The 57,671-nt window shown below is 40.3% G+C and carries 45 protein-coding genes, 1 tRNA gene and 5 pseudogenes (2 of these 51 only partly in view); 33 read left to right on the plus strand and 18 right to left on the minus strand.

The window, feature by feature from the left end; all coding sequences use genetic code 11:
• The 3 genes and pseudogenes from NNJ85_RS04095 to NNJ85_RS04105 all read right to left on the minus strand — a co-directional run.
• Positions 1 to 354: the 5' portion of an MliC family protein gene (locus NNJ85_RS04095; RefSeq protein WP_254473757.1), read on the minus strand. It extends 30 nt beyond the left edge of the window; the window shows 354 of its 384 coding nt (coding positions 1-354); the start codon lies at positions 352 to 354; its stop codon lies beyond the left edge, outside the window.
• A gap of 402 nt (positions 355 to 756) precedes the next feature.
• Positions 757 to 1,890, minus strand: coding sequence for a 3-dehydroquinate synthase (aroB, locus tag NNJ85_RS04100; RefSeq protein ID WP_254473759.1), 1,134 nt, complete (start codon positions 1,888 to 1,890; stop codon positions 757 to 759).
• A pseudogene (locus NNJ85_RS04105) lies at positions 1,865 to 2,498 on the minus strand (shikimate kinase). The gene aroB and the pseudogene NNJ85_RS04105 overlap by 26 nt, the downstream one beginning before the upstream one ends.
• 96 nt (positions 2,499 to 2,594) lie before the next feature.
• Between NNJ85_RS04105 and NNJ85_RS04110 the strand changes: the two are divergent.
• The 4 genes from NNJ85_RS04110 to NNJ85_RS04125 all read left to right on the plus strand — a co-directional run bounded on the left by NNJ85_RS04110 (position 2,595) and on the right by NNJ85_RS04125 (position 5,516).
• Positions 2,595 to 2,756, plus strand: a complete 162-nt coding sequence (locus tag NNJ85_RS04110; RefSeq protein WP_254473763.1) for a hypothetical protein — start codon at positions 2,595 to 2,597, stop codon at positions 2,754 to 2,756.
• Positions 2,753 to 3,679 (plus strand): site-specific tyrosine recombinase XerD, encoded by a 927-nt coding sequence (locus NNJ85_RS04115; RefSeq protein WP_254473765.1) that lies wholly within the window; start codon positions 2,753 to 2,755, stop codon positions 3,677 to 3,679. Before NNJ85_RS04110 ends, NNJ85_RS04115 begins: the two co-directional genes overlap by 4 nt.
• Before the next feature lie 90 nt (positions 3,680 to 3,769).
• Positions 3,770 to 4,726: an acetyl-CoA carboxylase carboxyltransferase subunit alpha gene (locus NNJ85_RS04120; protein WP_254473934.1), complete on the plus strand. Its 957-nt coding sequence runs from the start codon at positions 3,770 to 3,772 to the stop codon at positions 4,724 to 4,726.
• A gap of 40 nt (positions 4,727 to 4,766) precedes the next feature.
• Positions 4,767 to 5,516: a murein L,D-transpeptidase family protein gene (locus NNJ85_RS04125; RefSeq protein ID WP_254473767.1), complete on the plus strand. Its 750-nt coding sequence runs from the start codon at positions 4,767 to 4,769 to the stop codon at positions 5,514 to 5,516.
• Positions 5,517 to 6,380: 864 nt separating this feature from the next.
• Here the strand turns inward: NNJ85_RS04125 and NNJ85_RS04130 are convergent.
• From NNJ85_RS04130 to NNJ85_RS04140, 3 genes are all read right to left on the minus strand, one after another.
• Entirely contained in the window at positions 6,381 to 7,442 is a 1,062-nt protein-coding gene (locus NNJ85_RS04130; protein WP_254473768.1) for a GTP-binding protein, read from the minus strand.
• Positions 7,443 to 7,784: 342 nt separating this feature from the next.
• A complete protein-coding gene (locus tag NNJ85_RS04135) occupies positions 7,785 to 8,876 on the minus strand; it encodes a D-alanyl-D-alanine carboxypeptidase family protein (RefSeq protein WP_254473770.1) in 1,092 nt (363 codons plus the stop codon).
• Between the two features lie 609 nt (positions 8,877 to 9,485).
• The gene (locus tag NNJ85_RS04140) at positions 9,486 to 10,292 is read right to left on the minus strand and encodes a 1-acyl-sn-glycerol-3-phosphate acyltransferase (RefSeq protein ID WP_254473772.1); all 807 of its coding nucleotides are present in this window, start codon (positions 10,290 to 10,292) and stop codon (positions 9,486 to 9,488) included.
• Positions 10,293 to 10,421: 129 nt separating this feature from the next.
• Here NNJ85_RS04140 and thiD point away from each other — a divergent pair, with 129 nt between their 5' ends.
• Positions 10,422 to 11,276 carry a bifunctional hydroxymethylpyrimidine kinase/phosphomethylpyrimidine kinase gene (thiD, locus tag NNJ85_RS04145; protein ID WP_254473774.1) on the plus strand — a complete coding sequence of 285 codons (855 nt, stop codon included), beginning with the start codon at positions 10,422 to 10,424 and terminating at the stop codon, positions 11,274 to 11,276.
• Positions 11,277 to 11,688: 412 nt separating this feature from the next.
• Here thiD and NNJ85_RS04150 read toward each other — a convergent pair whose 3' ends face one another.
• Both NNJ85_RS04150 and NNJ85_RS04155 read right to left on the minus strand, forming a co-directional pair.
• Positions 11,689 to 11,919: an N-acetyltransferase gene (locus NNJ85_RS04150; RefSeq protein WP_254473791.1), complete on the minus strand. Its 231-nt coding sequence runs from the start codon at positions 11,917 to 11,919 to the stop codon at positions 11,689 to 11,691.
• Between the two features lie 477 nt (positions 11,920 to 12,396).
• Entirely contained in the window at positions 12,397 to 12,915 is a 519-nt protein-coding gene (locus NNJ85_RS04155; RefSeq protein WP_254473793.1) for a helix-turn-helix domain-containing protein, read from the minus strand.
• Between the two features lie 151 nt (positions 12,916 to 13,066).
• On the opposite strand from NNJ85_RS04155, the gene NNJ85_RS04160 reads away from it, so the two are divergent.
• The 13 genes from NNJ85_RS04160 (at position 13,067) to NNJ85_RS04220 (ending at position 25,631) form a co-directional block, all read left to right on the plus strand.
• On the plus strand, positions 13,067 to 13,372 hold the full coding sequence (locus NNJ85_RS04160; RefSeq protein ID WP_019221528.1) for a helix-turn-helix transcriptional regulator: 306 nt from the start codon (positions 13,067 to 13,069) through the stop codon (positions 13,370 to 13,372).
• A gap of 188 nt (positions 13,373 to 13,560) precedes the next feature.
• Complete coding sequence (locus NNJ85_RS04165) at positions 13,561 to 13,959, plus strand: hypothetical protein (RefSeq protein ID WP_142416958.1); 399 nt, start codon at positions 13,561 to 13,563, stop codon at positions 13,957 to 13,959.
• Positions 13,959 to 14,993, plus strand: coding sequence for a ParB/RepB/Spo0J family partition protein (locus NNJ85_RS04170; protein WP_254473795.1), 1,035 nt, complete (start codon positions 13,959 to 13,961; stop codon positions 14,991 to 14,993). The genes NNJ85_RS04165 and NNJ85_RS04170 overlap by 1 nt, the downstream gene beginning before the upstream one ends.
• On the plus strand, positions 14,990 to 15,448 hold the full coding sequence (locus tag NNJ85_RS04175; RefSeq protein WP_254473796.1) for a hypothetical protein: 459 nt from the start codon (positions 14,990 to 14,992) through the stop codon (positions 15,446 to 15,448). The genes NNJ85_RS04170 and NNJ85_RS04175 overlap by 4 nt, the downstream gene beginning before the upstream one ends.
• Positions 15,445 to 17,442, plus strand: coding sequence for a transposase domain-containing protein (locus tag NNJ85_RS04180; RefSeq protein ID WP_254473797.1), 1,998 nt, complete (start codon positions 15,445 to 15,447; stop codon positions 17,440 to 17,442). Before NNJ85_RS04175 ends, NNJ85_RS04180 begins: the two co-directional genes overlap by 4 nt.
• 343 nt (positions 17,443 to 17,785) lie before the next feature.
• Positions 17,786 to 19,030 (plus strand): hypothetical protein, encoded by a 1,245-nt coding sequence (locus tag NNJ85_RS04185; RefSeq protein WP_254473798.1) that lies wholly within the window; start codon positions 17,786 to 17,788, stop codon positions 19,028 to 19,030.
• A gap of 180 nt (positions 19,031 to 19,210) precedes the next feature.
• A complete protein-coding gene (locus NNJ85_RS04190) occupies positions 19,211 to 20,500 on the plus strand; it encodes a phage tail sheath C-terminal domain-containing protein (protein WP_254473799.1) in 1,290 nt (429 codons plus the stop codon).
• On the plus strand, positions 20,497 to 21,015 hold the full coding sequence (locus tag NNJ85_RS04195) for a phage major tail tube protein (RefSeq protein WP_254473800.1): 519 nt from the start codon (positions 20,497 to 20,499) through the stop codon (positions 21,013 to 21,015). Before NNJ85_RS04190 ends, NNJ85_RS04195 begins: the two co-directional genes overlap by 4 nt.
• Positions 21,016 to 21,024: 9 nt before the next feature.
• Positions 21,025 to 21,438, plus strand: coding sequence for a hypothetical protein (locus tag NNJ85_RS04200; protein ID WP_142416578.1), 414 nt, complete (start codon positions 21,025 to 21,027; stop codon positions 21,436 to 21,438).
• A 131-nt stretch (positions 21,439 to 21,569) separates the two neighbouring features.
• Entirely contained in the window at positions 21,570 to 23,903 is a 2,334-nt protein-coding gene (locus NNJ85_RS04205) for a phage tail tape measure protein (RefSeq protein WP_254473801.1), read from the plus strand.
• Between the two features lie 11 nt (positions 23,904 to 23,914).
• A complete protein-coding gene (locus tag NNJ85_RS04210; RefSeq protein WP_142416576.1) occupies positions 23,915 to 24,385 on the plus strand; it encodes a phage tail protein in 471 nt (156 codons plus the stop codon).
• Positions 24,382 to 24,636, plus strand: a complete 255-nt coding sequence (locus NNJ85_RS04215; RefSeq protein WP_254473202.1) for a tail protein X — start codon at positions 24,382 to 24,384, stop codon at positions 24,634 to 24,636. The genes NNJ85_RS04210 and NNJ85_RS04215 overlap by 4 nt, the downstream gene beginning before the upstream one ends.
• Positions 24,636 to 25,631 carry a phage late control D family protein gene (locus NNJ85_RS04220; RefSeq protein WP_254473904.1) on the plus strand — a complete coding sequence of 332 codons (996 nt, stop codon included), beginning with the start codon at positions 24,636 to 24,638 and terminating at the stop codon, positions 25,629 to 25,631. The genes NNJ85_RS04215 and NNJ85_RS04220 overlap by 1 nt, the downstream gene beginning before the upstream one ends.
• Positions 25,632 to 25,691: 60 nt before the next feature.
• Here the strand turns inward: NNJ85_RS04220 and NNJ85_RS04225 are convergent, their stop codons facing one another.
• Together NNJ85_RS04225 and NNJ85_RS04230 are read right to left on the minus strand one after the other, a co-directional pair.
• Positions 25,692 to 25,949 carry a hypothetical protein gene (locus NNJ85_RS04225; RefSeq protein ID WP_254473803.1) on the minus strand — a complete coding sequence of 86 codons (258 nt, stop codon included), beginning with the start codon at positions 25,947 to 25,949 and terminating at the stop codon, positions 25,692 to 25,694.
• A gap of 291 nt (positions 25,950 to 26,240) precedes the next feature.
• Positions 26,241 to 26,315 (minus strand) — tRNA-Gly (locus tag NNJ85_RS04230).
• A 186-nt stretch (positions 26,316 to 26,501) separates the two neighbouring features.
• Here NNJ85_RS04230 and NNJ85_RS04235 point away from each other — a divergent pair.
• The 8 genes and pseudogenes from NNJ85_RS04235 (at position 26,502) to NNJ85_RS04270 (ending at position 33,568) form a co-directional block, all read left to right on the plus strand.
• Positions 26,502 to 27,479 (plus strand): ABC transporter substrate-binding protein, encoded by a 978-nt coding sequence (locus NNJ85_RS04235; RefSeq protein WP_254473805.1) that lies wholly within the window; start codon positions 26,502 to 26,504, stop codon positions 27,477 to 27,479.
• Positions 27,480 to 27,541: 62 nt separating this feature from the next.
• On the plus strand, positions 27,542 to 28,438 hold the full coding sequence (locus NNJ85_RS04240) for an ABC transporter permease (protein ID WP_254473807.1): 897 nt from the start codon (positions 27,542 to 27,544) through the stop codon (positions 28,436 to 28,438).
• The gene (locus tag NNJ85_RS04245) at positions 28,431 to 29,225 is read left to right on the plus strand and encodes an ABC transporter ATP-binding protein (protein WP_254473809.1); all 795 of its coding nucleotides are present in this window, start codon (positions 28,431 to 28,433) and stop codon (positions 29,223 to 29,225) included. Before NNJ85_RS04240 ends, NNJ85_RS04245 begins: the two co-directional genes overlap by 8 nt.
• A 4-nt stretch (positions 29,226 to 29,229) precedes the next feature.
• Positions 29,230 to 30,270 carry a DNA polymerase III subunit delta gene (holA, locus tag NNJ85_RS04250; protein ID WP_254473811.1) on the plus strand — a complete coding sequence of 347 codons (1,041 nt, stop codon included), beginning with the start codon at positions 29,230 to 29,232 and terminating at the stop codon, positions 30,268 to 30,270.
• Positions 30,271 to 30,287: 17 nt separating this feature from the next.
• Positions 30,288 to 30,558: pseudogene (gene holA / locus NNJ85_RS09745) on the plus strand (DNA polymerase III subunit delta); the annotation flags it as partial.
• Positions 30,559 to 30,913: 355 nt separating this feature from the next.
• On the plus strand, positions 30,914 to 31,846 hold the full coding sequence (locus NNJ85_RS04260) for a prephenate/arogenate dehydrogenase family protein (protein WP_254473813.1): 933 nt from the start codon (positions 30,914 to 30,916) through the stop codon (positions 31,844 to 31,846).
• 358 nt (positions 31,847 to 32,204) lie between these two features.
• Positions 32,205 to 33,041: a YihY/virulence factor BrkB family protein gene (locus NNJ85_RS04265; RefSeq protein WP_254473815.1), complete on the plus strand. Its 837-nt coding sequence runs from the start codon at positions 32,205 to 32,207 to the stop codon at positions 33,039 to 33,041.
• A 50-nt stretch (positions 33,042 to 33,091) separates the two neighbouring features.
• Positions 33,092 to 33,568 carry a YaiI/YqxD family protein gene (locus NNJ85_RS04270; protein WP_254473817.1) on the plus strand — a complete coding sequence of 159 codons (477 nt, stop codon included), beginning with the start codon at positions 33,092 to 33,094 and terminating at the stop codon, positions 33,566 to 33,568.
• A gap of 1 nt (position 33,569) precedes the next feature.
• Here NNJ85_RS04270 and NNJ85_RS04275 read toward each other — a convergent pair whose 3' ends face one another.
• Positions 33,570 to 34,262 carry a TlpA disulfide reductase family protein gene (locus tag NNJ85_RS04275; protein WP_254473820.1) on the minus strand — a complete coding sequence of 231 codons (693 nt, stop codon included), beginning with the start codon at positions 34,260 to 34,262 and terminating at the stop codon, positions 33,570 to 33,572.
• A gap of 32 nt (positions 34,263 to 34,294) precedes the next feature.
• Between NNJ85_RS04275 and argH the strand changes: the two are divergent.
• The 5 genes and pseudogenes from argH to NNJ85_RS04300 all read left to right on the plus strand — a co-directional run bounded on the left by argH (position 34,295) and on the right by NNJ85_RS04300 (position 40,714).
• Positions 34,295 to 35,621, plus strand: a pseudogene (gene argH / locus NNJ85_RS04280) (argininosuccinate lyase).
• Between the two features lie 86 nt (positions 35,622 to 35,707).
• The gene (locus NNJ85_RS04285; protein WP_254473822.1) at positions 35,708 to 35,893 is read left to right on the plus strand and encodes a lipoprotein; all 186 of its coding nucleotides are present in this window, start codon (positions 35,708 to 35,710) and stop codon (positions 35,891 to 35,893) included.
• Positions 35,894 to 35,902: 9 nt separating this feature from the next.
• On the plus strand, positions 35,903 to 37,177 hold the full coding sequence (gene lysA / locus NNJ85_RS04290) for a diaminopimelate decarboxylase (RefSeq protein ID WP_254473824.1): 1,275 nt from the start codon (positions 35,903 to 35,905) through the stop codon (positions 37,175 to 37,177).
• 116 nt (positions 37,178 to 37,293) lie between these two features.
• A complete protein-coding gene (locus NNJ85_RS04295) occupies positions 37,294 to 39,720 on the plus strand; it encodes a TIGR02302 family protein (RefSeq protein ID WP_254473826.1) in 2,427 nt (808 codons plus the stop codon).
• A gap of 223 nt (positions 39,721 to 39,943) precedes the next feature.
• Positions 39,944 to 40,714, plus strand: a complete 771-nt coding sequence (locus tag NNJ85_RS04300; protein ID WP_254473828.1) for a class I SAM-dependent methyltransferase — start codon at positions 39,944 to 39,946, stop codon at positions 40,712 to 40,714.
• 766 nt (positions 40,715 to 41,480) lie between these two features.
• On the opposite strand, the gene NNJ85_RS04305 is transcribed toward NNJ85_RS04300, so the two are convergent.
• The 7 genes and pseudogenes from NNJ85_RS04305 to NNJ85_RS04335 all read right to left on the minus strand — a co-directional run.
• A complete protein-coding gene (locus NNJ85_RS04305) occupies positions 41,481 to 42,161 on the minus strand; it encodes a response regulator transcription factor (protein ID WP_254473830.1) in 681 nt (226 codons plus the stop codon).
• A 627-nt stretch (positions 42,162 to 42,788) separates the two neighbouring features.
• Positions 42,789 to 43,217: an EVE domain-containing protein gene (locus NNJ85_RS04310; protein WP_254473832.1), complete on the minus strand. Its 429-nt coding sequence runs from the start codon at positions 43,215 to 43,217 to the stop codon at positions 42,789 to 42,791.
• A 1,791-nt stretch (positions 43,218 to 45,008) separates the two neighbouring features.
• A complete protein-coding gene (locus NNJ85_RS04315; protein WP_254473834.1) occupies positions 45,009 to 45,779 on the minus strand; it encodes a hypothetical protein in 771 nt (256 codons plus the stop codon).
• 91 nt (positions 45,780 to 45,870) lie between these two features.
• Positions 45,871 to 46,473 carry a hypothetical protein gene (locus NNJ85_RS04320; RefSeq protein ID WP_254472608.1) on the minus strand — a complete coding sequence of 201 codons (603 nt, stop codon included), beginning with the start codon at positions 46,471 to 46,473 and terminating at the stop codon, positions 45,871 to 45,873.
• An 84-nt stretch (positions 46,474 to 46,557) separates the two neighbouring features.
• Entirely contained in the window at positions 46,558 to 47,220 is a 663-nt protein-coding gene (locus NNJ85_RS04325; RefSeq protein ID WP_254472606.1) for a hypothetical protein, read from the minus strand.
• A gap of 88 nt (positions 47,221 to 47,308) precedes the next feature.
• Positions 47,309 to 48,067 (minus strand): hypothetical protein, encoded by a 759-nt coding sequence (locus NNJ85_RS04330; protein WP_254472604.1) that lies wholly within the window; start codon positions 48,065 to 48,067, stop codon positions 47,309 to 47,311.
• A 1,568-nt stretch (positions 48,068 to 49,635) separates the two neighbouring features.
• Positions 49,636 to 50,235 (minus strand): annotated as a pseudogene (locus NNJ85_RS04335) (type ISP restriction/modification enzyme); the annotation flags it as partial.
• Positions 50,236 to 50,639: 404 nt separating this feature from the next.
• On the opposite strand from NNJ85_RS04335, the pseudogene NNJ85_RS04340 reads away from it, so the two are divergent.
• Both NNJ85_RS04340 and NNJ85_RS04345 read left to right on the plus strand, forming a co-directional pair.
• A pseudogene (locus NNJ85_RS04340) lies at positions 50,640 to 52,403 on the plus strand (ShlB/FhaC/HecB family hemolysin secretion/activation protein).
• Positions 52,404 to 52,492: 89 nt separating this feature from the next.
• On the plus strand, positions 52,493 to 57,671 hold the 5' portion of the coding sequence (locus NNJ85_RS04345) for a DUF637 domain-containing protein (protein ID WP_254473836.1). 2,315 nt of this gene lie beyond the right edge of the window; the window shows 5,179 of its 7,494 coding nt (coding positions 1-5,179); its start codon is at positions 52,493 to 52,495; the stop codon falls past the right edge of the window.

Raw genomic sequence — 57,671 nt, forward strand, 5'->3', positions numbered from 1 at the left:
GAGGATGGGTTTTTTTTCTTCTGGATCTTGGATAAGATCATAAAGTGTTACTTCTTTATTTTTCTCCCACCAGATATATTGCTCCCCTACATATTTTGCTCCAGAAGCAGCCATCACATTCGCAGCGATAATACGATCGTCTTTCCATTTAAAATCAACCAATGAAATATCGTCAGCGTTGTGATAGGTTGCTTTAACGCGTTCTTTATTTTCACCCATATCACATTGATAGGTTATGGTTTGTGTTTCTGGATTACCTGACACTTCAATGACTAAAGCAGCAGCTAAGCTACTAGTGACATTGAAAAATAATAAAAAGGAAAAAAATCCTAAAATTTGTAGAGTTTTTTTCATAATGCTTCCCTATATGAAAAGTAATTTATCTTAATAAGATGGTGTCTACGGCAGGATTCGAACCTGCGACCCCAGGATTCATACCACTTCGGTTTTCACCGCCAACCTTATTGGTTGTTTGTGGTCTGGACTGTCTCTTCACCTTGAAGCTTGCGCCTTTTAGGTGCTGCCCGTTCAGTCTCTACACCTTCCTCTCATGTGAAGAGAGGCTTGGCTCGGGATTGGCATATCGTTTTGCCCATGAAGCTTTCCCCGAATTTGAGCAGATCCGCTTTGTGGATTTCTCCTCAAAGCGCCCAATTTTTAGGAATCCTGTGCTCTATCCTACTGAGCTACGCAGACATCATCATAGCTATTCCTTTAATAGAAGTATAAAAACGAATCAATTATATTCAATATGAATTAACGAATTTCTGTTAATTTTTGTTCCAAAAAGGATAAAACTGCATTTGGTGGAACATTTTTTGCAATAAAAGATTGGCCAAGTCCGCGTGTCAAAATAAAAGTCAAATTATTTTGTGAAACTTTTTTATCTTGAGCAATGAGAGTCATTAATGTTTCAGCATCTGGTAGCTCTCCTGGGATATCCTTTAACTGTGTAGGCAAACCCACAGCTTTAAGGTGTGTTTCGATACGATGTATGAGTGTGGGGTCACATAGATTCAGTTGTGCAGAGAATTGATGTGCCAGAATCATTCCAATTGCTACAGCTTCACCGTGAATTAAACGCTTGGAATCATAAGAGGTTGCTGTTTCAAGCGTGTGTCCAAAGGTATGACCAAGATTTAAGAGTGCACGTTCTCCTGTTTCGTATTCGTCGCGGGCGACTATGGCAGCTTTAAATTGGCATGAGCGAACAATGGCTTCTATTCTTATCGCGCCATTAGAAAAAATTTCTTGTCCGTTTTTTTCAAGCCATTCAAAGAAATCAGGCTGGTTAATAAGTCCATATTTGACCATTTCCGCATAACCTGCGCGAAATTCACGTGGTGGGAGTGTGTTAAGAACAGATGTGTCAGCAATAACGCATTGCGGTTGATAAAAAGCACCAATAAGATTTTTACCATATCGGCTGTTGATGCCCGTTTTCCCACCAACAGAAGAATCAATTTGTGCAAGAAGCGTTGTGGGTATCTGAATGAAATTCATTCCGCGACGTATCATACTTGCCGCAAATCCTGCTAGATCTCCAATGACACCGCCACCAAAAGCAATCACACAGTCACCTCTTTCTAAGCGTGCGGCAAGAATTTGGTCGATGACAGTTTGCAAGGTTGAAAATGATTTTGACTGTTCTCCTGATTCTACAATAATAGGGACAGTATGGATTTTATTTTTTGTTAACTCTGCTTGTAATGGATCCAAATGGAGAGGTGCAACATTTGTATCTGTAACAATTGCTAAACGCGTTTGATGAAAATTTTTTTTCTGAAGCGAATGCTTAATTTGTAAAACAGCTTGTGTAATAAGATCTGGACCAATGATGATATCGTAACAGTGCTTGTCTAATTTAATGGTGACAGTTTTGGCTTGCATGCTTATTCTTTCTATCGTTATTTTTTTGTATAGAGGTAATGTTGTAGAGATCGTATGACATTTTTTGCTACACTGTAGGGACTTTCTTTATGACTGTTAATTGTTACGTTTGCTTTTGCATAGAGAGGATAACGCTGTTCCATGAGTTTTTGCATCGTTTCTTTAGGATTTACTGTTTGAAGAAGTGGTCGTGTTGGACGCTTTGAAACACGTTGCATCAGGATATCAAGATCTGCTTTGAGCCAGATAGATATTCCATTTTGCTGAATAGCTTTTCGTGTATCTTGATTGATATAAGCACCACCACCGGTTGCTAAGACAAGGGGACGTTTTTTTATCAGGTTGAGAATAACACGATGCTCAAGGGAACGAAACTCCACTTCACCATAGATTTTAAAGATTTCTGTGATGGACATTTGCGCTGCTTTTTCAATTTCTTGATCAGAATCATAAAAGGGTAAATAAAGCATGGTGGCAACACGTTTTCCGATGACTGATTTTCCTGCCCCCATAAGACCAACAAACACAAGAGCTTGATTATCGAGAGATGATAAGATTTGTCTTTTTATTTGTGACAGAGGCGGATATTGGGGTCGATTACTTTTCATAGCTTATTTCGGCATTTATCTGCTTTAAAGTCAATTCCTGTTAATCTTTATAAGATAGAATTAAGAGATAGAGTATTTTGGAAAGTTTATTATTTTATGCCAACATTAACCAGACTTTTGATGATTCTTTTCATTTTGCTTGCTATGCTTTTTAGTATAATGATCATTCTTGTCGTTTTTGTTGAACCTGTAACTGTTGATATGTCTGTTGATGTCCCTTTGGATTCGCTGGCTCTTTCTTTGAGAATGAATCAATGAAAAGTAACATTGTGATAGAGCGTTTTCTTGAAATGATGAGTGCTGAACGAGGCGCTTGTGCTCATACGCTTGTGGCTTATCAGCATGATTTACAGTGGGCGCAAGAGGAATTGTCTTCGCATTCGGTTTCGCTCCTTTCAGCACAAAAGGAGGATCTCATTGGTCTTTTGTCGCTCATGCATACATTTGGTTTTGCCGCAACGTCACAAGCGCGCCGTTTATCAACATTGCGTCAATTCTATCAGTTTCTTTATGCAGAAGGATTAAGAGCAGATGATCCTTCCAATGATATTGATGCTCCTCGCCAAGGACGTCCTTTGCCCAAAATTATCAGTGAAGATGCGGTGACAAAATTTCTTGATTTGGCGCAGGTGGAGGTTAATCAAGCAGATTATGGATCGAAGGATTATCTGCGCGCATTGCGTCTTCAGCTGTTGAGCGAAATGCTTTATGCAACAGGTTTACGCATTAGTGAGTTGGTGAGTCTGCCTGTGCAGGCTGTTCGAGGGAAAGAATACAGTATTTTGGTTCGCGGTAAGGGAAAAAAAGAACGAATGGTGCTGTTATCAAAAAAAGCTCATCAAGTTCTTTTGCAGTGGTTGGATTTGCGTGATCAAGGGAAAGATGCGAAAAGCCTTTATCTTTTTCCAGCCCATTCAGAAACAGGCTATATTGCGCGTCAAGTTGTTGCGCGGGAATTGAAAAATCTTGCTAAAAGGGCTGGAATAAAAAGTGAAAGCTTTTCTCCCCATGTGTTACGCCATGCTTTTGCTAGCCATCTTTTGCAAAATGGTGCTGATTTGCGTGCCGTTCAACATTTGTTAGGTCATTCTGATATTTCTACCACTCAGATTTATACCCATGTGTTGGAAGAGGGACTTTATCGTTTCGTTAATAAGCATCATCCACTTGCCGGTGCGTAAAAGGCTCGTTAAAGAAAAGGTGATGTTTTTGAAAAAGACTTTATAAAGCAAATTATAAGTGTATAAGTGACACTGAATAAGTTGGTACAAATGTATAATTATCTTGATTTTGAAAAACCAGTTGCTGATCTTGATGGGAAAATTCTTGAATTAAAAAAAATTTCTCAGGAAAAAGGCGGTCTTGATATGAGTGACGAGATTGCGCGTCTTGAAGCACGTTCCCAAACGGCATTGCGCGATCTTTATAAAAAATTGTCGCCGTGGCAAAAAACACAAGTTGCTCGTCATCCTGATCGTCCGCATTTTATGGACTATTCTAAGCGCTTATTGAGTGATGTGACACCTTTGGCAGGAGATAGAAAGTTTGCTGAAGATGAGGCTATTCAAGCTGGATTTGCACGCTTTAAGGGAGAAGCCGTTGCTTACATCGGTCAAGAAAAAGGTCACGATACACAAACACGTTTGCGTTATAATTTTGGTTCTGCACGTCCAGAAGGATATCGTAAAGCTGTCCGTGTTATGGAAATGGCTGACCGCTTTGGTTTGCCACTTCTTACTTTTGTTGATACAGCGGGTGCTTATCCTGGGGTAAGCGCTGAAGAACGCGGGCAAGCAGAAGCAATTGCTCAATCAACCGCTGCAACTTTGCGCCTAAAGATTCCTGTTGTATCCGTTGTGATTGGAGAAGGCGGTTCTGGAGGGGCGATAGCCATTGCCGCTGCCAATAAAGTGTATATGTTAGAACATGCGATTTACTCGGTTATTTCTCCAGAAGGAGCAGCTTCTATTTTATGGCGTGATCCAGCACGTGCAAAAGATGCTGCAATGAATATGCATATTACCGCTCAAGATTTGCTTCGCTTAAAGATTATTGATGGCATTATTTCAGAGCCTGTAGGAGGAGCGCATCGTGATAAAGATATTGCCATTGATGCAACGGGTGAGATTATTTCAGAGGCTTTAAAAGCGATGGCTGGAAAAGATGGTGAAGTTCTTAAACAAGAGCGAAGGGAAAAATATCTTCAAATTGGTCGGTCATTAACATAAGTCGTTTTTTATAAGGGGTGTTGGATTGGAGTTGTTTTCGATGACATTTAACAGATTCCTGGCTGTGTGTGTGTTGTTTGTAATGGGAATATTGACGGCTTGTGAAGGAAGATTACCAGCTTCTATTCGTGCTAAAGTTGAGCAGCCTCTTCCGCAAGAAATCCAGAATAGAATGGCTTTGTATGATATTGATCCCTATGCACCAATTGTGATGCGCTTTTTCAAGGAAGAAAATCTTGCCGAAGTTTGGAAGCAATCTCGTTCCGGTCCTTTTATCTTGGTTGCTCGTTATGGCATTTGCAAATGGTCTGGTAAGCTTGGACCTAAATATAAAGAAGGGGATCTTCAGACACCGGAAGGTTTTTATACGATTACGGCAAATCAAATGAATCCTTATTCAAAATATTATCTTTCTTTTAATATAGGATTTCCTAACCTTTATGATCAGGAAAATGGTCGTACAGGAAGCAATCTTATGGTGCATGGTTCTTGCTTTTCTGCCGGTTGTTATTCTATGAGTGATAAGAATATGGCTCAAATTTATGCCTTTGCACGAGACGCTTTTAAAGGAGGACAAAGAGCATTCCAGTTGCAGGCTTTTCCTTTCCGCATGACCAAGGATAATATGTTACGTCATAGCAATGATCCTCATTACCTATTCTGGGTGATGCTTAAGAAAGGTTATGATTTTTTTGAAGAAAATCGCCAACCTCCAACCGTTGAAGTTTATGGAAAACGTTACATTTTTAATCGCGATATTGATAAAACTTCAGTTTCCCTCATGAAGTGAGCGTTATTTTATTCCGCTATACTGTAAAATACCATCGCTTACGATGGCGATACAAGACATACAAAATTTTATGCATGAGGTGTTTAAGGGAGTTACCTATTTTAAACGCTGAGTTTGTTTATAGAGTTTTATGTCAGTAAATCGAAGTAGGAGACCAAGAGCAACTTGCCCAGAGAATTTGGGTTGTTTGCAGACCAGTATGGATGGCAATTTTAGTTTTCTCGTGGAGAGTGAATTAACATAAAATGCACCTCTCTTTTTACTTTCAAAGGGTTTTATTCTTTTATACTGCAGAATATTATCTTATCGTGCAGGTCTATAAGATATATGCATACATCTAAAAAGATGATATTGCCTCTATCTGATATTAGTTTTTGTCTAAACTTAAGAGGATTTTATTTCAATCAGCTCGGGAAATATAGAGTTGAGCAGAATATTTAAAACCAACAATTTATCTCATGCTTTTTTGAAATGAATCACATGAAGTGATTCGCAGATGAGGTGTACGTCGAGAAAAAACAACCTGATTACAGATTGGTAAGTGTTAAAAAATTTTACAATAACAATTTGATTTATAATTTTCTGTTTTAATAAGAACTTGAATATCATGAGGTCTTTTATCTGAAAATCTGTTTATGATAAATCAATCACAATTATTCGCTTGCACATTCCAAGCGCAAAGCGCTGCATGGATAAAATTGTACAATAAATAAAATTTTATAATAAAAATGCCTCTAATGAATCGTCTCATGTGCCGAGAGCTACCAAACATTGGGGGTTGGCAAAATCTATGGTGGAGCTGTTTTGCTTCTTTAAAAGCGCAAAGAGGGTATAGCTCCATGGATTTAACATTGTAAGGGTGAATTAAAACTTTATTCCTGGAATGATGAGAGGGTTTTCCAAGAGAGCTGTTTTGTCTGCAGTATCTATGGCTGGTTTATTAAAAAAAGCATTGAGAAGTTTTTGTATTGCTTCTTTTTCAATACCATCGGCAATGATGACAAAACGTGTTTGTTTTATTCCTTTTGGCCATGCTGGAAGTCTGATGGGGGGATGAAAAAATGTTTGTACACCATGTAATACAAGGGGGCGATAAGGATCATCACGCAATGCGATTATTGCTTTAATACGGAGTAATTTTGTACCATAACGGTCTTGTAGGAGATCTAAAAAAGCTTCAATTGTGGCATAATCAACGAGTTCTTCACAATCTAATGAAAAGGTACGAATGGTTTTATGGGGAGCATGATCGTGTGGAGCGGTGGTAAGATTTTGCTTAAGGTGTGTATTTTCTCCTGTTTCATTCCATAATGTGTGATTTATTAGTAGATTTGAGCAGAAATCTTCAGAATGGACATCAATGATTTGTGCTGTAGGATTCATTCTTTTAAGTGTGTTAAGAAGCGTATTAGAAAAGGATTGTGGGGTTGTGAGATCTGTTTTGGTGAGAATAATTTTATCAGCAAGGATTAATTGTTTATATATTTCAGAATAGCGTTCACATATGGAAAGTGTGCTTAATGTATCAAATGTTGCAAGAACAGCATTTATGGACAATGTTTGAATAAACAGTGGGTGGCTTAACAGTATTTGTAAAATCGGGGCGGGATCAGCCATCCCTGTTGTTTCAATGATAATGTGATTGAGTTGTTTGATTTGTCCTGTCTGAACGCAATTGATTAAATCAATTAATGTATCAATGAGATCACTGCGTAAATTGCAGCATAAACAGCCATTGGCAAGCTCAATAATTCCTTCTGTCGCATTTTCAACAAGAAGATGGTCAATACTAATTTCGCCGAATTCATTAATGATAACAGCACATTCCGTTAAGAGAGGGTCTTGTAACATACGGTTGAGCAAAGTTGTTTTGCCAGAGCCTAAAAAACCAGTAATAAGCGTGAGAGGGATGCGCTTCATTTTCATTTTAATCATCAACCGTGGTTCTGTTTTAAAGAAACATATCTTACGACGTTAACCCCATTCATAATGGGGCGTGAGGGATATGTGATGGATAATTGCCTACGAAATCCATTTTATCACTACTTTAAAGTTTATAAAGGTAAGTGCGGGTGCAATCATGCACTTTTTCAGTGCTCGTGTTATAATAATTTTTGGAATTTGAAAGGTCTTATAGGAAGAGTTTTAATTCCTTACTTTGATTATTTTATCTATTATGCTCATCCATCTTGTGATGTGAAAGAGACAGATTTTAATTGATTCAACAGCGATGGATTTGAAATGAGAGAATTTTACGGTATTTGTAGCTTACGGCTTTTTTATAGAATAGTTTGCGCGTTTTTTATACGAACTATGGGGGTTTCTTAGCGGTTTTACTGTTATTTTAGGCGTCTGTGGACTACGAATGAGATGTACTACTAAAGGATGAGAAAAAGAATGTGGAGCGGTGATAAAAGGTGAGGTGAGAATAATATTTCCTTGATCATCATATGAATTGGCGTGCATTTTTATGGCTTCAGGTGTGCATGTTTGTTGTCTCATATTGTTGGCTTGTGTTATGTTGCTCCCATAGGGTTTTAATGTTGTGAGTGTTAGTTGGGGGCTTCCTTGATGTAAAAATCCTATTTCAAGAAGTTGTGCCGCTTTTTCTTCCCTTTCACTTATGTTGTTTGCCCCTAGAATGACAGCAATAATTGTACGTTTATTGCGGGTGGCTGAGGCAACAAGATTAAAACCAGAGGCGCAAATAAAACCTGTTTTCATACCGTCTATTCCATAAAAACGACCAATAAGGTTGTTTGAGTTATGCTGGATTTTTCGGTTGTTACCAAAATCAATGGCTGGAATAGAAAAATAATGAGCATATTGTGGAAATTCTCGACGTATTTGGACAGCTAAAAGAGCAATATCACGTGCGGTGGAATAGTTCTGAGGGTCTGGTAAACCACTTGCGTTTGCAAAATGGGTGCCAAACATGCCTAAGCGTTTAGCTTCGCTATTCATTTTGCGTACAAAAGCTTTCTGTGAACCTGCAACGGCTTCACTCATGGCAATGGCCAAATCATTGGTCGATTTAACCATGGTGATACTTAAGGCTGTATCAAGTGTGAGAACAGAACCAGCTTTGTAGCCTGAACGATACGCGGGAGCTTTTGCAGCATATTCGCTGATGGTGATAGGTTTGTTGGGTGAAATTTCCCCTCGGCTCATGGCGCGAAAAATAACATACGCGGTCATTAATTTTGTTAAGGAAGCTGGATACCAACGCTCAAAAGCTTGATTATGTTTTAAGATATGTCCCGTTGTAACATCAACAGAAATAAAAGGCTGTGCTAAAGCAAAAGTGCTCGACAAACTCAAAATGAAATAAAAAAATAAATTGTAGAAGAGACGTTGCATGAATTTAAATCCAGTTTCTTCTCATTCGTTATTTAGAATTATTTTAATGTAGCATACAAAGCTTTTAAATCCAGGATAAAGAGGACAGATGGTTAATTGCTGTATTGAGTTATGTCCCATGGATAAAAACCAACACTCATTTTTATTTTCTCCTTGAATTTAGTTTGATGATTGAAATCTCTCAAGAAATACTTTTTAAATAATGAAGATTGTAAAAGATTTCAGGTTCTTGAGGAGATTGATGTTTTTCAGGAAAGAACAAGTTCGTATAACTATACATTTTGCCTGTTATTCTTTTATATATAAACATTGATTTGTAATGATCATTCACTATTTTACATATTGAATGAGGCTTTTGAATATTATACAACTTTTTCACTCCAAATCTGTTCCACGTTGAATAGGGATAAATTATATTTATAAATCAATACCCTGTGTGTTATTTAAACGATTTTAAGGAAAGCAAGAATGCTTTCTCAAAAAAATTCATACGTTGATCATTTTTGATGATGTGTGTTTTATAATTTCGGATGAGAGAGTTTGAAATATCTCCCTTATATTTTTGTTTCATATGCTGCATTTAACACACAAAGTGATGTTTTTTATCAATCAAGATTGTGTTTCATGATGCTTCAGTTTTTGAAGCTTTTGAACAGCAGATGGTGGCATAGGAGGAGGGGTAGGATCTTGAGCGGCTAAGAGAAGTAGTTCATCACATGCTTCTTCAGTTTTTTGGATCAGTTTATTTAGAAAATCACGTTTGCTTAAACCAGCTTCTATCGGGGGAAGAATACGAACACGAATTGTTCCGGGATAGCGGCGGAAATTACTCCGTGGCCAATATAAACCCGCATTGTGCGCAATAGGGACAACTTGAAGTCCTAATTCATTATAGAGTGCGACAATTCCTGACTTATAATCTGGTTCTTGACCAGGTTGTCGGCGTGTTCCTTCGGGAAAAATGAGGATTTGGCGTCCTTGTTTTACTTTCTCTTTTGCTTTTTGTATAACCATTTTTAAGGCTTTGATGGGCGTTGTGCGGTTAATGGGGATAATTTGTGTTTTTGCCATATACCAGCCAAACAAGGGAATCCACATCAATTCACGTTTTAAAATGAGAGTGGGATCATCAAAATAGGGAACAAGGCTAAAAGTTTCCCATGCAGATTGATGTTTTGGAGCAATGATATAAGCCCCTTGGGGGAGATTTTCTAATCCTTCAATTTCATAACGTGTGCCTGCGATGTATTTTTGCAAAAATAGTGTAACGCGCGCCCATGTTTTAGGAACAATCCATGCTTTTTTTCGAGGCATGAGAAAATAAACGGGAGCGTAAAGAATCATTTGTATGAAAGTTGTGGTATAAAAGGCGAATGTAAAAAGAATAGAACGAAGGATAAGCACTATATTTTCCATTTTATATCTATAAGAAGACTTCGTATATAATATAATTCGCATGAGAAAACATCTTCTTTATGTTTTTTCAAGCATCTATTTTTTAGGTAATTTATTTTCTGATATTTAAAAACAGAAGGAAAGAGATTGATGGAATTACAAAAAGATGAACTTTTTATTCCACGGATTTTATCTATTGCGGGAACAGATCCTTCTGGTGGCGCGGGAATGCAGGCGGATTTGAAGGTTTTTTCAGCTATGAAAACTTACGGTATGAGTGTGGTTACAGCTGTTGTTGCACAAAATACTCAGGGCGTTCGTTCTTTTCAAGCATTAGATGCTTCTTTTGTTGCAGATCAAATTGATTCTGTTTTTGAGGATATCCACGTTGATGCCGTTAAAATTGGTATGGTTGCAAATGCTCAAATTGCACAGGTTATTGCAGAACGTCTTGCTTATCATAAAGCGCGTTTCATTGTTTTTGATCCGGTTATGGTTGCAAAAAGTGGTGATGTTCTTTTAAAGCCTGATGCCATTGAAATTATGCGTGATGTTCTTATGCCGATGTCAACTTTGGTCACGCCAAATTTGCCTGAAGCTGCACTGTTATTGGGATGTGATGTACAATGGTCTTTAGAGGCTATGTACCAATATGCTCCACGACTTTTGGCGCTAGGGTGTCATGCGGTTTTGTTAAAAGGGGGACATTTGAATACGCTTACCAGAAATAGTAAAGAAAATTACGATTGTTCTAGTCCAGATCTTTATTGTGATCGTGAAAATCTGGTTATGCTTGAAGCTTCTCGTCTTTCAACCACGCATGATCACGGGACAGGGTGTACCATTTCTGCTGCTATCGCAGCTTTATTGCCTACACAACCTTTGGGTTGCGCCGTTAAACAAGCAAAAGAGTATTTACATGGAGCGTTATCTGCCTCAAATGCTTTACAAGTTGGGAAAGGACGAGGTCCACTTCACCATTTTTATGCATTGTGGAAAGATTAATATAACAATTGATGGTGAAAAATCTCCACTCTATGAATTTGTTTCGTCGTTATAGGCTGTTTTGAACTTATAACGGATAGATGTTAATACATTGTAGCTTAACAGTTGTTTTGTATTTAAGAAAAATGAGAGAGAAAAAAGTTATAATTTGTTGCTTTTATTATATTTTTTTACGATTAATATATCGCCTTGTAAAAAGCAATTTTAAATGTAAAAAAGAAAACGAGAGACTCTTATAACTCAAGATTTGATGGTAAAAAGGGTAGAGGGAAAGACTTTTTACAAGGCGATATTAGAGCTCGTTCATCCCATCATATTTATATTGATCGATTGGTGGGTTATATTTGAGTTCTGCTGAAAATAATAGATACTCTTCATTGATGAGCAAAAAAGAAAAAAAAAGAGTCTGTCGCTAAATGATCATGTGTTTATTGGAATAAACTTTAAATTCACCAAAGTTTATGAAACCCAATTTTTTATAAATGCTCATTTCCTCGTGAGATGCTTGCAGACCAATAACATGACAATTCTTTCTTTTTAAATGCTTAATAGCAATTTTTGTCATGAATGTCCCAATACCTCTTTTCTGAAAATCTGAATGGGTGACAATATCATAAACGCCACCAATGCCATCCGCTTTCATACAAAAACATATGGCTGTAGTTTGACACTAGGTTTTGTACTAAGTGGGATTAGGTGGGATTAGATAGGAATACGTGGATAATTTGTTGTTTTTATGTATAAAATTTAGCATTAAATGCGTGTTTTGTCAAAATAGATTTTGACACCTAAAATTGCAAAAAATGGTAAAAAAGAGCGAAAATCGGAATTTAAGCGTAAAAATGAGAAAAGGCTTTGAAAGGTCTTTAAAAACCCTTTGAAAAATTTTTAAAAGTCTGTGAAAGCCCAGAAAACCGCCTTTGAAGACCCTTTGAAAAAAATCCGATAAAGTGTGAAGCACATTGCAAAATCAGCCAAAAATAACCAAAAAAGCAAAAAAGATTTCCATATATGCGTGGAAATCTCAAAAAATGGATAATAAAATATTATTTATCAATGTATTATATTAAATTCTTAATGTAAAAAGATTTCCACTTTCATTTTTCATTTTAAAGGAGCATTAAGCCGTATCTTGTGTAGTTTTGGAATGTTCTTTTTCAGCTTCTATTTGACGCTTTAAATGCAATTTTAGAAGAGGCAAGGTAAGCTCTATTTCTTCCGTGTCATTGATGTTTTGAACCAGCTCTTGCAGTTTTTTATAAAGATCCGCCGCGAGTTCCGCTATATCTTCAGGGGGGAGTTTAATTTTTGCATCGCGGTAGGTCGTATAAGCTATACGACCAAGTTTTTTCATGAGACCATCAGGGATAGTAGGCGCTAAATTTGTTACTTTCATTACGTCTATAAACATTTCGCCTTCGCCTGTAACAAGCCAAGTTAAGTTGACATTTAATTGCTGTGATAAAGCAGTCAAAAATTCTACATTGGGAAAAGTGGTCCCTCTTTCAGCATGGTCATAAATTGCTTTTTTAATACCTAAACGGGTAGCTATCTGATCTCGATTAAGCTCTAAGCTTTCTCGTATCAAACGTAACCGCTTTGCCTGTTTTGTTTTGGGTTCAATTTCTTTTTTTGCCACAAATTACATAATAATGCAAATATTGCGTTGACTTAATGCATTTTTTGCATTATACCTCTAATTACCGCCCGATATAGAGGGCAGATATTTTACAATTAACCCCACAAAAAACGGATGTGGGAGCATCCGTTTGAAGCAGGAGCGAAAGTTTATGACTATCACACAAACATGCATTCAAGTATGGGATCGCCATAGTATTTTAGCTGAGCTACGCCGCCGGAACATGACTTTGGCGGAGCTCGCGAAAGCTTATCAACTATCGTCATCCAGTGTTCAACACATTTGGACACGGTCTAACGAGAAAGCCGAACGCGCCATTGCCGATTTTATCGGTTTGCCCGTCGAGCAGGTTTTTAGCGACCGCTACCCTAAAAGTCGCCGTCGCATTTTTAAAGCAGCAAAACATGCCAATACGGATTGTGTTGTTTCTTCCCTATCACGCGGTAATGCTGCTTAAGCTTTAGGCTCTGCGTGTTAGCGCATTTGCCATGTATTTAGATACCATAAGATAAAAAGGTTTATCAATGTCTAAAGATCAATACAAAATAGGCAAGAGAAATTGCACACTGTTGCCGCATCAAGCAGCCGATTGGATGGGTTGTTTTTTAAGGTTAGGTGGTCAAATTTTCTTTATCGGGGGTGGTTATGGTTGCGGCTTATAATTTATGGACCCCAAAGGCTAAAAGAGAAATTTTTAATCCGTATTCGGAAGCTGAACGGTTACAAATGATGCTTTCCTGTTCTTTAAAAGCGGTGAGTGGTGGATTTCGGCATTTGCCAATCCGGTATATTATTGACCCTCCGCATGGCTTGTTTGATGCGGTATTAGCACGACAGATTGCTATTCATATTTTGCATTATCAGTTTGAGGTTCCGCGGCGGCGTATTGTTGCCATGCAAACACGCAAGCAAACTGCTATTTTCCTTGCTTTGCAAGTCATTAATCGGCGTTTGGAAGAGCCTGTATTTGCTAAAGCCTATCGAAGGTGGGCTGGGCGTGCGATGGATTTGTTTTTACGAGAAATGGACAAGGCGGTTGGATAATGGCACGGTTTCAAGAGATTGCTTTAGATTTGATTGTTGTACCGGAGCGTATACGCCCTGTTGATGATGAGCATGCCAAGGCGCTTGCCCAATCGATGGCACGAGAAGGGTTGATGAACCCGATTACAGTGCGCCATACGCCCAATGCGAAAGAGGGGCATTATACGTTGATTGCGGGGGCGCATCGATTACGGGCGGCGGAGCTTTTAGGGTATAGCGCCATTGAAGCGGTTGTGGTGCAGGCAGATAAAGAGAATGCTGCGCTTTTAGAAGTGGCGGAAAATTTGTTTCGTAATGAATTGTCAGTGATTGACCGGGCCTTGTTTGTGCAGACGTACCGCGAATTGTGGGAAAAGAAGTATGGGGAAATTAAGCGTGGTGGGGATGGTAGTAATCAACATAAGGTTAAAAAAGAGCAATTCGGTCAAGTTGACCGAATTGCTCAAACAAACGAAGATGCCTCTTCAAATGACAATGAAACTGGACGTGAAGGGGACAAAGTGGCAAAGGGTCAAGTTGACCCTATTGCTCAAATCAGTGATAATGCCTCTTCAAATGACCATGAAACTGGGTGTGAAGGAGAGAAAGTGGCAAAGGGTAAACTTTACCCTTTGCCAAATGATGGTGATTTAAATGGCAAAATGCAAAGTTTGCATTTTGCCACACATGTTGCCGATAGGATTGGTTTATCGAAGGAGTCGGTGAAACTTCTCAACCGCATTGCCCAACATTTACAGCCGGAGTTGCGGTCTGTTTTGCGGGGGACGGCCTTGGCGGATAATCAAGCGCAGTTGTTGAAGTTGGCGAAGATGGAGCCGGTTGCGCAGCGGCGGGTGGCGATTGCTTTGCAACAAGTTGAGGGGGATTTGCGGCGGGCTGTTGATTTGGTCAATGGGATTAATATACCCCCGAAAGTTAATGAACAGGAACGGATTTTTGCTCAATTGTTGGGGGTATGGCAGAGAGCGGATGCACAGACACGGGCGCGGTTTTATGATTATTTGAATAAGCAATCGGGGGAGGAGCAGGCATGAAGACGCGTGGTTCTCATCAACTTGATTTTTTTCAACGTCCGGTTTTCCCCTGTCGTGAACCTGTTGCGCAGATTGATTTAGAGCGGTTTCGCTCTCGCATTAAGCGGGCTATGGCGCGGGCTTTGCGAGAATGCCGCTATGAGCGCAGTGAGATTGCAGAGCGTATGGCGCATTATTTAGGCATTGGTTGTTTGAGTAAGGCGAGTTTGGATGCTTATGTTGCGGAAAGTAAGCAGGTGGATATTTCTTTGCCCCGTTTTAAAGCTTTTGTACGGGCGACGGGGGCTTTTTGGCTTTGGGATGAGGTGGTGAGTGAGGATGGTTTGCTGTTGTTGCAAGGGGATGAAGCGCGTTTGGCAGAGATTGCGCGATTGCAGCAGGAACAGCGTGAGATTGCCGCACAATTAAAAGCAATGCGTGCGGTTCCGGTTCGCATTAAGAGGGGGCAGCCATGAAAGAGTGGTTTAGTATTGCTGAGTTGGCTGAAGCGGCTTTGCCAGGATTGCCGCAGACAAAAATTAGTCTCAATAATCTTGCGCTTAAGAAATGGCGTTTGAATACACAATTGTTTCGTCAAACAGTAGGTAAGACCAAGCCGGTTTGGGAGTATCATATCTCTTTATTGCCGGAGGGGGCGCGGGCGGCGTTGTTGTTGCGGGCGGGTGGTGTTGATGTTTTGCAAAAGGCAGAGCAGACGAGACAAAAAGAAGCGCTTTGGGCGCGTTATGAAGGGCTTTCAAAGGCGCATAAAAGCCGTTGTGAACAACGTTTGAAGGCGCTTTGTTTTTGGGAAGATTTACTCCATGCCGGTATGGGGGTGCATGATGCAGCAAGTTTGTGCGCGGTTCAGTTTGGGGTTAGCCGGATGTCGCTTTTTAATTGGCGGCAGATGGTTGAAGGGGTCGCGCGGTGTGATTGGTTGGCAGCGCTGGCGCCTTGTTATGGTGAGGAGACTGCTTCGCCGTTTGCTCCCTGTCATGAAGAGGCTTTTGAGGTTTTATGTTCGGATTATTTACGCCCTTCTCGCCCTGCATTTTCGGCATGTTATCGGCGGATGGTTGGGGTTGCGCGTGAGAAAGGTTGGGCGCCGATCCCTTCAGAGCGGGCGTTACGCCGTCGTTTTAAGGCGCAAGTTTCCAAGGCGGTTGTAGCATTAGCGCGTGAGGGCGAGGAGATGGCAAAAAAGCTTTATCCCGCCCAACGGCGTGATCGGCGTGCACTGCATGCAATGGAAGCGGTGAATATGGACGGGCATAAGTTGGATGTTTTTGTGAATGTTCCTTGGGGCTCGAAGCCTGTACGGCTTTATTTGATTGCCATTCAAGACCTTTATTCAGGCAAGATTTTATCGTGGCGCCTGTCGGATGCTGAGACTTGGGAAATCGTGCGTTTGGTGATTGGGGATATGGTGGAGGCTTATGGAATACCAGAGCGTATGACTTTGGATAATGGGCGTGCTTTTACCAGCAAATGGATTTCTGGGGGTGTGCAAAACCGCTTTCGTTTTAAGATTAAGGCGGATGAACCGCAGGGTCTTTTGACCAGTTTGGGCATTCAATTGCAATGGACGACCCCTTATAGCGGGCAGTCAAAGCCGATTGAGCGGGCATGGCGTGATTTGGCAGAAGCGATTTCTAAACACCCGTTATGTGCGGGGGCTTATACGGGGAATAAACCGGATGCTAAGCCTGAAGATTATGGTAAGCGGGCGATGGATTTGGAAGAATTTAAAGCCCATGTTGGGGCGCAGATTGTGGTGCATAATGCGCAAGCAGGACGTAAGGCGCTGACATGTGCGGGGCGCAGTTTTGATGAGACTTTTGCAAAAAGTATGACAGCAGAAGGGACGATTGTTCGGCAAGCAACCGCAGCTCAGAGGGCTTTATGGCTTTTGACCTCAGAAGCATTGCGTACGCAAAAGGGGACAGGTGAGATTCATTTTTATGGCAATCGCTATTGGGCGCGGGCGTTGAATAGCTATGCGGGAGAAAAGGTGATTGTGCGTTTTGACCCTGATCATTTGCATCAAGATTTACGGGTTTATGATTTGAATAATCAGTTGCTTTGTCTGGCGCCTTGCCTTGCGGATGTGGGTTTTTACGACCAGCAGGCAGCGCGTTTGAATGGGCGTTTGCGTAAAGAATATGTGAAAGCTGTCAAAACAGAAAAGCAGTTGGCGGCAAAACTTGCTCCGGATCAATTGGCGGATGTTTATGCAAAAGTTGCAGGGAGGGGTGATGATGCAAAATCCAAGCGTCCTGTTCAACCAAAGGTCAGTCGCTTGATGCCAAAGAATGCGGGGAATCTCGCTTTAAAAGCCCCTGATGCGGTTTTAGGGGATGATGAGGCTTTAGATTCTCGAGAGTTTAGTCAACATTTGCACCAAGCTTTAAGACGCCTTAGCGCTTCAAGTAAGGTGCATGAAGTGATCAAGTTTCCTAGAAGTTAGGAAAAGAGAGGGGGGACTTACAAGAGTGCCTACAAGGGGGGCTGGTTTTGTATCGCGTACCAGCTTGAAGCGTTAACAAAGAAAGGGGGGAGGAGAAGTCTTAATCCATTTCAATATTTTAAATCAATACGATTAAATTTTCAGGTGTTTTTGCCTTGATTTGAGCGCGGAGCCGTGAAGTTAGCAAGTTCCCCGATGTGTAAGAAAGAGAGGGGGATTTGTCAGGTTAGCCGGTTTTGTTTTGCGTACGGCTTTAAATGTTCATTGAAGATAAAAGATAAGGGGCAAGATTTTAGCCTTTCCCCTTATCGATTGTCTAAATCAATACGAGAGGGGAATATATATGAAGTACGCGATAAATGCAACCGTTGATAAAAATCCTTGGGCGCGACCTAAAAAACAGCCCGATGGGACAGCACAAAACCGCAATAGTGATGATATTGCTTTATGGAACACGCTTGTGGATTCAGTGATTGCTCTGGCACGGACGAATGGCTGGACTAAGGCGGAAGTGGCGCGGCGCATAGGTATGCCGGATGGCACCTTTTCGCAGTGGTATGCGGGTAGTTATGCGGGGCAATTGGGCAAGCAAAATGCCAAAGTTCAACAATGGGTTGAAGCGTTAAAAGAAACGGCAGGGCTTTTGGAGATGATCCCTGAAAAGCCTGCATTTCAAAAGAACCGTATAGCTTGTGAAATCATTGACGCTTTAACACTGGCACAAATCCATAATGGTGAAGTGGTCACTAACTTAAATACAACGGGAAGCTCGCTTAAAGGACCTTTGAGAATCGATGGTGATGTTGTTTATACCAAGGCGCAAGTGGATGCCGCCATCTTAGCAGGGATAAAGAGTCTTAAAAAAGATTTGACCGATAAAATCACAAATTGGCCGGCTCTTGCCGATGCTGAATTGCTCTATACGCAAGATGGCAAAATTGAATGGCCCGATTGGGTCACCGATAAAACCAAAGTTGAGATCCAAGCATGGGGCGGCGGCGGCAGTGGTGGTAGAGCGTTTGGGATAGGATTAGGAGGAGGTGGAGGTGGAGGCGGTTGCTCGGTGTGGTATGGCTATAAAGTCAGTTTAAACGGTCACGAGAATATCATCATTGGTAAAGGAGGGGCTTCTATTGCAAAGAATTTTGTAAGCGGTAAGCCTGGAGAAACAACAACCATTGGCAAAAATTTTATTACCGCTACCGGAGGAAAGGGGGGTGGGGGAGCTGACGCCCGTATCTCTCACTCGGGATTTGGTGGTAGTACGACTTCCATCTATTCAGGTTCTGGTGGTGCTGGAGGTGTTGGTGGAAATTTTGGTTTAGCAACAGACGAACATCCAGGAATTGCTAAAGGTGGCAATGGTTGTGCTGGAACGGATGGAATTACTGGCAAGATAAGTGGTAATGGCGGGGATGCTGGGGGTGATACATCAAGGGGTGGCTCTGGAGGAACTGGACAAGGTTCCTATGGTTCAGGAAAAGCAGGGCGTGGCTTTGGGGGTGGGGGTGCTGGTTCTCATGGGACTGATCGTTCAAGTGGTGCTGGTGCTGATGGTGCCATTCTTATAAGATTATGGAAAGATTAAATACAAAACAAGTAGCGCAAGTCAAACGGATGCTTGTTATATAAGCAGGCTTTGTATGATTTTTTAGTCCTTTTATCGCTCTTTTAAAACCCTCTCAAAGGGCTTTTTTTGACTGACACTGTCAGTCTTATGGAGCATGGTGATACTTGTTATTGTCTCTTCATTGATTTGGAGAGCAAAATGGCAACAGAATTTAATCATGGTATTCGCCTCATTGAGGATGGTCAAGCTTCTCGTCCTTTAGAGATGTTTAGCCAAACCGCCATTGGGGCAGTTGTGACAGCCCCTGATGCGGATGCACAAACCTATCCCCTTAACGAGCCCGTGTTGGTCTTTACGCATGAGACAGAGAAAATCCAAAAGCTTGGGCAAAAAGGCACAGCCCTTGATGTCATCAATGCCGTTCGCGCGCAAGGGGTTGAGGCACAAGTGATCTTCGTGCGGGTGGAAGAAAAATCCACCATTGCTGAGACACAAACCGAAATGGTGGGGTCAAGTGTTGCTTTAACCGGTGTTCATGCCCTAGCGCATGCTAGAGGGCATTTAGGTGTGGAGCCTGGAATTCTCTTAGCGCCAGCTTATAGTGCAGGGCGCCTTGATAATGCTAAAAACCCGCTAGCAGATGCTCTAGAACAGGTTGCCGAAAAGCTCCAAGCCATTGCGGTGTTTGATACGGGGGGCAAAAATACGGAAGAAAGCCTTGCCTTTCGGGCAGATTTCTCCTCACGTTTTTGTTATCTGATTGATCCCTTTGTGCGGGTAGCAAATAGTGAGGGGGGCTTTAGTATCAAACCGGCAAGCCCCTTTGTGGCAGCCATGTTTATCAAACGGGACAAACAAAAGGGAGGTGTTTTTTGGTCTCCCTCCAATCAAGATGTTAAAGGTATTTTAGGCACAGCACGCCCCATTAGCTATTTTGATGGGGAAATTGATCATGAGGCTAATCGTCTCAATCAAGCTGATATTGCCACCTTTATTCCCGCCCGCCTTAGCCAAAATGCCCAAGGTCAATTGGCTGCCAATGGACGCATTTTATGGGGCAATCACACCACCTCGAGTGATCCACTCTGGCGTTTTGTCAATGTGGTACGCACCCGCGCCGCCTTGGAAAAGACCATCATTAACAATTTACGCCCTTGGGCTAATGACGAAAACCTGACCGGCCAACATGTCATTGCTATTACCCGCAGCCTTACACAGTTTCTTGATGATATGATTGCCCGTGGAGCGCTTTTAGGAGGACGTGTCTGGTTTGACCGCGATTTGAATTCAAACAGCAATTTGCAATTGGGAAAATTGCGGGTGGAATTTGATGCAGAAGAAGTCCCTCCTCTCGAAGATTTAAGCTTTGGAAGCCGGCGCAATGGCGCTTACTTTAATCGGCTCTCTGAAGATATCCAAAATAAAATGACCCATACTTTTGGCGATACGCTTGAGGGTTATCGCAAGGCAGCAAGGAGTGATGTATGACTTTAAGAATTGTTCGTGGTTTTACCCTGATTGTTGATGATGATGTCAATCTCCATCTTGATCTTGAGACACTCAAACTTCCCACGTTGGAAGAAATCACTGAAACCTATCAACCGGGTGGTTCTGACATGCAAATTGATGTGAGTGGTCTTGGTGTAAAAGCTTTAACCTTGCAAATGAAAATCCGCAGCCACACTCCAGAAATCATTGGTATCTTTGGTGGCCCTCCTGGTCTTCGTCATAAATTTACCGGCAAAAAACATGTGGTATCTGAAGAAGATGGGCGCGAGCATGAACATTCCATTGATGTTACAGGACGCTTGGTCAAAGTCGATAGCGAAGGCTTAACGGCTGGAAAAGCCACAGGCTATGATTGCGAGATCAAGAATGTTTGGGATTACACAGAATTTTGGGATGGTTCTGTTTTACACCGCTTTTCCTTTAAACGAGGCGGTTGGCTGGTGCGCAATGGACAAGAGATCGGTGGACGCCGCCGCGCTATACTTAATTTATAGGAATTGATCATGACCAGTTTACAAACAAGTGTTGCTGTGGAATTGCAGGTTCCCCTTGTCTATCAAGACAAGGATGGCAAAGAATCCACACGGCACAAATTGACCTTTTATCGCCCAAACTTCAAGCAAGCACGCCAATTAGCCGTGTTGATGGGACCACAGTTGGCAAAGTTCATTCTCCCCGCTTTAGAAGAGGATAAAACACCCTTGAGCAATGATGTTCTCATTTTCAAGCTTTGTGAGGCGTTACTCACCCATGCAGCCATGGAAGGAATCGCCGCACTTTTGGCAGAGATGTCGCATGAATCCGTTGAACTGATTAATCGTCTTGATTTGCTTGATCTTGTGGCTGTTTTTAAGGCTTTTTTGGCTTTTTTTCCCAAACGCCAATCCTCTATGCCGGACAATTTGGAGCCGAACTAGCCCTTTATTACCACTGGTCTCCTCTAGAGATCAATCAGATGGATTGGCTGGATGTGATTGCCTATCGCGAAGAATTAGTGCGCTTGAAACAACAAGAATATGAAAGCCAAATGTTAGGATGAGATACGCTTATGGATGTTTCCCTTGTTGTGCGTTTTGTGAATCATCTCCAAGAAGGGATCACCTCTGCTAAGCGAGACTTAAGAGCCTTTAGCCTCGATATTGCGCATTTCCAAAACCAAACACGCAAGCATTTTAAAGGGTGGTTTGACCCTGAGCACTTGGAGGAAGCTACAGCAAAAGCGCAAAATGCTTATATTCATGCGCGTGGGCGCATGGTAGGCGCCATGGCTCAAACCGCAACCTTAATTGCGCCTCTTTATAAAGCCATGCAATTTGACCAATCGATGAAAGGCTTGGAAAAGGTTCTGGATGCCCCCCTTGATCGTTTAAAAGAATTGCGTCGTTTTGCGCTTGAAACCTCCACCAAAATTCCTCTCGCCGCTCGTGAAGTGTTAGAACTGATGACCAGTGCCAGCCAAGCAGGGATTGGTGAACAAGATCTCGAGGCTTTTAGTATTTATGCCGCCAAAGCAGCGGTCGCCTTTGATATGACGGGGGATCAGATTGGGGAACGCTTTGCCAAATTGCGCAATGTCTTTAAGCTTAATCAAGCAGGCATCGAAGATTTAGGGGATGCTATCAACCATCTTTCCAACCACATGGCGGCTAAGGCAAGTGAGGTGTCTGACTTTACCAATCGGGCGACCGGAGCGGCAACCATGTTTAAACTGACAGCCCGTGAGACGGCGGCCTTTGGGACGGCGATGATTTCTGCTGGGATTGTTCCAGAGAGTGCAGCACGTGGTTTTAACTCTATCAGTGCCCGTATTCAGGCGGGAGGAAAGCATATTGAAGATGCTTTTACCAATATTGGTCTCTCTCGTCAAAAATTTATGGAAGATTTGGAGAAAGATGCCACCGGTACCTTGGTGCGTTTTTTTGATGTGTTGGGCAAATCCGAACAGGGGATGCGTTCACTGATTGCCATTGCAGGACGCGACTTTACTGGGGATTTTGCCAAACTGGTGGGTAACCCCGAATTGGTAGGGCAAGCCTTAAAGTTTGTTGAAGACCCAAAAGTCTTTAAAGGCTCTGTCGAACAAGAGGCAGATAAACAAGCAACCGGTGCCATGCGGCAATTTGAACTGTTACAAAACCGCATTGTGGCTTTAGGGGTTACCATTGGTGAAGTGCTTCTGCCTCCTGTCAACAGTTTAATGGAAACTGTTGGTGGTTTTTTAAACGTTCTGATGGCATGGGCTAATGAACACCCTGTTTTAACCGGTGTGATCATCAAAACCATTGCCGCCCTTATGGCTTTTAATATTGCTTTGCGGGTTGTACGTTTTACCATGGCGGGAACCCGCCTTGGGGTCCTGCAATTGATTGCCTCTTTTATCAAGATGAGGGCTGTTAGTGGTGCGCTGAAGGCAAGTTGGCGCGGGCTCTTGGCTTCAGGGCGCTCACTGGGCTTGTTAACTGCAGGTCTTGGGGCAAGTTCACTGCGACTCTTACGCCCCATGACTTTATTGATGGGAGCTTTGCGAGGGATCGCAATTTCAGGTACAGCATTTGCTGCCTCTTTTGGCTGGATAGGGACAGCGATCGAAGTGGTTGGGGCAGGTATTGCTTCTGTTGTTGGGGCTGTATTTACCCCAATCGGTGCTCTGATTGCTGCTGTTGTGGCTGTCATATTGGCTGCTGGTTTTGCTTTGTGGAAATATTGGGATCGCTTTTCTTCCTTTGTCAAAGGATTTGCACGGGGGCTAATCCGCGCTTTTGGTCGTGCCTTTGAAGCTGTCATGCGTTTTTTTGGTGCTGATACCAGCACCATCACCCGTTGGAAGAATATCATTGCTTCTGCCTTTGATTTTTCTGCCCACTGGCAAAAGTTTAAACAAGGACTTTCCTTTGTTGCTCAAAGCTTTGAAGATTTGTGGGAGGGGATTAAACAAAGCCTTTCCAATTTTTGGGGGTGGTTGAAGCGTTTTTTCTCTCAAGAAAAGCTCACGGATAGTGCCAAGGCAAGCATGGAACAAGCCGGAGAAGATTTAGGGAGTTGGATTGTTAATGGTTTTATGGGCACCATCTCACAATTGACGGACTTTTGTAAATCTTTACCTCACCGCATAAAGGGGTGGATTGGGTCGATTGATGTAAGAGATTATTTGCCAAGTTTTTTAGGAGGCAAAACGCCTCAGCCTGTTGTGCAATTTTCGGGGGCTGGTCGTGCCAATGCGCCTCTCACAGAAGCAAAAGACAAAGAACGCGTCCCCATTACGCACAATCAAAATGTCACGGTGCATGTCAATGGCGCGCGTGATCCTATTGCAACTGGTTATGCGGTTCGTCATGCCTTGCAACGGGCAGGGGCCAATGCCTTGCATGGCGGAACAGAATAAGGGGAGGGAGTATGCAAGATCCTTTGCTGATGTTGGGACCGCATCAATTTTATGTGGACTGGTTGAACTTCCAATCTTTTGAAGAGGAATTCTCTGCCTCATGGGTTTGCTTAGAGCGTTTTGGTGGGGCCCCTGGTTTGCAATTTACCGGCTATGGCAATGATCCCAAAACCATCCACGGGGTATTATTTCCAGAAGAGTTTGGTGACCGGGTTGCCATTGATGCCATCACCAGAACCATACGTGCGGCTCAACCCGTTCAGATGATCCGTTGGATGAGTGATGATAGCTACAGTGCCTTAATGCTTGGATCCGTGGTGATTACCAGTGTCACGAAAGACCATGACTATATTAGCCGCTCTGGTCAATCGGGGCGTATTCGCTATTCCATTAGCCTGTTGCCGTTTTTTGATGGGGGAAAACCACAAGGTCAATATCAAATAGGGCAATACCAAGGGGGGCAAGAGGAGGATACCTCATGAAGATCCCCGCAAAACAGCTTGTGGTCGAACTAGAGGATATGAGTTTAGACCTCATTTGTTATCACCATGCCTTGTCTGTTTTAGGAGACCGGAGGCAAGCTGGTTTACTGAAAGGTTATTTAGAAGCCACACTGGAGGCTAATCCAGAGATTGCTGGGTATGATACTTTTTTACCGCGGGGCTTAAAAGTTTTTCTGCCTGAATTTATTTCCCAAGAAAAAAACAGCGTGGTCAAACGGCTATGGGATTAATGCGCACACATCCCTTTATTAAGGTAAGGGTAGGGGATAAGCTTGTTCATGAAGTTTTTTACCAACGTCTTTTAACGGCAACCATCACAGACAATGCGGGTAATGAAGCCGATACATTCGAGGCGGAATTTGATGATAGCGGCAATGATTTAGAGATTCCCTCCAGTAACACTGCACTCCATGTCACCTTTGGTTATGAGAACAGCATTCGTGCCTTTATGGGGCGTTTTGTTGTGGAGACGGTGACCAGTTGTGGGGGCAGTGATGGAGAGATTTTGCGCCTTTGTGGCAAAAGCGCTTCCATGCGTGCGGAGATCAAAGAACAGGACAGCGAACATTTTGACCATAAAACCATTGCTGAGATTGTTGAGAGCCTTGCCAAACGTCATGGTTATCAAGCAAAGGTCAGTCCACAGTTTAGCAAACAAACCTTGCCTTATGTGGTGCGCACCAATCAATCGGCGATTGATTTTTTAACCCGGCTTGCTGATCGGATGCAGGGGCGTTTTTTGATCAAAGACAATAAGTTTTTATTTTTAAGCGGAGACAATCTTCCTCTCCAGACAATTCATCAACAGGATTGTTCCCATTGGGAATTTAACCTTGAGCCGCGCACCCAATATGGCATGATAGAAGCACGGTATTTTGATCGCACAAAAGGGCAACAGCACGTTGTTACGCATCGCACAGGGTATACGGGGCCCATTCGCCGTCTGCGGACGTGCTACCCTTGTGAGCAGCAAGCTTTAGCTGCGGCTGCTTCTGAGTCGGATAGGCTTTGTCGAGCCATGGGTAGTGGTTCTTTAAGCCTTGAGGGGCGCCCTGAAATCATGGCGGGGCAACCGCTTTTGCTTCAAGGGTTTCGAGGCGAAATCAATGGCCCATGGCATGCTGCAACCGTGACCCATCGCTATGAAAAGCAAAGCGGATACATCACAGAAATTACCCTAGAAGCGCTAAATCAAGGAAAGGAAACAGGAGAAAGGGAAACTTGATCAGAACAGAAAATCAAAGGTGCAACCTGCTCCTTTGATCGGTAGTGATGTTTCTTGAGATTAAAGTGCAAGGTTTGCACTTTGGGTGGGAGAGAGCAATTGGGACAAGTTGTCCCTATACCTTAAAGGAGCAATAGGATCAAGTTGATCCAATTGCATGAGGCCAGCAATAGGGTAATGTTTACCCAATTCCTCAAACAAGTAATAGTGCAAACATTGCGCAATTGCATATAGAAGTGCAATACGGTCAACATGACCGAATTTTTCCAAGCTTCTTTTGTTTTTTAATAATGCCTCAGAAAACCGAAAAGCTGTCACGCAGTTTATGCTAAAGAAAAGGTACCATTTTATGCATGCTTCTTCTCAAATAATACGATTCTTTTAATGCGATTCTTGCTCATGACTGATCATCAGAAATTGCGACCTTTAAGAGAAGAAAAATAAAGACTCATTAAAGAGGCTTAAAATGATCTTTGAAAGGTCTTTGAAGACCCTTTGAGAACTCCTTAAAAATCATTTTAAAGAAAATAAATTGGTACAAAACCTGGTGGCAAAATATACAAAACCTGCTGGCAAGCTACAGCTACAATCCAATAATCAAAATTCAAATGGAGCGGGCGATGGGATTCGAACCCACGACCCCAACCTTGGCAAGGTTGTGCTCTACCCCTGAGCTACACCCGCTCACCGATTCGATATACACTTTGCTTGTATGGCGTAGGCTTCTATGAATTGCAACAAAAAAATATCATCTCAGTTTGATTTATTTTGTCTATGTTTCGATAAAATGAAATAAAGATTGATTTTAGAAGATTTTTCAGTAATAAATCATTCCTTTTTTAATTTTTGCATGGAGAGGGGTGGAGTATAATGTTGAAGAGAATAAATATATTAGGGATTGTCATCGCAGCTGTTTTTATGATGAACAGTGTTGCAAAAGCCGATGACCAAGTTAAGCACGTTAAAGTTGCTTTAACACAAATTATGATCCATCCTGCGGCGGATGCTGTTCGTAAAGGGGTGGAAGATGTTCTTGCAGAAAATGGTTATAAGCAAGGTGAGAATTTTCAACTGACCTTTTTATCAGCGCAGGGTAATATTTCAACAGCAACGCAAATTGCACGTAAATTTGTTGGTGATAAACCTGATGTTATTGTAGCGATTACCACACCTTCAGCGCAAACAATGCTTGCGGCAACAAAAACAATACCTATCGTCTTTGCAGCGATTTCTGATCCTATCGGAGCTAAAATCGTTTCTTCGCTGACCAAGCCTGGTAGTAATATGACGGGGAGTTCTGATCGTATCGATGTTGCTGAAAGTGTTAAACTTTTGCAAGAAGTAAAACCGGATTTGAAAAAAATTGGTTATCTTTATAATGCTTCTGAGGCAAATTCTGTTTCAACCCTTAAGACGTTAAAGGATGTGGCAAAAAAAGCTGGAATTGAAATCATTCCTTCATCGGCACCAAAGCCGTCAGATGTTCAGGCAGCAACACGTGCTTTAATCGGTAAGGTCGATGTTATTTTTGTTCCTGCTGATAATACGATTCTGTCTGTTTTAGAAGGAGCCATAAAGGTCACACAGGAAACCAATATGCCTGTGTTTACTGTTGATGCGAATACGATAGGACGTGGTCCTTTTATGACACAAGGTGTGAATTTCTACGATGTTGGGGTTGATGCTGGAAAGTTGGTTGTGCGTATTCTAAAGGGTGAAAAACCTGGTGATATTGATGTTGTGCAGGCCGCTAATAATGACATTCGAATTGATCTGAAAGCAGCAAAAAAGGCAGGAATTGTTATTCCGCAGGCCGTTATTGACCGCGCAACAAAAGTGATTCAATAACTTTTGTTGAGAGAGTGTTGATACAATAAAAGTACTTACGTTTTCATGGGGATTTTCTTTACATGAATATATTTGCCTTTTCTGGCGCTGTGGAATTAGGTCTTATTTATGCGTTTGTGGCTATAGGGGTTTATCTCTCATTTCGCGTTTTAGACTTTCCGGATTTAACGGTTGATGGCTCGTTTCTTTTCGGGTCCTGTGTCTGTGGTGTCTTGATTCTTTTAGGTTTTAATGCATGGACAGCTATGGCATGCGCTTTTTGTGCGGGTATGGTAGCAGGTTTGATCACAGCTCTGTTGAATTTACGTTTTGGCATTTTGAATCTTTTGGCTTCCATTTTAACAATGTCAGCACTTTATACGGTTAACCTTCGTATTATGGGAATTATGGGAGGATCTAATATTAATTTGGCGCTTGCCGATACGGCTTTAACACCCTTTTATAATTTGTTTGGGTTGTCTGATATCTTTGTGCGTCCTCTTTTCGTTGGGATTGTATTGCTTGTTGTGGCGTTTTTGATTTGGCGCTTTTTAGAAAGTGAAATAGGTCTTGCTATGCGTGCAATGGGCGCTAATCCACGCATGGCGACGGCGCAAGGGATTCATACATCTGCATTGATTTATTTTGGTATGGGGCTTTCCAATGCCTGTGTTGCGCTTGGTGGTTCTCTTTATATTCAAACTGCAATTGCAACAGATATTACCGGTGGAATTGGTACAATTGTTTTTGGGTTGGCCGCCGTGATTATTGGCGAAACGCTTTTTCGTACGCGCAATATTTTTTGGATTATAATCAGCTGTATTGTTGGGTCTGTGCTTTATCGTGTGGCGGTGCAATTTGCATTTGAAGCTAATGGAATTGGTATTGATACCTCGACAGATCTTCAGTTGATTACGTCACTGTTGGTTGTGTTAACTCTTATTGTGCCACGCTATTGGAGGAGGCGTAAACGTGATTGAGTTGTTTCATGTTGGGGTTACATTTAAACCGCAAACACCTTTGGAAAAACAGGCGTTAATTGATATTAACCTCAAAATTGATCAGGGTAGCTTTGTTACGGTTATTGGTTCAAATGGTGCCGGTAAATCAACGTTACTCAGTGTTTTGGCGGGGGAAACACTTCCCTCGACAGGAAAAGTGGTTATCAATGGTCAAAATGTTTCTAGGCAATCAGTCAGTGAACGTGCAGGAAAGGTGGCATGTGTTTTTCAAGATTCGTTAAAGGGAAGTTGTGGTTCTTTAACAATTGAAGAAAATTTGGCTCTTGCTGCTCTTCGAGGAAATCGTCGTAGTTTGCGTTCAGCTTTAAACCATGAAAAAAGGCAATTTTTTCGAGAGAAAATTGCTCAATTAGGCATTGGTCTTGAAGCCTATATTCAAAATCCTATGGATAGTTTATCTGGTGGACAACGCCAAGCCGTTTGTCTTGTGATGGCAACGTTAGCCCATGCAGATGTTTTATTACTGGATGAACATACCTCAGCACTTGATCCTGGGATGGCGGATTTTGTGATGCGATTGACGGAAAAAATCGTTGAAGAGAAAAAATTAACGACTATTATGGTCACTCATTCTATGCGCCAAGCTCTTGATTATGGCGATCGCACATTAATGTTGCATGGTGGAAAAGTGATTTTGGATGTCTGTTATGAAGAGCGTAAAGGCTTGGATGTTAATGATTTAATTCACATGTTTCAGAAAGTTCGCGGGGAAGTTCTTGATAACGATGAACTATTAATGGATTAATGGTTTGGCTCAGAAGAAAGCACATGAGGTTGATCAATTTCTAACGCGTTTCTCACGTGCTTTTTCTATTGTTCTCATTTATGGTCCAGATCGTGGTCTTATTTGTGAACGTGCCCAACGTTTTGCCAAGCTTACAAAGGTCGCAATAGAAGATCCATTTTCGACAATTCGTTTGGATGCTGCTGAAATTGATAAAGATCCTGCACGTTTGGAGAATGAAGCGCGGACTTTATCGCTTTTTGGGGGGGATCGTTTAATATGGATTTCTAATGCTGCTAACCAAAAAGGTTTTCTTGCAGCCTTGAAGCTTTTAATTGAGAAACCACCAGAGAAAAGTTTTATTCTCATTGAGGCAGGGGATTTGAAAAAAGGAATAGGGTTGCGCAATGTTGTTGAAACGGCAGAAAATGCAATGGCTTTGCCCTGTTTTGCCGATGATATGCGTTCTCTTGACAGTTTGATTGATGAGGTTTTAGGGCAGTTTAAGAAGACTCTTTCTTTGGATGCACGGAGATGGTTGCATGAAAGTTTAGGAGTCGATCGCCTTGTATCACGAGGTGAATTAGAAAAGCTTTGTCTTTATGCTTCAAATGTTCATATTACTCTTGAAGATGTGAAAGCTGTTGTAAGTGATGTCAGTGCTCTTTCTCAAGATGAAGTCATTGATGCTCTTTTATTGGGTGATATATCAAGTTTTGAAGCGCATTTTAATCGACATGCAGCATTGCAGGGGGCGCTTTTTTTTATTTTAAGTACAGCACAAAGACATTTTCAGCAATTACAGCTCTTGCGTTATCAGGTAGAGGTTGAAGGAAAATCGCCTTTTACAGTGGTTTCTCAAGCGCGTCCTCCTATTTTTTTTCAACGGAAAAAAATTGTTGAACAAGCTTTAAAATATTGGAATTTAGAACAGATTTCTTACGCGATGGAAAAAATTCAGAGTGCTGTTTTAGAAAGCCGTAAAAATCCGCTTTTGGGTGAGGCCATCATTCGTCAAGCTTTGTTAGGGCTTACAATTATTGCACGACGCCAAATGGCAGCTTAACATATTTAAAATATGATTTGAGTACAGCTCAGGAGCATTTTCAGCAATTATAGCTCTTGCGTTATTAGGTAGAGGTTGAAGGCAAAGCGCCTTTTACGGTGGTTTCTTAAGCGCGCCCTCCCATTTTTTTCAATGGAAAAAATTGTTGAACAAGCTTTAAAATATTGGAACTTAGAACAGATTTCTTACGCAATGGAAAAAATTCAGACTGCTGTTTTAGATAGTCGTAAAAAGGCATGTGGAGAAGAAGTTCTTATTGTAAGATGCAAAAGACATGATTTTGATTAAACTCAACATAAGAAGACTTAAAATGAAGTAATTTTGCGATATTTAAGGGATCTCTTTCAATATAATAAATAATGTCATTATCTTTATGAATCAATGCGTTGTATGCTCGTAAGCAATGAAGTGAGAATTTTAAGTTTGGTGTTACATTTTTCGTCACGTATGTTTTGCATTTTCTGGGTCAAATGATCTGTTGTCAGTTTGCGCAGGTGATAATGGGTAAACTGCGTTATTCTCTTTATTCTCTAGTTGTAGTTTTTTAATATTTTGCGCATAACTCATTAAGACGAACAAACAGAAAATTATGTTTTTACAACTGTCTTTTTTGCCATTTGCAAAGAGTCTTTAAAGGTGAAAGATGCCCCATATTCAATTTGAAAAAATAGCACTCATTGGGATTGGTCTGATTGGATCTTCTTTAGCAAGAGTAATTAAAAAGAAAAATCTTTCAGCTCAGGTTTCTATTGCAACGCGTCGTCAAGAAACACTGGAAAGAGCGCGTGAATTGGAACTTGGAGATTTTTATACAACGGATAATGCAAAGGCTGTTGAAGGTGCTGATCTCGTTATTATTTCTGTTCCTGTTGGAGCGAGTGCAGAGGTGGCAAAAAACATTCATAATCATTTAAAGTCAGGGGCGATTGTAAGTGATGTTGGTTCTACAAAAGAATTAGTTATTACAGAAATGGCACCTTTATTGCCAAAAACGGTTCATTTTATTCCGGGACATCCTATTGCTGGAACGGAATATTCAGGTCCGGATGCTGGTTTTGCTGATTTATTTATGAATCGCTGGTGTATTTTAACGCCTTTTGCGGATAGTGATGCGGTGGCTGTTGCACGATTGACAGCGTTTTGGGAAGCTTGTGGGGCGCGTGTCGAAAAGATGGAGCCGAAGCATCATGATCTTGTTTTAGCGATTGTTTCGCATTTGCCGCATTTGATTGCTTATAATACTGTTGGGACAGCAAGTGATCTAGAAAAAGTAACCAATTCGGAAGTGATTGCTTATTCTGCTTCTGGTTTTCGTGATTTTACCCGTTTGGCATCTTCTGATCCCGTTATGTGGCGGGATATTTGTTTGCATAATAAGGATGCTATTTTAGAAATGTTGAGCCGTTTTAGTCAAGGACTTGCTTTTTTAGAACAGGCAATTCGTATAGGTGATGGTGAAACACTGTTTAATTTTTTTACGCGCACGCGTGCTGTGCGCCGTAATATCATTGCGGCAGGACAGGAAATTGATGCTCCTGATTTTGGGCGTCATAGTGTTTCTAAAGAGGGAGTGTAAAATAAGCGATTTTTGAATTTTGTACTGTTGTTTTGCTTATTCTTATCATGCTTCTTAGGATATCTGTTTTTTAAATTGTTCGTTGTAATGAAGATACAGCGCTGTACTTAGTCCTTTGGACAACAATGAGGGGTACCCGCCTGTAATGAAGGGTTACTCTCGTGTAAAATAAAACGCTCCAAACAGAAGACATTGAATTGGTAAAATTTGTTGGCTTTTCAGTTTTTGAATAGGGTGAGGCTTGACCACATAGATTATTGCCCTTTATACATAAAAAATGTTTGTTTTTAAAGTTTTGATGGTTTTTATAAAGTGTGAGATAACTGAAAAAAAGGATATTACCAGAAAGTATTGAGGTTTGTTTAGGAATATCTTTTGGTATGGCTATCGTATTTTTGGTGACGCAATAAGTCATTATTGGCGTGATAGTGGGAGTGCTTTCGCAAGCCATGTTGCGCTGTCAGGTCTTTTAGCATTTTTCCCTTTTTTTATTTTTGGAACATCTTTTGCTCGTTTTCTCGGGGCTTTTACCTATACACCGCAAAAAATTAAAGCGCTCGTACAGTTATTGCCAGATGTCATTGCTGAGCCTTTATCGCAGGAAATTGTCAATGTTTTAACCCTTCATCAAGGAGGTGTGTTGACGCTTTCTGTTATTGGAGCGGCTTATTTTGCTTCTAATGGAATAGAGGCTTTGCGTACGGCTTTGAATAAAGCTTACCGTGTGACGGATCAACGGAGTTTATTGTTTTGTCGTTTTCAAAGTTTGTTTTTTGTGATCCTTGGCGCTTTTGGTCTTGTTGTGATGAGTTTTTTATTGATTTTAGCGCCTTTGTTGATCAAAATTATGCAAAATCATTCTTTTTTTATGACTGAATATATTGGGATCATTCGTTTATGGCGGTATACAATTGCTATCGTTATTTTATTTGTGAGTCTTTTGATTGTTCATAAATGGCTTCCAGCAGGACAGCGGAAATTTATAGATATTTTACCAGGGATTGTGGTGACAATGTTTGTATGGTTTATGGCTTCTCTTGCTTTTGCGCAATATTTAACGATGTTTGATTATATTTCAACTTATGCGGGGTTAGCATCTATTATGGTTGCCATTATCTTTCTTTATATATTAAGTGCAATTTTTATTTTGGGGGGTGAAATAAACGCTGCAATCATGTTTTATCGCAATTATTGACAATTGTTTCGGTGAATGAAAAAACCTGTGGATCCTATGAAAGACAAAAGATGGGGCAAGGAATAAGACCAGCCATTACTTTATTGGTTGATGCGGATGCCTGTCCTGTAAAAGCTGAAATTTATCGTGTTATGAATCGTTATCAGCTTAAAACATTTATTGTCGCAAACCGTTTTCTTTCTCTTCCCCAGGAAAAACTCATTGAAAGAATCGTTGTTTCTGATGGGCTTGATAGGGCTGATGATTGGATTGTCGACCATGTGCATGAGGCGAGTATCGTTATTACCAGTGATATCCTTTTAGCTGCAAGGGTTGTAAGGTCTGGAGGGCTTTGTCTTTCGCCAACGGGGCGTATTTTTGATGCCAATTCAATCGGTCAAGCTTTAGTTATGCGCAATTTGATGGAAAATTTGCGAGAGCAGGGGCATGTCACAGGAGGGCCACGTCCTTTTTGTGGTAAAGATCGTTCTGCTTTTTTGTCAGCATTGGACTTGACAATCCAATGTTTAAAAAGACGTGGTTATTAGATTATTGTGCTTCTTTTATGACAGCTTTGATAAGTGCTTTGGCTTCATCATTGGCCCATGGGGCTGCCCCATTATAGGAAGCAATCAGATAACCCTTTTTATCAATGAGAAATGTAATGGGGAGTCCTAAAGCAAGTCCTTGTTTTCTCATGTCGTTGAAGATACTCATGGTTTCATCGCGATAGTAGACTAAATTATCAGCATGAATATCTTGCAAAAATTGCTGAATTTTTTCCACAGAAGCGGCTTTATCGATATTAATCGCTATGACATCAAAGTTTTCTCCACCCAATTCGCGTTTTAATTGCGCAAGTTCCAGCATTTCTGTGCGGCAGGGGACGCACCAGATAGCCCATAGATTGATAAGTATCGGTTTTCCGTTAAATTCAGCAAGTGTGTGGTCTTTTCCTTGAATATCTTTGAAAGAGAGAGTGTTCATATCTAAGGGTGTATCCATAAATCGCATGTGAGCAAAAAAGCCTGTTGCGGCTTTTTGGATTGTCATCATTTTTTTGTTTTGTATCTTTTCGGTCTTTTCTTTTGAAAAAGTATTGGCAAAAGAAGAGACCATCTTGTTATGATGATTTTTTATTGCGTATAAACTGACACCAACCAAAATAATAAAAAAAGATACGATAAAGATTATCTTCTTTTTATTTTTCTTCTTTTGGCTATTAACACTTTGAGGAATCATGATTTTATCCTTTTTATGGGTGTTTTTTAAATATGATCGATGAGAAGGTAAAGAACCAAATGTGTGTGGGGCGGTTTATCGCAGAATTTGCTGCCGTTATGGAAGAAATGAACACCTTAATTGATATTGAACAAAAATTTTATCGGCAATATATTGAAGGTTCGCTTTCTCATGCTGTGATATTAGCGCAAACAAAGATTATTTTACAGTCTGATTATGAAAAAATTTCTCATGGTTTGAAAATTATTCGCAAAAAAATTGAAGAGGATACATTTGTTTTTTCACAAAAGCTTGAAGATATTCATATGAATATTGAAGTGTGGCTAAGCACGTTGATCGGTTCTGTTGTGAGGCATTTGCATATGGCGCATTCACGCAATGATCAAGTGGCTGTTGATTTTCGGTTATGCATTCGTGAAGCAGTGCAGAAAGTAGCACAAGCCTTAAAGGCGTTTATAAAGCAATTGCTTGCTCTTGCAGAAAAACATGTTAAGACCTTTTTGCCAAGCTTTACGCATTTACAATTGGTTCAACCCGTAATATGGAGTCATTAGAGGATGGCATATGTTGAAATGTTTGGTTGCGATTTATCGTGGATGTCTGGTGCTATTAAGCGAATGAATGAATCGACTTTGGAGGCTGTGGTTTTGGCAGGAGCATGTTTTCCGATTGATCTCTTTATGACAAAAAAAGCTAGGTTCCCGAAAATCTATAGGCAATTCAATTGATCGTGTTTTTAACCGTAACTTTACATTGAAATTTTTAAGGGCTGGTGCTCTTTGTACAATGCATCTTTCGCGTTTAGCAGAAAAAATCATTCTTTGGTTAAGTGAACAGTTTTATTTTATTCGTTTGTCAGGTGCCTTTTCAAGAGATTTATCTATTATGCTAAAAAAGAGAAATTCTGATACAGCAGAGTTGGTAAGGGCGAAAGCAGGTCGATTAAATGGTGTGCTTATAGGATTGTTGACGATGATGAAAGGATTACCGCTTGCTTATTTAAAGGCTTTGAGTTTGGACTTATCATTGACAGCGATGATAGGGATGATTGCTGATTTGGAAGTGAATAAAAAAGCCATGAAACAAGCAGCGGATTTAGGGTATGTAACAACTACGGATTTTGCTGATTGGCTTGTCTCCGCATTAGGGATTACTTTTCGTGAGGCACATCATATAACAGAGCGTGCTGTAGCATTGGCAGAAAGAAAACAGTGTCGCCTTCAGGATTTATCATTCGATAAACTTCAAGCAATTTGTTTTGGTATCAATGTGGCACTTTTTGATGTGTTGACCGTTGAAAAGTCTGTTGAAAATCGCAAAAATTTTTGGGGAACAGCACCAGCAAAAATTCTCAGGTAAATTGCATATTGAAAAAAGCATCTTGTGAGCGCTTGAGTGATTGTGCTTTAAAGGTAAAAAGAGATCGAGATGAGGAAAGAGGGCAGATGAAAATTATAGTAAAGGGGTTGGTGATTGTCCTTTTGGGGGGGGTGGGTGTCGTTGTCGCTGGGTGTGGGCGTAAAGGGTCATTAGAGATGCCTCCTGCAAGTGTGGAAAAGTCTATGCAGGGAACATCTGCTGCTAAAAGTGAAGATGACCAACCTTTTATTCTTGATCGTTTGATAAAGTAGGAGAAAAATATGAATTTTTTTCCCTACCATCAAGGTATGCTTTATGCTGAAGGGTGTTCGCTTGCTGCTCTTGCGCAGGAGGTGGAAACACCTTTTTATTGTTATTCGGCTAATGCATTGGTCACATGTTTTAAGGACTATCAAAAGGCATTTCAAGGGATGCCCAGTTTGATTGCTTATGCGGTTAAAGCTAATTCTAATCAAGCAATTTTAAGGCTTTTAGCGGCAAATGGGGCGGGTGCTGATGTGGTCTCAGAAGGCGAATTACGGCGCGCCCTTGCTGTTGGTATTCCGGCACATCGTATTGTTTATTCTGGTGTTGGTAAAACCGTGAGGGAGATAGATTTTGCTCTTTCTCAGAATATTTATTGTTTTAATGTTGAATCAGAACCGGAACTTGAACAGTTGTCACAACGTGCTGTTGCGCTTTCAAAGATAGCACGTGTTTCATTGCGCATTAATCCAGATGTTGACGCAAAAACTCATAAGAAAATTACGACAGGAAAATCTGAAAATAAGTTTGGTATTCCATTGGTGTTGGCAAGAGAGGCTTACAAAAAGGCTGTCTCTTTACCTGGATTGCAGGTTTGCGGGATCGATATGCATATTGGCAGTCAAATTTGTGATTTAAAGCCATTTGAGGAGGCATTTCTTCTTATTGCAGATTGTGTGCGTCAATTGTGGAGCGATGGTTATGCAATAACGCATATCGATATTGGTGGTGGGCTTGGTATTGCCTATGGTTGTGAACAACATACTGTACCCTCTCCTTTTGATTATGCTGCGCTGGTAAAGAAGCATATTGCTCCTTTAGGGATTAATATTGTGGTGGAGCCGGGACGCAGCATTGTAGGTCAGGCTGGTGTGTTGGTAACCTCTGTTCTCTATTTAAAAAAGGGACAAGGGCGGAATTTTGTTATTGTGGATGCGGCGATGAATGATCTGATGCGTCCAACGCTTTATGATGCTTGGCAGAATGTCGTCCTTGTGAAACAAGCAGTAAAAGACGCTCCTCTTATTCGTGCAGATATTGTGGGGTCCGTTTGTGAGACTGGTGATTATTTGGCATTAGATCGCTGTTTGCCGATTTTGGCACCCGGTGATCTTTTGGCAATTACGCAGGCTGGGGCTTATGGTGCTGTGATGGCAAGTACTTATAATAGTCGACTTTTGATCCCTGAAGTTCTCGTGCAAGATACACGTTATGCGGTTATCCGTCCACGCCTTGATTATGCACAATTGATGGAATGTGATCATATTCCTGATTGGGTTGAGCATTCTTAAATGTTTTTGGTCTTATTTTTACTAAACTTTGATGAAACAATTTATTTTCTGGAAATTGTCTTATATGGGTTTTATGATCTTAATACATCACGGTAAAAGGGGAAAAATGCTTGTTTATGAAAAATAAAAACATCAAGAGCTTTGAAATAAAGCTTTTGGGTGTACGCATTTTGATGTGGGGGATCCTTTCATTTGAACGGGTATGGATACGGTTGTTGCCATTTCTCCTTGTTCTTAGTCTCTTTTGTTCGCTTAGCTGGTTGGGGGTTTTTGGCGTTTTAGGCTATTGGTCCCATTGGCTCTTACTTGGGGTGTTGCTTGTTTGTGCTGGGGTGAGTTTATTTTTTCTTATTGGTTTTCGGTTTCCCACTATGCGGGAAGTGGATCACCGTCTTGAACGCGTTAATGAGCTTAAACACCAGCCTTTGAATATTCAGACAGATCATGTATGTTCTGAAAATGAAGAAGATTTTAGTGGTGTTATTTGGCGTGAGCATCAACGCCGAATGGCAGAGCAATTATACCATTTAAAAACTGGATTTATCTCTCTTAATAGTGCGGCTTATGATCCTTTGGCTTTGAGGGCTTTGTGTGTTCTCCTTTTTGTGTGTGCCTTTAGTTTTTCTTTTGGTTCACGTGGGGGGCGCTTGGCTGATGCTTTTGATTTTCGTCCTGTGATTGATGAAAAATTCATGCGGATTGATGCGTGGGTAACACCACCTGCTTATACTGGCGTGGCACCGATTTATTTGACAAAAGATGAGAAGACACAACTGGAAATTCCTGAAGGGAGTGATGTGGTTGTGCGTGTTGTCAATGGGGCTGGTGTTACAGTCAAAGCAAAAACTGTAGAAGATGGGCAGAAAGTTTTGTTTTCAGAGAAAACGGAACAAACAGCTTTCAATGAGCCAATCGTTCATTTTGAAACCCATTTAGAGCATTCAATGGATTTGTTTATCTCATCACGTCGTAAAAAACAGCAGTGGCATTTACAGGTGATGAAGGATAAGCAACCAACAATTGATTGGCTGGAAAAACCAGGGCGGATTTTAACGGGGTCGTTAGAGTTGCGGTATATGTTGGATGATGATTATGGTGTGACAAAGGCTTTTGTTGAAATAGAGCCTCTCTTTCAGAATAAAAGTGCTTCTTCTCTTTATCACGCACCGGAAATAAAGCTTCTTCTTCCACGGAGTGGAAAAGGTAAAATGCGAACAGTGCACGATGTCTCAGCGCATCCATGGGCGGGTTCACAAGTCAAAATTACTTTGGTGGCAGAAAATGGTGCAGGGCAGACAGGGCATAGTAAAACTTTTGTTATGATATTACCGCAGCGTGTTTTCTCAAATCCTGTTGCGCGTGCGGTCAGTGAATTGCGTCGTTTACTTGCTCTTGATGCTGCTGCGAGAGAACGTGTATTGGATATGCTCTCTGCTTTGTTGGTGCGTCCAGAAAAGGGGCTTCAAAATGTAACGCATTTTCTCGTTCTACAAAGTGCGTGGACAAGGCTCTCTTTGGCACAAACAGACGAGGATTTGCGCGATGTGGTGGATTATTTATGGCAGATTGCTTTAGGTCTTGAAGGTAATCAGCTTGAATCGGCGCAAAAAAAATTAAAACAAGCACAAGCTGCTTTACGCGATGCACTGCGATATGGTGCTCCAGCGGCAGAAATTGAACGGCTTATGGCAGATTTACGTCAAGCTATGGATGCGTATATTCAAGCTTTGGCTGAAAAAGCACCAGATGGTCAAGTTTCTAAAAATTCTAAAAGCTCAAAAAGTCCTAATCTTTCTGAAAATACATTACAAGAAAAGCTGAATCTCATTGAGGAAATGGCTAAAACAGGCTCTTCTTTAGCAGCAGAACAGCTCTTGACGGAAATTGAACAGACGCTTGACCACTTACATGTGCAAAAAGGCAATCATAATGAGAAAGAAAACAATCAATCTGCACAAATGAAAGAAAAAATGGACAAACTTGGTGATTTAATGCGTCGTCAGCAAGAAATTCTCAATGAAACGCATCAGTTGGAGATGAAACAAAAACGTGGGGAAAATGTACCGGAAAAACAAAAAAAATCTTTAAAAAAACGTCAGACTGAATTGCAGTCTGAATTATCAACATTAGAAAAAGAATTATCAGAACAGGGATTTGAAACAGGTGATGCATTGAAAAAAGCGGAAGAAAAAATGAATTCTGCAGGAGATGCTCTTGATCATGGAAATCATCAGGCATCTATACAAAATCAGTCTGATGCTTTGGAATCTTTGCGACAAGGTGCCCAAAGTGTTTTGAAAAAAATGCGTGAAATACTCAAAGAAACAGGAAATGCTCAAAACTCTGATTCTGGTCCCAAAGACCCTTTAGGGCGTCCACTTTCTTCAAAAAGCGATGAAGGACAGGAAAGTGAGGCACTCCCACAAGAAAGTGATCAAATGCGTACGCGGCAAATTTTGGATGAAATTCGCAAACGTTTGGGCAAGGAACATATTCCAGAAGCAGACAAAAACTATCTTGAAAGATTGCTGCATTTTAATTAACAAATTGTTGGCTTTTTTCTTAATTGATGTCAGAAACAACGTATGAGAAACCTCTATGGCGTTCATCTCAAAAGAAAATGATTAAAGCGCTTATAGTGCAATAATCATCTATTGTACGGTTTTTGGGGTTATTTAAGATTAAAATGTGAAATATTAAAATGTTCGCTATTGCGGAGAAAGCGTAGAAGTCCATATAGGGTGAGTAAATAAAAACTGTAATATTTTGAAATTTATTTCTACATGGTATGTTGAGTTGGATATCGTTACACTGAAAGATTTTTATGCTTCTGCACTTGGACTACGTGTACAAAAGACACTGTGTGACCAGTTGAATTTATGGTGGCCAGATCTTGCGGATAAACGGGTTATGGGGTTGGGGTATACCCTTCCTTATCTTTCTGCATTGCGTGAACGGACTCAACAATGTTTTGCTTTTATGCCAGCAAGACAAGGTGCTTCGTCTTGGCCTTGTGTTGAAAAAGTTGCTACAGCGCTTGTTTTTGAAGAAGATTTGCCACTTTCTGATGCATCGGTTGATTGTATTTTATTGGTTCATGCCTTGGAATATACAGAGAATTCATTTGAAACGTTGAATGAAATATGGCGTGTTTTAGCCCCCAATGGTCACTTAATTGTCATTGTTCCTAATCGTTCTGGCTTTTGGGCGCGTAATACGACTACGCCTTTTGGTTACGGTGAACCTTATACGCGGCAACAGATTACGCGTTTGTTTGAAAAAACAAATTTTGTTTCTGGACCAATACAAGAAATTGTCCATTATATGCCTTCTACAGGTTATGTTTCGCGGTTGTTCTCATTTTTTTATGAACCATTTGCACGCCATCTTTTTCCCTATTTTGGTGGCCTCCTAATGTGTCAGGCGCAAAAACGTATCTATCAGGGATTACTTGTACAGCGTCGTCAGTCACGACGTGTTTTTATTCCTGCTTTATCCCCACAGACAAGAAATATTTTAATTTATAAAGATCATTAATCATTTTGCTATTGGCATAAGAACTACCTTTTATTTCAAATTTTCCGCATATTGAATCAAACAAAATTATTTGTTTGTACACAAGTGGGTGGGCCATGTAGGTTGAAATTATATAAGAAAAAACATGCTTCTTATGAGTTTTATGGACTGTCTCAAGAATTATAGGGCTGTCACAACATTTTAGAGCAGGCTCAAATGTGTGATGGTGCTCGCTTACTCTTTTATTAAGTGTAAAGAGGGTGGTGCTTAATGTCTCTCTTTATCGTTAGGATAAACATTTTGCATTCTTATAATGAATTATCCTGTCTTTTAAGAGGAGATAAGTAAGGGATGGGGAGAAAATATAAAAATTATCTCTCAATGTAGGCTCAAAAATGTGCGGTAAAGCAGTGAGGGGTGCGGTCTTTAAAAAATAATTATAAATATCAATATGCTAAAGAATATACTTATGATAAAAAATGCTGCCTTAAAAGAGAGTACGATTGTTTGTATGCGAAACATATTTTAAATTTTTAAAGAGAGCAAAAGTATATGAAGCAGAAGTTGCCAAGTATATCGTGAGGGTGGAAAGTATTTCTATTGTGGGTTTTCGTGTTGGGATATTTTCATAACGGATTTTTTGTATTTTGTCATAAAAGTGCTGATAGATGAAAACTTTATACGCTACCACCCAAATTGCATGTGAGCGTTTTTTCATCTTGTTTTTGTCTTAATGCAAAGGAAGGCTAAAGATACTAAAATTATTTTTGAAACAGTCCATATCAAATTAAAAGTTTAAACGATACCCATTTTGATCGGTTATGAGAATTTGTGCATTGGAGGGATCATTTTCGATTTTTTGTCGTAAACGATAGATATGGGTTTCTAAAGTATGGGTGATAATATTTTCATTATAACCCCAAACTTGTTCTAATAATGTTTCACGGCTGACAATTTTATCGTTAGCATAATAGAGGCATTTGAGAATCGCAGCTTCTTTTTCTGTGAGATAGATTTTATTGTTGCATTGATCAAGAAGGAGCTTTTGTCTTAGTTTAAAAGTGTAGGGGCCAATCTGAAAGGTTGTGTCTTCATTTTGTTCATATTGGCGCAACTGTGCTCGAATTCGCGCTAATAACACCGCAAAGCGAAAGGGTTTTGTCACATAATCATTGGCGCCTGTTTCAAGATCTAAGATACTATCGCAGTCTGTATCATCATTCGTTATCATAATAATGGGCGCACGAAATCCTTGGATGCGTAATTGTTTAACGGCTTTGTGACCATCCAGATCAGGAAGTTCAAGTCCCAAAATGATGAGATCAATATTTTCTTCTTGGATTATTTTCATTCCTGCTTCAGCTGTTTTTGCTTGGAAAATTTCAAACTCTTGATGCATTTGCAATTGTTCCACCAAAATGGGACGTAGATCATCATCTTCAATGATTAACAGAGTATGGTGGTTCATATTTTCCCTTATAGGCATGTTAAGGCACTGATTGATAAAGAGTAGTTTCATGAAAAATGAGATTTCATGCAAGAAAAATTAAAAGAGGAAAGTTAAAAAAGAGAGTCTCTAAAAAATGAACTTTCATGATTTCTATAGTTTCTTGCTAAAAAGAAGATGTATCTTTCGTATGCAGAATATTTATACATTGATTGGAAGCGTTGTTTTATACTTTAGGGTGTGTTTGCCATGGGGGATCATCATCTTTACACTCATAGAGAAACAAGCCGGTGCCATTATATATTTGAGCTTACTCCCAATGTTGCTTATCCTTGGTATTTGAGATTCTTCATAAGAGGCATGTTTTTTATCTACGTTTAGTTTAGTTTTTTCATCACATTTGTATGGGAATTGGGTGGTATAGTGCTCGTGGTGTTGTCCACTATAATTGTTGAGTATTCTGAAAATATGTATCATGAAGAGGGTGTTGGTGCAATTTGGTGAGAGTTGTATTGAGAAAGGGTATAGAATAAAAAATAACAAGGAAAATTAGCATGAGAACACGTAAGGGATGCGTTGTGCTTGTCCTTCTGTGCTGTAAAGCTCTTTTCCATATGAGTTAATGAATAAAAAATTATTATTTTAAGATCAAGGCATTTCCTTCTTAAGGTTGCCCATCAAACACACTTCTTTCCATTCATCTTCTGTCACGGGTTGTACTGATAAACGGCTGGCATTGACCAGCACCATATTGGCTAGTTTGGGATTTGCTTTAATTTGTTTTAATGAAACAGGTGTTGGCATGTCACAAAGTGCGCGGATATCCACACATTCCCAGCGCGGATCAGAAGTTGTAGAATCGGGGTGTGCTTCAGCACATATTTCTACAATGCCTACAATTTCTAACCCTTTATTTGAGTGATAAAAAAAACCTTTATCACCATATTTCATGGCGCGCATATTATTACGGGCTTGATAATTGCGGACACCATCCCATTGTTCGCCATCAGCTCCTTTTTTCTTTTGCATCTCCCATGACCATTTATGGGGTTCAGATTTAAAAAGCCAATAAGCCATGCGTTCACCTTTTCGTAGACTGTTATGTATTCATCATATGTATTTTTATAAGCATATTGGTAACATCATCAATGATGATTTTTAAAATGGCGTAAAGAACGAGCATTATCTGTTTTTCGGCTACGGTTTAAAATGCGCTTACTGTGGCAGTATTGCGTTGGAAAAAGTTTAGCAAGAAAATTGGTTCTAAAAAGTGATGATAATGGTCTTGAAACAAGTGGGTGATCAAATGTATAACGCATTATACATAAAAAACTAATAAAGTCAATATGTTGAGTGTAATTATTTTATATGAATCCACTTAAGAATCCACACTTTTATACGTGTTTAAATTGACCATTTTTTATATAGGATTGTCACGTATGAATAGAGCATAAAAAGCAAATCATGATGTAAATATTATAATGTATGTGTCATTCAAATGAAATGAAAAGCAGCTATCATTCATAACAGTTCATAAATTTTATGATACGTTTTTATCACTCAAAAATCGCATTGTTTTAAAATTTAGTCGTTTGAAATTATCGATAGCATACGTTTAAAGAGCACAGCTTGTTTTAAAGATTGGATTGCTAATCACATAAAAGGAACAAATTAACGTTCGCCAAAATTGGCGAGCGCAAAATCTATATAGCAAGATTAGATCATTCTATAAGAGGGTAATCGTTTAAAACTGTCATAAGCTTATAGATTGAGTTCATTAAAGATTGCACAAAAGGATTTTAAAATAATGATTTTATAACCACGGTATTTTTTTACCGGAGTAGAAAATCAAGTTTTTTGAAGAACGGAACTATATTCGCTTCCACAAAAAAATGGAGGTGCATAATGCCATAGAAGTAGAATACTATACCTTAGACATGGTAATAAAAAACGTTTTAAAAGTTATCGTTTAAAAATACAAAACCAAATGGGGTCAATCCAAATTTGGAGACACCTATTGAGACAGATAAGCAAGCAAAATTCAAAATCATTGCAATATCATAAAGGCATGGGATTTTACTCAATTTTGAGTCAAAAGCGATATTGTTTAAAGAATGCTCTATTCTAAAGATAACGCCCCCAAAATTGGGGTGGTTGATTTTGCCAACTCAAAATTGAGCCGGCTAATTTTTAAAAAGATTAGGTTTTAAAGAAAAGTAAAAAGACGCTTATAAGGACCTCTTTAAGTGAATGTTTAAACGTTTGAAACTGATGTTTTATAACAGTTATCATTTGTTTTTAAGAACGTTTCATTTACGAAAAAACAAAGATCTAGATTTCACAGCAGAGCAAATCTTAAAAGCCTTAGATTTGATAAAAGCGTTTTGATTTATTTAATATGTTTTGATTTTAGACAATGCGTTATTTGAATTCACTCAACTCAATTTTGAGCTTAGTAGTATATTAAAACGTTTTAAGAAGCGTTTTGATAATGTGCTTTGTTTCAAATGAATCTCTTTAAGAAATGGACGTTATGATTATACGTTTGATAGCTATAACAAATGTTTATAGTTTCTAAATTCACTCTCTCATTTAAATGCATGCTATCAAAATTATAGCCATCATTTAAGGTTCTTTTGATAAGTTTTCATAAAGACAATAAAGCGCTTGCAATATAATACGTTTTGTATATAGGCATTCATTGTTAATTTCGTTTGTATGAATTATTTGCACATACCTCTATTGAAAAGCCGCGTCATATTAATGGCACGGCTTTCTTTTTGAATTCTCTCTTTTATGATACGTTTTAAACAATGCTTATAATGCATTTATAGCCATAAAGAAGGCACTCACACACTATTATTTGTTTTATTTCTCAATCTTTACAACCTCATCGCTTTTATAGACCTCATAATTATCGGGAACCAATCTTATTTTACTTTGTGTATCTATTTTTGCTCTTCCATAGGCACGACCCCAAACCTTGACATAACCAGAGATTTTCGCATTGCCATAAACAGAGCCATAAACCGCGGCACGACCACTCACTATAGCATTGCCATAGACCTTGCCATAAATCTTTGCAAAGCCTTTGATAGCAGCTTGTCCATAAATTTTTGCACTGCTGTAAATACAAGCAGACCCAGAAACCTTTGAATGACCATAGATCCTTGCATGATCATAAACAAAAGCATCATGAGAAACGCGCGCATGATTATAAATATGGGAATTGCTATAAACACGGGCGCAACCACTCACATGAGCTTTGCCATAAACATTCCCTGCGACATGAGCACTGTCATAGACACAAGCATGGTCATAAATTTTTGCATATCGAGTGATTACAGCCTTGCCATAAACCTCAGCATTGCCATAGACACGCCCCCGCACTTGAGAAGAATGCCTTACTTTTGCATGATCAGTAACATGAGCATAGCCATAAACAAGAGCCTCATCATAAACCCAGCAATTGCCATAGTGTGATAAGTTGCTTTCATTTTCGATATAGCCACCTAGATCACCAGCCTTGACATCATCAAAATCTTTTAAAGCACGAATGCGATAAAGGTTTGTAATTTGTTTTGTTAATCTATCTTTAATTTGTTTTGTTTGATTGGTTAATTCATATTTTTTAGACATAAGGATACCCTCACAATCTAATGTGATAAACGTTTGCTAAAATTTGGAATGGAAAATTTAAAAGAAGGGCGCCCCCGCAACGCCCGAGCATTCAATTATGCTGCTTTATTTTTGGAGAGACATAGACAATCTCTAATTCTCCATAAGGGGAAAGCCGTTCAATATAGGTTTTAATCTCAGTAGACCCCCCGACATTTTTACGAATAACAGCAATGCCATGGATATGAGCATTTTCACAAACATGCACGTTATTTGCTATACGAGCATTGTCATAAACCCTAGCATTATCATAAACAGAGGCTTTATCATAAATAATAGCCTTGCCATAAACATGAGCATTGCCATAGACATGGGAATTATCAGAAATAACAGCATTGCCATAGACATGAGCACTATCATAGACATGACCAGCAACGATAGCATTATCATAAACCCGCGCATGACCATACACACGACCACAAGTGATAGCATTGCCAAAAACTCTTGCATTTTCATAAACGTGACCATTTTTAAACACAAGAGCCTCATCATAAACCCAGCAATTACCATCATGAGAGAGGTTATCTTCCTTTTCAATAAAGCCACCTAAAGAGCCGGCTTTAACATCAGCAAAGTCTCTTAATGCTTTAATACGATAAAGAGTTTGATTATTTAATACACGTGTCTCATTTGTGAGTGCAAACTTTTTTTGCATAGCACAATTCCTTTATAAAGAGATTTAAATTTTTAAATGAAATGTTTTAAAGAGGGGGCGCCCCCGCCGCGCCGCTGCTTTTATTTATGCTGCTTTGTTTTCAATAATCTTGACAACGTGATCGCTTTCATAAACCTCACAATTTATGGGAACCCAACATAAACCGCTATGTCTTTTTATCCTTGCATTGCCATAGACCTTGCCTCTAATCACGATATAATCAGAGATTTTCGCATTCCCATAAACAGAGCCATAAACATCAGTATGAGACCCCACGCTAGCATTACCATAAACCTTGCCATATATTTTTGCAGCGCCACTCACAACAGCATGATCATAAACCACGGCATTGTTATGAATACGAGCACTTCCTGACAATTTTGCATTCCCATAAACCCTTGCATATTGATAAACCCAAGCGTTATAAGAAAGATGCGCATTGTCATAAACATGAGCATTTGCATAAACGCGGGCGCGGTCACAAACATGCGCATTGCCATAAACAAAGCCCATGATAATAGCGTTATTAGAAACTTTTGCATTTTCATAAATATAGGCAGTATTTAAAACAAGAGCTTTATCATATACCCAGCAATTGCCATCATGAGAAAGGTTACTTTCATTTGCAATAAAGCCACCTAAATCCCCAGCCTTAACATCAGCAAAGTCTCTTAATGCTTTAATGCGATAAAGAGTTTGATTATTTAATACACGTGTCTCATTTGTGAGTGCAAACTTTTTTTGCATAGCACAATTCCTTTATAAAGAAGATTCAATTTTTAAAATGAAAGAATTTGGTTAGAAAGCAGGCGCCCCCGCCGCGCCCGTGCTTTATTTAAGCAGCGTCACTTTCATATGCGCTGTCATCATCATAGCTATAATCATCATAATATTCATGACGATAATAATCATCTTTACTACCAAATCTTGGAATTGCCTCATCATGAATTTGATCATCAGAAGTTAAAGAGGCAGCGCTATGAACACAAGAAGAACCTGATACATAAGAACCACAAACCACGGCATCATCCATAACATAAGAATGATCACATATATAAGCACCATCACTTATTTTTGCATTGCCACCGACATGAGCATCATCACAAACAACAGACATATCAGAAATATGCGCATGCCCACTTACACGGGCGTTATCATAAATCTTAACATTGCCTTCAATTATAACGGCATTTTCAATATGAGCATTGCCATAAACCTCACAATAATCATTTATTGCCATGCCTTCAAAAATAGCATTGCCATAAATTTTAGCATTGCCATAAACATCGACAAAAAAGCTTTTTACTTTAGCATTCTCAAAAACCCTAGCATTTTGAAAGACGCGTGCTTTATCATAAACCCAGCAATTGCCATCATGAGAGAGATTATCTTCACTTTCAATATACCCCCCGAGGTCGCCTTTTTTGACATCATCAAAATCTCTTAAAGCTCTAATTCGCTTTAAGAAATGACCATCTATATATTCACAATCATCAATAAATTCGTATTTTTTTGCAGGCTCTTGTTTATTAACAGAAGCGGTTTCATTTGAAATGGAAGAAATAACAGAGGTGTTTTTTGAGACATTTGTCATATTTAAAACCTTACGAAATTAGAGTTTTTAATTGACACCCTATAAGGGCATCGGGCGCTAAAAACACGGTCGTAAGTCCGTTGCTTATACTTTTCCCTCGCGAAGGGTATTGTATGGTATAAGCACACCCGACAGAGTCATTATATGCTAATTATAACATAAAAGACAGCCAGTATTTTTAAGAATGGGAAAAACCTTACGTGGTTTAACCGCTTACGATTTAGTGTTTTTAATCACTTGATTATTTATATAACAAAATACGTATTTATTGTCAAATAATATTTTATATTTTTTGATATTTTTTATGATTTTTTTAAATGCATTGTGTATAAATATTTATCATATGCTTATAAAATAATTCTTTTGTATTATATGCTTTTAAAGCTATATTATGGGCATTCTTAAACGATTGCGTTCTTTTTTGAATCTATACATTTATAATATTTAGAAGCGCTCTCATCATGCGTATTTTTAACTTTATAACCTATCATATTTTTTACTAAATGGTTTTAAAGATTTCTGTTAATTTCTTTTATAACACATTTGCAACTTAACAGCCTTTTATAGGAACTGTCTTTATAACCAATGCATTCATTTGCAACGTAATTATGAAAATGCATTATGATTATGAAACCCTGCTTTTTTCACGCGTGCTTTATAGCTGCTATCCGCTTTATAGCCACCGCATCATTTTTCATTTTTATAAGAGAAATGATAATTGTGATTTATAGCTTGTTATGAAAACATCTAAAGAGAAACTGATAACTATAGAGATGAGCAAAATCCCTTTTAATAGACTTTTGTCAGCGTTGTCAGTTTTGTCAGTTAACTCTAGACCCTATATTATTTTTTTTAAATGAGAGAAAATTAAAAACAATATATTTCAATATGTTAGCATTCTAATGATACAACCTATATCGATAATACAACCATAAATTCAACTCATAATATATATGTGTCAGTTATCTGTCAGTAAATTGAACTGACAAAATGATTATTTTAGTGAGTGATTAAAACATGTCCTATGAAAGCATGTGATCTTTTAAAGCTTTTTAAAAGACAGTTTATAATCATAAAAAATGCTATCAAGATAGTACTGGTTATGAGTTTTGAAGGTTTTGAAGATTTTGAAGGTTCTTTTTATGCCCCCTTATATATTTTTTTAAATCAAAAAAATAAAAGTTATTATATTTCAAGTGGTTAATTTTTATCAGGTTTTAAAATAACAACCTATAGTGATATTATAAAGATATAGATACAACTAATAATATATTTTGAAGGTATTTTGAGAGTTTGAGAAACCTTCAAAATCTATAAGCAAAATGAATATATGTAACTCTTTTTAAACAGAGCTTTTGAAAAGGATAAAGCTATCATTTGAGATTACGGTATGATCTTTTAAAGGCAATCCAAATAGAGTGTTTAAAAGTGCAAATGTTCTTTTTTTAGAAGAACGCATATAAACATTCCTTTTAAGATTATATCTAATAAACTTACAAAAGAGGTATAGCTATATTCTATACCCCTATAAGATTAGCATACCCATTATGTGAGCATGCTTAATAAGCTTATTCAGTTTCTCTAATTTCTAATTTTGGTAGGCTCTTAACAATTTTCATTGTCTCTAAACTTACGGTAATAACCCTTTGAAACAATTCTAGAGGGTAGGCAGGGTTGCCAATGGTCTCAACAGCATAGCGATTGGCATCATTCACAATACCACTTTTTTTATCAGGCTTAACACATTGACGCCCCATAACCCATTCAAGAGCGGGTTTGCCGTTGACGATATACTCATAAGCTTCAAGAGGGATATCTGTCATCGTGATATTGCTGTTATAAATAACCGTTGTTTTATCCTTTTCCTTACTATTTTTAATTTTTGCGAATTTCATTTCTGTAACGTAGTAAAATTCTTCTGGATTAGAGATATCAGTTAATTTTGGATTGCCTTTTTTAAAGGTTATTGGATAAGGCTCTACATTTTCATAATTTACATGCAAATGACCCAATTCACGCCCTGCCGTCACAAATTTCCAAAAATCCTCAGCAGTTTTTACACAAGGGATACGAGGGAGTTCTTTGCATAAATTATGAGCATGAGCGAGCCGGTAATCTTTTGAATATAATAAACCATGAAGGTAATAAAAGATATCGTTTGTTGTTATAGTTTTAGAGGGGGGGCTTTTTGGCTTCTTCTCAGGCGATAATAATGGAGTGGCTCTTGTTGTCTCTCATATGTAACAGTTGCAATAAATTAGATGTATTTTGTGAATAACAGTCTTTACCTGCACCTCAAAATTATACTATACGCAACTCCTTAAAATTAAGAACGTATAGAATGTATGATTGTCATTTAACCGTGCAATTATACGCTTTTCAGAGGCGGGGGAGAGTGATATGGTTTGCACAACCAATAAAGCGGGTTTATACAGGGTAGTCTACGCTTTTCTTTTAGATGTTATAAGTATTACTCTCATCAAAAAGTTAAAAAAATATTACGCGGTTGGCGTTTTTTTCTGTGACGCTGATGATGTGGTTCATTTTGTTTCTCACTTTGAGGGCACAATGAATGCGTAGGTTTTTTCCTCCTTTTATTTTTGCAGCATTTTTGTGCTTTTTTTCATGGGGGAGTTTTGCAGAAAGCATTCGTGATCAAGCGATTGATCAATCCGAGAGGATTCAACGTCAACAAACGCAAGACCAGCGTTTTCAACAATTACATCGCAGGAACGAAAGGCATGAGATTTCATTACAGGATGATAATGAATCTCCATTATTTCAAAGTGCTTCAACACAAAAAAACTGTTTGTTGATTAAAAGCATTGAATTTGTTGGTGTTCAGTTGATTTCTTATGCCGACCTTCATAACACCATTTCCTCTTGGGAGGGGCGGTGTCTTGGTATTTCCGAGATTAACAATGTGTTCAAAGCGGTAACCAAGCTTTATATGAAGCGCGGCTATATTGCGGTGCGGGCTTATTTACCTGAACAGGATTTAAGGGGTGGTCGTCTTAAAATTGTTGTTGTTGAAGGACAAATAGAGAATATCACTCTGGAGGGGCATAAAGTTGCAAGGAAATATCAAGGGGAAATCATTACGGCTTTTCCAAATTTAGTGGGGCACCCTGCTAGTCTCCGCTCGATAGAACAAGGACTTGATCAAATTAATCGGCTTTTCTCTCGTCATGCGACGATCAACCTTGGTGCTGGGGAGGTTGCAGGTGGTTCTATTCTTGATATTCATATTGATAAGCAGAAGTCGTGGCTCCTTACACTTTCCAGTGATAATCTTGGTGCTCAAGCAACAGGGCTTTATCAAACGCGCGTTAGCCTTTCTGTTGATGATTTATTAGGGATCAATGATCAATGGTCGTTTAGTTATCAGCGCTCCATGAATGGAGGTCCGTATCATTTTTCAGGCAAGCGTCCCAATAGTGATACGATAACAGGGTCATTTTCCATTCCCTATGGCTATTGGACGGTAGGTCTTGATGGCAGTTGGAGTCAATATCATTCGAGTATTAAGGGAATATTTTCTGATATTAATACTGCCGGTAAGTCTTTATCGCTTACGCCATGGATTTCACGGGTTATTGATCGCGATCAAGAGGGAAAGACATGGATTACAGGACGATTGACATAGAAATATTCTGATAATTTTATTATGGGCAGCAAGGTTGATGTTTCCAGCCGTCAACTAGCTATTGCGACATTAGAGCTTGATCATTCACGCAAATGGATGGGAGGAGAGTTAAGCGCTCATATAGGGTTTCATAAGGGATTAGCGATTTTGGGCGCTTATGATGATAAAAAGCAAGAAACTTCGATAAAAAATGCCCCCAAAGGGCAATTTTCAAAGTTGTCTTTTTCTTTAGGGTATGGGCGTGCCTTTTCGCTAAACCAGTCTAATTTTCGCTATAACACGTTGCTTTCGGGGCAATTGTCCCCTGATACATTGTTTAGTTCAGAACAACTATCGCTTGGCGGGAATTCTTCCGTGCGCGGTGTGCGAGAGGCGGTTTATTACGGCAATAATGGGGTGTTTTGGCGCAATGAATTATCGCTATTGTTGCCAGGTTTTTCTTCGAAAATGGGGCGTAAATTTATGGGGCAGATTGCACCTTATATGGCGCTTGATCTAGGGATGGTCGCCAATGCTCCCCTTAGAAACAATTTTGGCGGTAGCCTCGTTGGGGCAACATTGGGTTTCCATGCAAACGGAGAGATTTTGGATATTGATGCGTCTTATTCGAATATTTTGACCCAATCAACGCCGATAGAAAAGGGCAATGCGACAGGGTTATTTCAAGTGCGGGCGTTATTGAGATTTTAAAAACAAAGAGGCAGAAAAGGATTGTCTCGCTTTTTATACCCATTGGGGTGTTTTTACAAAGAGATAGAGTTTTTTTTGAGGAGGTTAAGATGCGGGGATTGAAGGGGCAGAAGCATAAAGTGGGATTTGTACGTGAGATAGGGTGGAGAATTCTTGGAATTTTAAAGCAAGGAGCCCATAAGGGGCTTTCTCTCGTTTTAAGCTTTAGTTTAGCTTTTCAACCTTTGTTAGTGCAAGCCCAAGCAATTGGTGGACAAAGATCACCAGTTCAAGAGACACAAGGGATTAAAGCGGCAGCTGGGGTTGGCTCTACTTTCCGCCCTACGATAGGAGCAGCTAGCAATGGCATACCACTTGTTGATATAGCGCGCCCCAATGGGCAGGGTCTTTCTCATAATAAATATGACAGTTTTAATGTTGATGCCCATGGCGTTATTTTAAACAATTCGACAGAGGAGGTTTCGCGTTCACAGCTTGGCGGTTTGGTGCTTGGCAATGGCAATTTACGGGGGAGTGGTGCGGCAAAGGTTATTCTCAACGAAGTGGTAAGTGCCAATCGTTCGCGTCTTGAAGGTGTGAGCGAAGTACATGGGCATGCGGCCGATATTATTATCGCTAATCCCAATGGAATTACCTGTAACGGTTGTGGCTTTATCAATACACCCCGGGTGACTTTATCGACGGGACAGCCGATTATTGGTGCCAATGGGGCTTTGAGCGGTTTACACGTTGAGGGTGGGGATATCACCATTGGTGCTAAAGGGATTGATGGGCGCACAGTGGATATTTTTGATCTTGTTTCGCGTAAGATCAGTGTTGCTGGTCCCATACAGGTCAAAGGGGATTTAGCAGTTATCGCGGGGCATAATCATTTTGACTATGATAAACGCGAAACAACTTCGCTGGGTTCTGATGGCAAAGAGCCGGAATTGGCAATAGATTCCAGCGAATTTGGTGGGATGTATGCGGGTCAGATCCGCGTGCTTGCCAACGATAAAGGGGCTGGCGTTAAGATGCGGGGGGATATGGTTGCCAATGCAGGCGCCATGAGACTGACGAGTGATGGCAAGTTGGTGCTTGCTAAAGCCCGTGCTAAAGGTGCAGTGCATGCGCATTCTCATCACGAGAGCGTGCATGTAAAAGACTTATTGTTTTCAGAAGATTCTGTTGAACTTAAAGCGCGTCACACGGTTGAATTAGCAGAACATGCACGGGTTGCAGCGAGCGGTGATGTTGATGTGAACGCCGATGTGATTAAGCTTGGCTCTGATGCTCTATTGGCAAATGGCATTGGCAATGATGGCCAACAGTCAGCATCAGGTTCTTTGCATTTAAAGGCGAGCAAGCTTGAGGCAGGCAGTGGGCGAATTGCGTCTGGTGCGCTTTTACAAATAAATGCCGCGACTATTGAGCTGGATCGCTTGCAAGATAATGATCAAGTTGGGATCTCTTCCCTTGGCGATTTGACCATAAAAACCAATCAAATCACGGCTTTAAATAACCATATTGGTGCCAAGGGGAATATTGTTCTGAAATCCACTGATGTGCTCAACATAGGAGCTGGTCATTATAGTGCAGGCGGTTTTCTTTTGGCGGAAGCAGCAGCGCTCACATCACGTGCGCACTTAGTGGCTGGGCAAAAAGTTGATCTTTCTGCCCAGAGAGGTGATTTGATCCAAGAAGGTAGTGTCTCCTCCAATGGAGATGTAACACTTCAAGCGTATGGAGTACTTACCCACAAGGGTGATATTGTTAGTTTGCAGAAGGCTGCGTTGATAGTCGGTGGCATGCTTACAACGGGTGAGAAAAGCACAGTGTTTGGGCATGATGTGCTCTTGAGCGCTGATCGTTTAAGTCAAGCGGGGACTGTGGAAGCTCAAGGTGGCGGACTAACCCTTCAGGTACGTAATCAGATCCTCAATCATGGCATGATGCGTGGTGACAGCATCAAAACCGATGCTGGTGCTTTGATAAATCAAGGGATGTTGATTGCCAACAATGATTTACATCTGGCGATCAACACACAAGAGGGGAGCGATAGTCAACAAGCTTTTCTTGAAAATGCTTCTGGTGCACTTATCCAAAGTGAAGGCAGCTTTGTTTTGTCCGCAGGGCAAGTGCACAATGCCGGTACGCTTGGCTCTAGTGGTGATATGGTTGCTCTCAATGTGAGCGGAGATCTGAGCAATAGTGGGCTGATTTACGCAAAAAAATCCATGGCTGTATCCAGTGATGGTGATTTGACCAATACAAAAGGCAGAGTTATTGCTGAAGAGGCCCTCACCATTCATGGGCTGAAAGAGACACGTGCTGGTCATATAAACAATGTGGCTGGTCTTCTCAGTGCTTTTGCCGGTGAGATGAAGATTGTTGCAACATCTTTTGTCAATAAAGGCGCTGCAACGACAGTTCAGCAGCAACAGGATGCAACACACAGTGATGGCATAGCGCACCTTTTAGCGCGGGATGGTTTGCGCATTGATGTGGGGCGTTTTGAGAATGTTGATGGTCTCATCTCTACGCAAGGGGCAGTTACCGTTGTTGCAGACAGTGTGCTCCAAGCAGGACGCGTGGAAGTTGAGCGTGGTGCTCTTCAACTGACAAGTCGTGGTGATTTAAGCAATAGTGGCACGATAGAAAGCAATGGTGCCATTGGTTTGCACACGCAAAAAAATCTTAATCAAACAGGGCGCATTGTTTCCAAAAAGCGAATAGAGCTTTCTAGCGATGGCACATTGACAATGGGCGAGACAAGTGAGGTTGGCGCCTATGATGTGGCATTGAGTGCAGGCATACTCACCCATGCAGGGTTTGTGGAAGCACAATGTGGAGCGCTTACTCTCAACAGTCATGGTCTTTTAAGCAATCAAGGCATCATGGTGGGCGGTGTTGTTGATGCAAAGCTTGGTTCATTAGTAAATTCAGGTCAATTTTTATCTCAAGGTTTTTTTACACTTGTCGCAGAAAATCATGATCCAAGGTTGGGGCAAGCGGCTCTGGTTTTAAATGCTGAAGATGGAGTTCTCAAAAGTAGTGGCGCTTTTGTTTTGACGACAGATACGTTGAACAATGCAGGCATTCTTGGTTCTGGTGGTGATGCGGTTGCCCTCAATGTGAGCGGGGATATGAGCAATAGCGGGCTGATTTATGCCAAGAAATCCACAACACTCTCCTTAGATGGGGATTTTATCAATCAGTTTGGCGATGTCATTGCTGAAGAGAATCTCATCATCCACGGTTTAAGTGGAGAGCGGGCTGGTCATGTGATCAATAGCTCGGGTCTTTTAGAAGCTGTCTCAGGCGATATGCGTTTTGATGTTTCAGCTCTCACCAACATGCGTGAAGGTGGGATTGAAGTGAGCGATAAAGTGGTTTCTCACCGGTTCATTCCAGGACAATGGGAAGGCACCAATGTTAAGCACCAACAGATAAAGGAAGATGTTGATACTACGATCATCCTTCAGCAGGCACATTTTAAGAATAATGCTGGACAGATTTTAGCTGGGCGTCATCTAACAGTTCATGCCGGCGATATCCGCAATAGTTATAGCTTGATTTCTGCCAATGGCAACATTGAAATGCGGGGCGATACACTGCTCAATGAGGGGCGCGATTTAATCGAAACAACCAAGATTGTGACTAAAACACGCTATAGACATAAAGACTGTAATTTTTGGTCCAATCCAGGGTGTATAGCACACGGTGCAGACGAATGGGATGGTCCTACTTTTGTTAAAACCCCCACACGCACCTATGATGCAGTTTATGGCACGATTGAAGCGGGGGGAACGCTTGATGCCAAGCTGACGGGCTATATTGATAATCATGCGGTGCGTGAGGGGGTAGAACAAGTTGGCTTAAGCTCTGGCGATAAAGGCTTGACTGGTGTTAAAAACCCTGATTTTGACGGTTCCAAACCACTGATCAGTGATGATAGACTAGACAGTATTATCAATGGTTTGACGGGGCACAAAGCGCTTTTTGCACCGAGTATTCAAACACCAGAACCAGAATCCATACAAGTACCAAAGCAAGATGGGCTTAGCGCTGTTCAGACAGAGCTTGCTCAGACCCAAACACCTGATGTACCGTTTTTAGTTGAAACGCGTCCAGATTTTATCAATCCCAGCAAATTTTTGGGCTCAGATTATTTCCTCAAAAGGGTTGGCAATTATAAACCTGAGCAAGTGTTTAAAAGATTAGGAGATTCCTATTATGAATATCGTCTGATAAGTGAGCAAATCTTTGAACTCACAGGGGATCGCAGTCTTATAGACGTGGATGATCCCAACGCACAAATGCAAAGGCTTTATGACAATGCCATCGTACAGCAAGATCCCTTAGGGTTAGAGCTAGGAAAACCATTAACACAAAAGCAAATTGCCGAGATCAAAAAAGATATGATCTGGCTTGAGACACATGTTGTAAACGGGCAAGAAGTTTTAGTGCCCCATGTTTATTTGGCTCCAAATTCTTCCCTCGTACAAGATGTTTATGGGGCAAAAACGCAGCAAGCAAACCTTTCTAGTGCACACTTAAAAGGCAAGGGTATTACCTTGGAGGCAGACCGTTTTGCCAATAGCGGCACCATTTTGAGTGAGGATGCACTCAACGTTTCAACAACACAAACTTTGTTGAATGATGGTGGATTTTTACTGGGCAGCGGTGCTGTTGATCTGAGCAGTCAAGGGCTTTTTATCAATTCGTCAGGGATTATTTTGGGGAATGCCATTACCATTAATGCAGAAACTATAGCCGATGGAACGGCCAAAATCCGTGACACGAATCCATATGGTTTTGTTGATCGGAGCGGACAGCAGGCTCAAATCATTTCTGTTCAGGATTTGAATATTCACTCCCTTGGCGATTTAAGCATGAATGGTGGGCAATGGAGCAGTGGTGGCTCGACGACAGTGATTGTCGATGGTTCTGCGACCATTGGTTCATTGGTACTAGAGAGTGATCATAAGCAAGGCTTGGAAAAAGGGCATTATAATGCTCAAAGTTCTCTTCACCATTTGGCAGAAGTCACCAGCGATGAAAATCTGACCATTGTTACAGGCGGTGAGCTTAATCTTGCAGGAAAGCTTAAAACCAAGGGCGATGGGGATTTCACCAGTGGTGGTGCTCTCACTGTGGTTTCAGAACAAGACTTTAGCAGTTTTGACTTAGACCTTAGGGGGAAAGAAGGCGACAAATCGAAGCAAAAGAATAAGTTTCGTCAACAATCAACCGAAGTTACCACAACCAAAACCACAATAGAAGCGG

The sequence above is a fragment of the Bartonella sp. B1098 genome (genome assembly GCF_944896145.1).
Classification (GTDB): domain Bacteria; phylum Pseudomonadota; class Alphaproteobacteria; order Rhizobiales; family Rhizobiaceae; genus Bartonella.

Coding starts and splice junctions, on each gene's coding strand:
- aroB (WP_254473759.1), bottom strand. CDS start 1,890: ATGCAAGCCAAAACTGTCACCATTAAATTAGACAAGCACTGTTACGAT.
- NNJ85_RS04110 (WP_254473763.1), top strand. CDS start 2,595: ATGCCAACATTAACCAGACTTTTGATGATTCTTTTCATTTTGCTTGCT.
- NNJ85_RS04115 (WP_254473765.1), top strand. CDS start 2,753: ATGAAAAGTAACATTGTGATAGAGCGTTTTCTTGAAATGATGAGTGCT.
- NNJ85_RS04120 (WP_254473934.1), top strand. CDS start 3,770: ATGTATAATTATCTTGATTTTGAAAAACCAGTTGCTGATCTTGATGGG.
- NNJ85_RS04125 (WP_254473767.1), top strand. CDS start 4,767: ATGACATTTAACAGATTCCTGGCTGTGTGTGTGTTGTTTGTAATGGGA.
- NNJ85_RS04130 (WP_254473768.1), bottom strand. CDS start 7,442: ATGAAAATGAAGCGCATCCCTCTCACGCTTATTACTGGTTTTTTAGGC.
- NNJ85_RS04135 (WP_254473770.1), bottom strand. CDS start 8,876: ATGCAACGTCTCTTCTACAATTTATTTTTTTATTTCATTTTGAGTTTG.
- NNJ85_RS04140 (WP_254473772.1), bottom strand. CDS start 10,292: ATGGAAAATATAGTGCTTATCCTTCGTTCTATTCTTTTTACATTCGCC.
- thiD (WP_254473774.1), top strand. CDS start 10,422: ATGGAATTACAAAAAGATGAACTTTTTATTCCACGGATTTTATCTATT.
- NNJ85_RS04150 (WP_254473791.1), bottom strand. CDS start 11,919: ATGAAAGCGGATGGCATTGGTGGCGTTTATGATATTGTCACCCATTCA.
- NNJ85_RS04160 (WP_019221528.1), top strand. CDS start 13,067: ATGACTATCACACAAACATGCATTCAAGTATGGGATCGCCATAGTATT.
- NNJ85_RS04165 (WP_142416958.1), top strand. CDS start 13,561: ATGGTTGCGGCTTATAATTTATGGACCCCAAAGGCTAAAAGAGAAATT.
- NNJ85_RS04170 (WP_254473795.1), top strand. CDS start 13,959: ATGGCACGGTTTCAAGAGATTGCTTTAGATTTGATTGTTGTACCGGAG.
- NNJ85_RS04175 (WP_254473796.1), top strand. CDS start 14,990: ATGAAGACGCGTGGTTCTCATCAACTTGATTTTTTTCAACGTCCGGTT.
- NNJ85_RS04180 (WP_254473797.1), top strand. CDS start 15,445: ATGAAAGAGTGGTTTAGTATTGCTGAGTTGGCTGAAGCGGCTTTGCCA.
- NNJ85_RS04185 (WP_254473798.1), top strand. CDS start 17,786: ATGAAGTACGCGATAAATGCAACCGTTGATAAAAATCCTTGGGCGCGA.
- NNJ85_RS04190 (WP_254473799.1), top strand. CDS start 19,211: ATGGCAACAGAATTTAATCATGGTATTCGCCTCATTGAGGATGGTCAA.
- NNJ85_RS04195 (WP_254473800.1), top strand. CDS start 20,497: ATGACTTTAAGAATTGTTCGTGGTTTTACCCTGATTGTTGATGATGAT.
- NNJ85_RS04200 (WP_142416578.1), top strand. CDS start 21,025: ATGACCAGTTTACAAACAAGTGTTGCTGTGGAATTGCAGGTTCCCCTT.
- NNJ85_RS04205 (WP_254473801.1), top strand. CDS start 21,570: ATGGATGTTTCCCTTGTTGTGCGTTTTGTGAATCATCTCCAAGAAGGG.
- NNJ85_RS04210 (WP_142416576.1), top strand. CDS start 23,915: ATGCAAGATCCTTTGCTGATGTTGGGACCGCATCAATTTTATGTGGAC.
- NNJ85_RS04215 (WP_254473202.1), top strand. CDS start 24,382: ATGAAGATCCCCGCAAAACAGCTTGTGGTCGAACTAGAGGATATGAGT.
- NNJ85_RS04220 (WP_254473904.1), top strand. CDS start 24,636: ATGCGCACACATCCCTTTATTAAGGTAAGGGTAGGGGATAAGCTTGTT.
- NNJ85_RS04235 (WP_254473805.1), top strand. CDS start 26,502: ATGTTGAAGAGAATAAATATATTAGGGATTGTCATCGCAGCTGTTTTT.
- NNJ85_RS04240 (WP_254473807.1), top strand. CDS start 27,542: ATGAATATATTTGCCTTTTCTGGCGCTGTGGAATTAGGTCTTATTTAT.
- NNJ85_RS04260 (WP_254473813.1), top strand. CDS start 30,914: ATGCCCCATATTCAATTTGAAAAAATAGCACTCATTGGGATTGGTCTG.
- NNJ85_RS04270 (WP_254473817.1), top strand. CDS start 33,092: ATGGGGCAAGGAATAAGACCAGCCATTACTTTATTGGTTGATGCGGAT.
- NNJ85_RS04275 (WP_254473820.1), bottom strand. CDS start 34,262: ATGATTCCTCAAAGTGTTAATAGCCAAAAGAAGAAAAATAAAAAGAAG.
- NNJ85_RS04285 (WP_254473822.1), top strand. CDS start 35,708: ATGAAAATTATAGTAAAGGGGTTGGTGATTGTCCTTTTGGGGGGGGTG.
- lysA (WP_254473824.1), top strand. CDS start 35,903: ATGAATTTTTTTCCCTACCATCAAGGTATGCTTTATGCTGAAGGGTGT.
- NNJ85_RS04295 (WP_254473826.1), top strand. CDS start 37,294: ATGAAAAATAAAAACATCAAGAGCTTTGAAATAAAGCTTTTGGGTGTA.
- NNJ85_RS04305 (WP_254473830.1), bottom strand. CDS start 42,161: ATGAACCACCATACTCTGTTAATCATTGAAGATGATGATCTACGTCCC.
- NNJ85_RS04310 (WP_254473832.1), bottom strand. CDS start 43,217: ATGGCTTATTGGCTTTTTAAATCTGAACCCCATAAATGGTCATGGGAG.
- NNJ85_RS04315 (WP_254473834.1), bottom strand. CDS start 45,779: ATGTCTAAAAAATATGAATTAACCAATCAAACAAAACAAATTAAAGAT.
- NNJ85_RS04320 (WP_254472608.1), bottom strand. CDS start 46,473: ATGCAAAAAAAGTTTGCACTCACAAATGAGACACGTGTATTAAATAAT.
- NNJ85_RS04325 (WP_254472606.1), bottom strand. CDS start 47,220: ATGCAAAAAAAGTTTGCACTCACAAATGAGACACGTGTATTAAATAAT.
- NNJ85_RS04330 (WP_254472604.1), bottom strand. CDS start 48,067: ATGACAAATGTCTCAAAAAACACCTCTGTTATTTCTTCCATTTCAAAT.